Genomic DNA, 54,959 nt, shown 5'->3' on the forward strand with positions numbered 1-54,959 from the left:
GGACAAGCGCCCGGTGGCCGGTCCCGTCGCCGTACGGTCCCTCGGTCTCGACGGCGACCAGGTGGGCGACACCCAGCACCACGGCGGCGTCGACCAGGCCGTCTACGCCTTCGCCCGCGAGGACCTCGACTGGTGGGCGCGCGAGCTCGGCCAGGAGATCCGGGACGGCGGGTTCGCCGAGAACCTGACCACCTCCGGGATCGACGTGAACGAGGCGGAGGTCGGCGAGCGCTGGCGGATCGGTGGGGACGGGGGAGCACTCCTCGAGGTCGCCAGCGTCCGGATCCCGTGCAACGACTTCAAGAGCTGGATGGGGCTCGGAGGCTACGACAACCGGGCCTGGGTCAAGCGGTTCACGCAGGTCGGGCGACCCGGCCCCTACCTGCGGGTGCTCGCCGAGGGCGTGGTCGCGGCCGGCGACGAGCTGACCGTCGTGCACCGCCCCGGGCACGGCGTGACCGTGAGCACGATGTTCCGGGCGCTGACCACCGAGGCGGAGCTGCTGCCGCGGCTGCTGCAGGTCGAGGGCCTGGTCGCCGAGGCGCGGGAGGCGGCCGAGAGGTACGCCGCCGCGCGGGTCTGATCGAGTCCCGTCCCGAAGTGTGACCTTGTTCCCTACCTGCGGGTAGGGAAAGTGATCTAGGTTACGTCGCGTCCCCCTGTCCGTCTCGCCCGTCCTCCAGGAGAGAGATGACCGCCCAGGCCCACGCCCCGGTCGACCCCGGCTTCGTCGACGACCTCACCCAGAACTTCGCGGTTCAGTTCCTGAACCGCGTCGCCGCCTCCGGAGACCTGGAGGCCTACCGCTACCCCCGGGGGGAGGGTTGGGAGTCGGTCACCTGGAAGCAGGCGGGCGACCAGGTCGAGAAGCTCGCCGCCGGCCTGCTCTCCCTCGGCATCCAGCCCGAGCAGCGGGTCGGCATCGCGTCGGCGACCCGGTACGAGTGGATCCTCGCCGACCTCGCGGTGATGTGCGCCGCCGGTGCCACCACGACCGTGTACCCCTCGACCAACAGCGAGGACACGGCGTACATCCTGGGTGACTCGGAGTGCCGGGTCGTGTTCGCGGAGGACGACGAGCAGATCGCCAAGCTCCGCGAGCACCGCGCCGAGCTGCCGCACCTGGACAAGGTCGTCACCTTCGACGGCACCGTCGACGGTGACTGGGTGATCGGCCTCGACGACCTCGCCAAGCTCGGGGAGGCCTACCTCGCCGAGCACCCCGGCATCGTCGAGGAGACCGCGCACAAGATCCCGGCCGACCAGCTCGCCACCCTGATCTACACCTCCGGCACGACCGGCCGCCCCAAGGGCGTCCGGCTGCTGCACCGGGCCTGGGTCTACGAGGGTGCGGCGATCCAGGTGCAGAACATCCTCGACGAGAGCGACCTGCAGTTCCTGTGGCTGCCGATGGCGCACTCGTTCGGCAAGGTGCTGCTCTCCGCGCAGCTCGCCTGCGGGTTCGCGACGGCGATCGACGGCCGGGTCGACAAGATCGTCGACAACCTCGGCGTCGTGAAGCCGACCTTCATGGGTGCCGCCCCCCGCATCTTCGAGAAGGCGCACGGCCGGATCGTCACGATGCAGGCGTCCGAGGGTGGCCTGAAGGAGAAGATCTTCCTGCGCGCCTTCGACGTCGGCACCGAGGTCGACAAGCGCAAGCGCGAGGGCCGGTCGGTGCCCTTCCACCTCAGCCTCCAGCACGGGCTGTTCGACAAGCTGGTGTTCAGCAAGGTGCGCGAGCGGTTCGGCGGCCGGGTCCGGTTCTTCATCTCCGGGTCCGCGGCGCTGAACGCCGACATCGCGCAGTGGTTCCACGCGGCCGGCATCCTCATCCTCGAGGGCTACGGCATGACGGAGAACGCCGCCGGCGCGACCGTCAACCTCCCCTACTCCTACAAGATCGGGACCGTCGGCCCCGCGCTGCCCGGCAGCGAGGTGAAGATCGGGGACAACGACGAGGTCATGCTGCGCGGCCCGCACGTGATGGCCGGCTACCACAACCTCCCCGAGGAGACGGCGAGCACGCTGACCGAGGACGGCTGGCTGCGCACCGGTGACAAGGGCAGCCTCGACGCCGAGGGCTTCCTGACGATCACCGGCCGGATCAAGGACCTGTTCAAGACCTCCGGCGGCAAGTACGTCGCGCCGTCGGCGATCGAGTCGAAGTTCAAGGCGATCTGCCCCTACGCCAGCCAGTTCCTGGTGTTCGGCAACGAGCGGAACTTCGTGGTCGCGCTGGTCACCCTCGACCCGGACGCGATGGCGGGCTGGGCGGAGGAGAACGGCATGGCCGGGGCGTCGTACACCGACATCGTGAACTCCGAGCCCGTGCAGACGATGGTCGCCGGGTACGTCGAGGAGCTGAACTCCCAGCTCAACCGGTGGGAGACCATCAAGAAGTGGAAGCTCCTCGACCACGACCTCACCATCGAGTCGGGGGAGCTGACCCCGTCGATGAAGGTCAAGCGGAACGTGGTCGAGGACAACAACAAGGAGCTCCTCGACAGCTTCTACAGCTGATCCGAGACGCGTCAGCGGATCGGATGATGGGGTCGAGCGAGCGGCGCGACTGAGCTGGCGAAGTCGCGACCCGCGTGTCGAGACCTGGTGACACGAGGCAGGGCGGTGACCCCGGTCGCCGCCCTGCGTCACGCGTGGGGTCTCGACTGGCTCGACCACCGAGGACGGTTGACTCGTTCGAACAGATGTTCGAAGATGGGGTGTGGCCAGCACTCCCGACACGATCGCGCAGCTGCGCAGCCGGATGGCGGGCATGCAGGACGGCATGCCCCGCCTCCCGCTGGAGACCCACCCGGCGCTCGCCGGGCTGGTCCAGCTGCGGGCGGGGGGCAGCTACGCCGTCGACAGCGCCGGACTCGCGCTGGCCCTGGTGGCGGGCCCTTCGCGGGCGGGCGGGTGGTGCGCGGTGGTCGGCGTGTCCGACTTCGGCGCCGAGGCCGCGGTGGCGCTCGGGGTCGACCTCACCCGGACCGTGCTGGTCCCCGACCCCGGCGACCAGTGGCTGGAGGTCACCGCGGCGCTCGTCGACGTCGCGACCGTGGTCCTGGTCCAGCCGCAGGGGCGGGTGCCCGAGCGGGTCGCGGAGCGGCTCGGTGCCCGGCTGCGCAAGCGCTCGGCGGCACTGGTGGTCCTCGGGGACTGGCCGCGCGCCGAGGTGCGGCTGACCACCCGCGAGCCGTCCTGGAGCGGGCTCGGGTCCGGCCACGGGCACCTGCGGGCGCGCCGGGTCCTCGTCGAGGTGCAGCGCGGCGCGGCGCCGCCGCGCCGGGGGGCGCTGTGGTTCCCGGCCGAGGACCAGACCTACCGCCGCGCCGAGGAGGTCCTCGCGCCCGCCGCCGAGGTGGTGGCCGCGAGTTGAGGGCCGCGAGTCGAGGTCCGGCATGCGGGTGATGGCGGTCTGGTGCCCGGACTGGCCCGTGGTCGCGGCGCTGGCCGAGGAGGGCCTGCCCACCCACCTCCCGGCCGCGGTGTTCAGCGCCAACGTCGTGCAGGCGTGCAACGCGGGCGCCCGGGCCGCCGGCGTACGCCGGGGGATGCGCCGCCGCGACGCGCAGTCGCGCTGCCCGGAGCTGCAGGTGCACCCGGTCAACCCCGACCGCGACGCCCGGGCGTTCGAGCCGGTGCTGGCCGCCGTCGAGGAGCTGCGGCCCGGGGTCGCGCCGCTGCGCCCGGGGCTGCTGGCGCTGCGGGCGCCGGCCCGGTTCCACGGCGGCGAGGCGAGCGGCGCGGCGCTCCTCGCCGAGCGGCTGGTCGGCGTCGGTGTGTGGGACTGCCGGTTCGGGATCGCCGACGAGCTGTTCACCGCCGAGCAGGCGGCCCGCCGCGCCGAGCGGCAGGACTGCCGGGTGGTCGACCCGGGGGAGTCGGTGCCGTTCCTGCGGTCGCTGCCGGTGGCGGCGCTCGAGGACGCACCCGGTGGCCGGGAGGCGGTGAGCCTGATGAAGCGGCTCGGGCTGCGCACCCTCGGTGACCTCGGCGACCTCGCCGCCACCGACGTCCGCGACCGCTTCGGTCCCCAGGTCGCGTGGGTGCACCGGGTCGTCGGCGGCGACGGTGCGGTGCCGCTCGGGACGCGCACCCCGCCGCCGGAGCTCGCCTGCCACGTCGACTTCGAGCCGCCGCTGGACAACGCCGAGACGATCAGCTTCAGCGTCCGCCAGACCGCGGACCGGTTCGTGGCCGGGCTGGCCCGGCAGGGGCTGGTGTGCACCGAGGTGCTCGTCGAGGCGCGGTGCGAGGGGGAGGCCGAGCCGGCGTCGTCGCAGCTGTGGCTCCACCCGCGCTGGTTCACCGCCGCCGACCTCGTCGACCGGCTGCACTGGCAGCTCCAGGGGGCGATGGCCGGGCTGGCCGGCCGGGGCGGCGACGTGCGGACGCCGGTCGACCGGGTGCGGTTCGAGCCCGTCACCGCCGTCCCCGACGCCGTGCACGCCGACGGGCTGTGGGGTGGCACCGACGAGCGGGTCGAGCGCGGGATCGCCCGGGTGCAGGGGATGCTCGGCCACGAGGCGGTCGTCCGTCCGGTGCTCCAGGGCGGCCGCGCCCCGCGGGACCGGCAGACGCTGGTGCCGTGGGGCGAGCGGCCGACGGGGCTCCGCCCGACCGGGCCGCCCTGGCCGGGCAGCATCCCGCCGCCGGCACCGGTCCGGGTGCTCGCCAGCCCGTGGGCGGCCGAGGTGGTCGGCACCGGCGGCCGCGCGGTCGCCGTCGACGAGCGGGGCGCGGTGACCTGCCCACCCGAGCGGTTCCGGACCGCCCCGGGTGACGGCTGGCAGCCGGTCGGCGCCTGGGCCGGCCCGTGGCCGGTCGAGGAGCTGTGGTGGGAGAGCACCCCGCGCCGGGTCGCCCGGTTCCAGGTCGTCGGCGTCGACGGCCGGGCCTGGCTGATGACCTGGGACAGCGGCGTGTGGTTCACCGAAGCCGCGTACGACTGATGGGCCGGGGCTGATGGGCTGGAACAACCCCGCGATGTCCTGGGGAGAGCTGGAGCGGCGACTCTCGGGCCGGGTCGTCATCCCGCAGGACCCCGAGGCGCCGATCTCGCAGCGCAAGCGCAAGCAGCAGCGGGTCGACGTGGAGCGCCCGAGCGGCGCGGTCACGCCGTACGCCGAGCTGCACTGCCACTCCAGCTTCAGCTTCCTCGACGGCGCCAGCGGCGCCGACCACCTCGTCCTCGAGGCGATCCGCCTGGGGCTGCACGCGCTGGCGATCACCGACCACGACGGTTTCTACGGTGCCCCGCTCTTCGCCGAGACCGCCCAGCTGCACGGCGGTCTGAAGACGGTGTACGGCGCCGAGCTCTCCCTCGGGCTGACCAAGCCGCAGAACGGCGTCGCCGACCCCGAGGGCAGCCACCTGCTCGTGCTCGCCCGCGAGGTCGAGGGCTACCACCGGCTGGCGGGGGCGATCACCGACGCCCAGCTGCGCGGCGACGAGAAGGGCCGGCCGGTCTATGACCTCGACGAGCTCGCCGATCGCGGACGCGGGCACTGGCTGGTGCTCACCGGCTGCCGCAAGGGGATGGTGCGCCAGGCGCTCACCCGCGGGCCGTCGTACGCCGCCGAGGAGCTGGACCGGCTGACCGCGCTGTTCGGGCACGAGCACGTCGCGGTCGAGCTGGTCGACCACGGCTTCCCGGGCGACTCCGCGACCAACGACCTGCTCGCCCGGCTCGCGGTGGACCACGGGCTGCCGTACGTCGCGACCAACAACGTGCACTACGCGCGCCCCGAGCAGCACCGGGTCGCCGACGCGATGGCCGCCGTGCGCGCCCGGCGCAGCCTGGCCGAGATGGACGGCTGGCTGCCGGCGTCCGGGATGGCGAGCCTGCGGTCGGGGGAGGAGATGGCGCGCCGGTTCGCCCGCTACCCCGGGGCGGTCGCGCGCAGCGTCGTGCTCGCCGACGAGGTCGCCTTCGACCTGCAGAAGGCCAGCCCCCGGCTGCCGAAGTTCGTCCCCGACGGCTGGACGCCGGCTGGCTGGCTGCGCGAGCTGACCGAGCGCGGCTTCGCGATCCGCTACGCCGGCACCCCCCACGAGCGCGAGGCCAGGGAGCGGGTCGAGCACGAGCTGCGGGTGATCGCCGAGAAGGACTTCGACGGCTACTTCGTGATCGTCCACGACATCGTGGCGTTCGCGCGCGACAGCGGGATCCTCTGCCAGGGCAGGGGATCCGCCGCCAGCTCGGCGGTCTGCTTCGCGCTCGGCATCACCGCGATCGACCCCGTCTTCTACCGCCTGCCGTTCGAGCGGTTCATCTCCCAACACCGCGAGGAGGAGCCCGACATCGACGTCGACTTCGACTCCGACAAGCGCGAGCTGGTGATCCAATGGGTCTACGACAAGTACGGACGCCACAACGCCGCGCAGGTCGCCAACGTCGTCGGCTACCGGCCCAAGATGGCGGTGCGCGACGCGGCCAAGGCGCTCGGCCACGCGCCGGGCCAGCAGGACGCCTGGTCCAAGCAGATCACCTCCTGGACGGCCGTGGAGCCGCGCGAGGGCAGCGAGCACGACGTGCCGGCCGCGGTCGTCGACCTCGCCAACGGCTTCCTCGGGGCGCCGCGCCACCTCGGCATCCACTCCGGCGGGATGGTGCTCACCGAGCGGCCGATCGGCGAGGTGGTGCCGATCGAGCGGGCCCGGATGGACAAGCGCACCGTGCTCCAGTGGGACAAGGACGCCTGCGAGTTCATGGGGCTGGTGAAGTTCGACCTGCTCGGGCTCGGGATGCTCAGCGCCCTCGACCACATGATGACGATCGTCCGGGAGCACCTCGGCGAGGACTGGACGCTCGCGACCATGCCGAAGGAGGAGCCGGCGGTCTACGACATGCTCTGCCGCGCCGACTCCGTCGGGGTCTTCCAGGTCGAGAGCCGCGCCCAGATCGGCACCCTGCCCCGGCTCCAGCCGCGCGAGTTCTACGACCTCGCGATCGAGATCGCGCTGATCCGGCCCGGGCCGATCCAGGGCGGCGCGGTGCACCCCTACGTGCGCCGGGCGACCGGTCGCGAGCCCGTCGAGTACGCCCACCCGTTGCTGATCCCGGTGCTCGAGCGCACCCGCGGGGTGCCGCTGTTCCAGGAGCAGCTGATGGACATGGCGCGCACCCTCGGCGACTGCAACCGCGACGAGGCCGACCTGCTGCGCCGGGCGATGGGCTCCAAGCGCGGCGTCGAGCGGATCGAGTCGGTCAAGGAGAAGCTGATGTCCGGCATGACCGCCAAGGGCATCACCGGGGAGCGGGCCGACCTGATCTACCAGCAGATCCTCTCGTTCGCGAACTTCGGCTTCGCCGAGAGCCACGCGTTGTCCTTCGCCAAGCTCGTCTACGCCAGCTCGTGGTGCAAGCTGCACTACCCCGGGGCCTTCCTCGCCGCGCTGCTGCGGGCGCAGCCGATGGGCTTCTACTCGCCGCAGTCGCTGGTCCACGACGCCCGCCGCCACGACGTCGAGGTGCTCCGTCCCGACCTCGCGCTCTCCGGCGCGACCGCCGACCTCGAGCTCGCGGACGGGGGCACGCCGGGACCGACCGGGCTGACCGCCTGCCTCGCCGACGGCGAGCGGGCCGAGTGGGTCCCCGGCACGCCCGACCCGACGCCCGAGCACCGGCGCGACACGTCGTACGCCGTCCGGCTCGGCCTGGACGCCGTGGGCGGGATCAGCACCGAGGTGGCCGAGCGGATCGTGGCCGCCCGTGCCGATCGGCCGTTCGTCGACCAGACCGACCTGTCCCGGCGCGCCGGGCTGGACGCGCGCCAGCTGGAGGCGCTCGCGACGGCGGGCGCGTTCGACGACGCCTTCGCATCGGGCCGCCTGTCGCGGCGGCAGGCGCTGTGGAACGCGGGCTGGACCGAGGGGGAGGAGCACCTCGAGGGCATCCGGGTCGCCGGCCCGGCGCCGACGCTGCCGGACATGGACGACGTCGAGATCACCATGGCCGACATGTGGGCGACCGGCATCACCCCCGGCGGCCACCCCTTCGAGCACCTGCGGGACCGGTTGCGGGCGGCCGGGATCAGGTCGGTGGCCGACACCTCCGTCGCCGAGCACGGCCGCCGGGTGCACGTCGCCGGGCTGGTCACCCACCGGCAGCGCCCGGGCACCGCGGGCGGGGTCACCTTCCTCAACCTCGAGGACGAGACCGGGATGCTCAACGTGATCTGCACCCAGGGGGTGTGGCGCCGGTTCCGGTCGGTCGCCACCAGCGCCGCGGGGATGGTCGTCCGCGGCATCCTCGAGCGTGAGGACGGGGTCACCAACCTGGTCGCCGACCGCCTGGACGCGATCGAGTCGGTCCACAGCGAGGCCGGCCAGGCGCTGCGCGACCGGCACCGCTCCCGCGACTTCCAGTGACTCGACCGTCAAGGAGTCTCGATCCGACGGGGTGGGAGACTGGAGGCGTGCCGTCCGTGCTGCCCGTAGGCGACCCCGTGCCCGAGGACGGCAGCCTCCCGGAGTCGGCGCTGGCGGGGGTCGGGACCCGGCCGTTCGGGGTCTACGTGCACGTCCCGTTCTGCACGGTGCGCTGCGGCTACTGCGACTTCAACACCTACACCGCCTCCGAGCTCGGCCCCGGAGCGAGCCGGGCGTCGTACGCCGACACGGCGATCGCGGAGGTGCGCCGGGCGCGCCGCGTGCTCGGTGCCGCCGACGTCCCGGTGAGCACCGTGTTCGTCGGCGGCGGCACGCCCACCCTGCTCCCGCCCGACGACCTCGGCCGGATCCTGCGGGCGGTCGACGACGAGCTCGGGCTGGCCCCGGGCGCGGAGGTCACCACCGAGGCCAACCCCGACAGCGTCGACGCCGCCGCGCTCGCCCGGCTGCGCGAGGTGGGGTTCACCCGGGTCTCGTTCGGGATGCAGTCCGCGGTCCCGCACGTCCTGGCCACCCTGGACCGCACCCACGACCCGCGGCGGGTCCCGGACGTCGTCGCCTGGGCGCGCGCGGCCGGTTTCGAGCGTTCCGCGGGCGGCAGCCTCAGCCTCGACCTCATCTACGGGACGCCGGGGGAGTCGGTCGCCGACTGGGAGACCACCCTCGACGCCGCGCTCGCCTGCGACCCGGACCACGTCTCGGCGTACTCCCTGATCGTCGAGGACGGCACCGCATTGGCCCGCCGGGTGAAGCGGGGCGAGCTGCCGATGCCCGACGAGGACGACCTCGCGGACAAGTACCTCCTCGCCGACGAGCGGCTCGCGGCCGCCGGGCTGTCCTGGTACGAGGTCTCCAACTGGGCCCGCGACGAGGACGCCCGGTGCCGGCACAACCTCCTCTACTGGACCGGCGGTGACTGGTGGGGCGTCGGCCCGGGCGCGCACAGCCACGTCGGCGGCGTGCGGTGGTGGAACGTCAAGCACCCGGCCGCGTACGCCGACCGGCTGGCCGCCGACCGCAGCCCGGCCCACGCGCGGGAGGTCCTCGGCGACGAGGACCGCCGGGTGGAGCGGGTGCTGCTCGAGCTCCGGCTGCGCGACGGGCTGCCGGTCGACGTGCTGGACGCCGCCGGCCGGGCCGCGGTGCCCGGCCTCGTGGAGCGCGGACTGGTCGTCGAGGAGCGCGCCCGGCTCGTCCCGACCCGGACCGGCCGGCTGCTGGCCGACGCGCTGGTCCGCGATCTGCTCCCGTAGCCCCTCCGACGGGTCTAGCGTGTCCGGCATGACTCAAGGTCCCGACACACCCGACCCGAACCAGCCGTCCGAGGGCCAGCCGACGCCGCCGCCGTCCGGCGAGCCGACCCCGCCCCCCTACGGCGAGCAGGCGCCGCCGCCCCCCTACGGCGAGCAGGCGCCCCCACCCGCCGAGCAGCAGGTGCCGCCGCCCTACGGGCAGCCCACCCCGGGCTACCCACAGCAGCCCCCGCAGCCCGGCTACGCGCCGTACGGCGCCAGCCCGGCCGCACCCTGGGGCGTGCACCCCGTCACGGGCGTGCCGTACTCCGACAAGAGCAAGCTGGTCGCCGGCCTGCTGCAGATCTTCCTCGGCGGCTTCGGCATCGGCCGGTTCTACATCGGTGACAACAAGACCGCCATCTGGCAGATCGTCGTCACGGTGCTGACCTGCGGCATCGGCTCCCTGTGGGGCCTGATCGACGGCATCATCATGCTCGCCACCGACAACGTCACCGACGCCCAAGGGCGACCGCTGCGCCAGAGCTGACGACGCTCGCGCCGGCCGCTCAGCCGGTCACGAAGTCGATCAGCTCCTCGACCCGGCCCAGCAGGGCCGGGTCGAGGTCGTGGTAGGACCCGACGCGGCCCAGGATCTGCTTCCAGGCGCGGGCGATGTCGGCCTGGTCGCGGTGCGGCCAGCCCAGCGCCTGGCAGACGCCCTTCTTCCACTCGACGTCGCGCGGCACGTCCGGCCAGCTCTGCATCCCCAGCCGCTCCGGCTTGACCGCGGCCCAGATGTCGACGAACGGGTGGCCGACGACCAGCACGTGCCGGCCGACCGGCGAGGCCGCGACCGCCTGGGCGATCCGGCTCTCCTTGGACCCGGCCACCAGGTGGTCGACCAGCACGCCGACCCGGCGGTCCGGGCCGGGGCCGAAGGCGCGCAGCTCGGCGACCAGGTCGTCGACGCCGTCGAGGTACTCCACGACCACGCCCTCGACCCGCAGGTCGTGGCCCCAGACCTTCTCGACCAGCTCGGCGTCGTGCCGGCCCTCGACGAAGATCCGGCTGGCCCGCGCGACCCGGGCCGGCGCGTCGTGGACGGCGACCGAGCCCGACGCCGACCGGGTCGGCCGCGGCGGTGCCGCGCGCCGCACGGGGGCGGTGAGGATGACCGGCCGGCCCTCGAGCAGGAACCCCGGGCCGAGCGGGAAGGTGCGCCGGCGGGCCCGACGGTCCTCCAGGGTGACCGTGTGCAGGTCGCGGTCGACAGCGACGATCTCGCCGCACCAGTCGGTGGTGACCTCCTCGACCACGGCGCCGATCTCGGCGGGCGCCTCCACGGCGCGGCCGCGCTTCGGGGCGCGCCAGTCGGAGGCGAGGACGTCGGTGCCGTAACGGTCGGTGGGGCTCACCGGCACCACGCTAGGCGGGACCGCCGACAGGGCCCCGGAGGGCGCGCCGTCAGCCCGCGGAGTCGTCCGAGGTGTCGTCCGGGGACCCGTCGTGGGACCCGTCGTGGGACCCGTCGTCGGACTGCTCCGGCAGCTTCCCGCCGAGCACGTCGAGCTCCTCGCGCGAGTGCGCGTCCTCCTCGTCGAGCTCCTGGGCCAGCGGGTTGTCGTCGGTCGGCTGCAGGTCCTCGGGCAGGTCCTCGTCGCCGATCCCGGTCCCGGTGCTCTCGGACTGGTCGCTGGGCTGGTCGCCGGCCTGCTCGCCGCTGTTCTCGCTCATGGCGTGGGCGTACCCACGTCACACCAGCGGCAACCGCTTCTGGCTGCGAGGCAGCTGCTCGTAGCCGCGCCGCACGGCCGTCGCCAGCCCCTCGCGCGGCCACGGCCACTCGCCCGCGGCGAGCGCCTCGTCGACGGGGACGCCGCGGGTGGCGAGGTCGCGGATCGTCTCCGCGACGATCCCGATGGTGTTGCGCTGCTCCTCGAGGAAGTCGCGGTCGACGACCGCGCCGTGCCCGGGAACCACGACGGTGCCTGCGGTCGACAGTCCCAGCGCCACGTCGAGGGTCAGCGGCCAGTCCATCGGCCAGCTGTCCTCGCCGTACGACGGCGGTGCGGACTCCTCGAGCAGGTCGCCGGCGAGCAGCACGTCGGAGTCGGGGACCCGGACGACGAGGTCGCCCGCGGTGTGCCCGCGGCCCGGGTGGACCAGCTCGACGAACCGGTCGCCGAGGTCGAGGGCGAGGGCGGAGGAGAAGGTGCGGTCGGCGGGGACCACGACGGTCTCCAGCACCTCGTCGCGGTGCGGGTCGTCGGGGTCCTCGGCGTACGCGCGCTTGATGCGCTCGCCGGCCGCCACGGTCTGCTCCGCCGCGACCTCGTGGGCGTAGATCGGCAGCGCGCCGTAGGAGCCGCGGAAGGTGTCGTTGCCGAAGGTGTGGTCGAAGTGCTCGTGGGTGTTGACGATGCCGACCACCTCGCCGACGCCGAGGCGGCGGACGTCGTCGACGACCTCGCGGGCGGCGAGCCCGGAGGAGTGCGTGTCGACGACCAGGAGGCCGCGGTCACCCCCGACGAGGGTGATGTTGACGTCGAACCACGCGTAGCGCGCGACCCAGACCCGGTCGGCGACCTCGGTGAACCCCACCGTGCCACCCTACGGCTAGTAGTCTTGGCACTCCGCGGAGCAGAGTGCCAGTCGAGTGCCAGCAGGTGAGGAGGCGTCCATGCAGGAGGAGCGCAGGCTCGCCGTGCTGCGCGCGATCGTGGAGGACTACGTCGCCACCGAGGAGCCGGTCGGCTCGAAGGCCCTCGTCGAACGGCACGGCCTCGGTGTCTCGCCCGCCACGGTCCGCAACGACATGGCCGCCCTCGAGGACGAGGGCTACATCGCCCAGCCGCACACCAGCGCCGGCCGGGTGCCGACCGACAAGGGCTACCGCCTGTTCGTCGACCGGCTGACCACGGTCAAGCCGATGAGCGCGGCGGAGCGGCGGGCGATCGCCACCATCCTGGACGGCGCGATCGACCTCGACGACGTCGTCCAGCGCTCGGTGCGCCTGCTCGCGCAGCTGACCCGCCAGGTCGCCGTCGTCCAGTACCCCACGCTGTCGCGGTCCACCGTCCGCCACATCGAGCTGATCGGCATCGCGCCGACGCGGCTGCTCGTCGTCCTCATCCTCAGCACCGGTCGCGTGGAGCAGCGCGTCGTCGAGACGCCCGTCGAGGTCGCCGACGCCGGGCTCGCCGACCTCCGCGCGCTGGTCAACCGCGCCGCGGTGGGCGAGATCATCGCCGACGCGGCGTCCGCGCTGCGGGGGCTGGTGCCCGGCGAGGGCGCCGACCCCACCACCGCCGCGGTCGTCGACGTGCTCGTCGAGGCGATGTCCGACCACCGCAGTGACGAGCGGGTCGCGGTCGGCGGCGCCGCCAACCTGGCCCGGTTCGGCGACCACTTCGACTCCGCCGTCCGACCGCTCCTCGAGGCCCTCGAGGAGCACGTCGTGCTGCTCAAGCTGCTCGGCGAGGCGACCACCGGGGACATGCTCACGGTCCGCATCGGGCACGAGGGTCCGTACCAGGAGCTCGCCTCGACCAGCGTCGTCGCCACCGGCTACGGGCCCGGCGACGAGGCGTTCGCCCGGCTCGGCATCGTCGGACCGACCCGCATGGACTACCCGGGATCCATGGCCGCCGTGCGTGCCGTGGCGCGCTACGTGTCGCGCATCCTCGACGAGGCCTGAGCCCGGCCGCCCGCATCCCCCGCAACCACGACGAAGGAAACAGAGACGTTGAGCCAGGACCTGTACGAGCTTCTCGGTGTCGACCGCGGCGCGGACGCCGACGCCATCAAGAAGGCCTACCGGCGGCTCGCGCGGCAGTACCACCCCGACGTCAACCCGGACCCGGCCGCCCAGGAGCGCTTCAAGGAGATCTCCCGCGCCTACGAGGTGCTCTCCGACCCGGCCAAGCGGGCGTCGTACGACCGCGGTGGTGACCCGTTCGGCGGCGCCGCCGGGTTCGGGCAGGGAGCCGGCTTCTCCTTCACCGACATCATGGACGCGTTCTTCGGCGGCGGCGGAGGTGCGGCCGGCGGCCGCGGCCCCCGCCCGCGCGAGCGCCGCGGCCAGGACGCGCTGATCCGCCTCGAGGTCGAGCTCGCGGACGCCGCGTTCGGCGTGACCCGCGAGCTCAAGGTCGACACCGCGGTCCTGTGCACCACCTGCCACGGCGCGGGCGCGGCGCCGGGCAGCCACCTGGTGCCGTGCGAGACCTGCCGCGGTGCGGGCGAGGTGGCCCACGTGCAGCGCTCGTTCCTGGGCGAGATCCGCACCCTGCGCCCGTGCGCGGCCTGCCGGGGCTACGGCACGATCATCCCGGACCCGTGCCGCGAGTGCGGCGGCGACGGTCGGGTGCGCTCGCGGCGGACCCTGACCGTGAAGATCCCCGCCGGCGTCGACGACGGGACCCGGGTGCAGCTGACCGGCGAGGGTGAGGTCGGCCCCGGGGGCGGGCCGGCCGGCGACCTGTACGTCGAGATCCACATCGCGCCGCACCCGACGTTCTCCCGGCACGGCAGCGACCTGCACTGCACGGTGTCGCTGCCGATGTCGGCCGCGGCCCTGGGGACCACCCTCACGCTGCCGACCCTCGAGGCCGACGTCGTCACCGGCGACGCCGCCGAGTCCGAGCTGGAGACGACCTTCGACCTCGACATCCGGCCCGGCACCCAGTCCGGGACCGAGCAGGTGCTGCGCGGTCGCGGCGTCCCGGGGCTGCGCGGCGGACGCGGCGACCTGGTCGTCACCGTGGTCGTCGAGACCCCGACCCGGCTCGACCCGCGCCAGGAGGAGCTGCTGCGCGAGCTCGCCGCCATCCGGGGCGAGGAGGCGCCGTCGGGGCAGGTCCGGGCCGCCCACAAGGGCATGTTCGGCCGGCTCCGCGACGCGTTCAACGCGCACTGACCGGCGCCCGCGATGTCCCTGCCGGTCCACCTCGTGCCGACGCTCACCGGCGTCGGGGTGGGCGCCGAGGTCACGGTCGAGGGTGACGAGGCGCACCACGCGGTCGCCGTACGACGGCTGCGCGTCGGCGAGCACGTCGTGCTCACCGACGGAGCCGGGACGGCGGCGCGCGGCGTCGTCGCGTCGACCGGGAAGCGGGTCTTCGCGGTGGTCGTCGAGGAGGTCGTGACGCATCCCCGGCCCGCGCCGGAGCTGGTCGTCGTCCAGGCGATCCCCAAGGGCGACCGCGGTGAGCTCGCGGTCGAGGTGCTGACCGAGGTCGGGGCCGCGCGGGTCGTGCCGTGGGCCGCCTCCCGCAGCGTCGTGGTCTGGAAGGGCGAGCGCGCCGCGAAGGCGCTGGCCCGGTGGCGCTCGACCGCCCGCGAGGCGGCCAAGCAGGCCCGCCGCTCCTGGTTCCCCGAGGTCGCGGAGCCGGTCGGCACCGCCGGTGCCGCCGCCCTGGTGGCGGAGGCGGACCTCGCCGTCGTGCTGCACGAGGAGGCGACCGGGTCCCTGGCCGGCCTCGAGGTGCCCGCCAGCGGGACGGTCGTCGTCGTGGTCGGGCCCGAGGGCGGGCTCACCGAGGAGGAGGTCGCGGCGTTCGTGGCCGCCGGGGCCGTGTCGGTCCGCCTCGGTGCCGAGGTGCTCCGCACCTCCACCGCCGGGGTCGTCGCCGTCGCGGCGCTGCTCTCGCGCACGTCGCGCTGGGGGTGAGCCGCGGCCGGCCGGACGTCATACGTACCGGTCGCCGGGACCGCCGGCCCGGATGACGTCCCCTGCCCGCCCCGCGGGGCGAGCGCTCAGCTCGCCAGCAGCGCGTCCACCCGGGCCAGCTCGGCGTCGAGGTCGTCGCGCTCGGCGGGGGTGAGGTCGCGGAACAGCTGGACGACGCGCGCCCGGCCGTCCTCGACGCGCCAGAGGCCGGCCAGCCAGCCGTCGACGAACACCGTGCACGCGACGCCGCCGTTCGCCCCCATCCAGTTGCCGCGGGTGCCCGCCTCGGTGACCCGGTCACGTGCGGCGTGCGCGAGCCAGAGGTTGTCGTAGGTGCCGAGCAGCCGCACCGGTGCCGGGGCGTCCTCGTCCTCGACCACGCCGTCGGCCACGTCGAAGAGCACCTTGCCGTCCTCGTCCTCGTGACGCACCAGGTCGGCCATGCCGAGCAGCACCGGACGCAGCCGGGTCACCCCGGACCACACGGCGAGGTCGGCGGCGGTGGCGGGACCGAAGCCGCGCAGGAAGCGCCGCACCACCTCCTCGGTGTCCGCGGTGCCGAGCACGCCGCCCGTGCGCCGTTCGAGGTGGTCCCAGACGATGCCGCCCGCGCCCTTCCACGCGCCCCGGGGCGGCAGCTGCACCAGGGGCACGATGGTCCGGGCCACCACCGCGAGCTCCGCGGGGGTCCCGGGCAGCCGGGCGGCGAGCAACTCGCCGAGCTCCCGGTGCTCCACCGGCCTGTCGGCCAGGGCCTCCGTCACGACCGCGACCACCTCGTCGTGCGACGCCGGCACCCGCCCGGCCATCTGCTTCTCCAGCGAGGGCTGCAGCCACGGGCGCAGCGCCAGCGCGTCGTCCGCGACGTGTAGGTGCAGCGTGCCGCGCAGGCTGCCCAGCCGCACCCAGGTGCCGTCCTCGAGCCCGCGCGTCACGGCGTGCGGGTCGAACGACGCCAGCCGCGCGTGCAGCGAGAGGTACGGCGGCAGCGACTCCTGCGCCTGCAGCCCGACCACGTCGCGGGCGACCGCCGCGGGCGTGAGGTCCGCGCGCTCGAGGAGGTGCTGGCGCCGCAGCAGCGTGCGGTTGAGCCGTCGGCGGCTCAGCCTCACGAGACCGTGATCGTCTTGGAGTCGACCGTCGGCCCGGCACCCTCGCCGCCGGACGGGTCGTCGGTCATCGCGACGAACGTATACACCCCCGGCTCGAGGCCGGAGACGTCGACCTCGGTCTCCCAGGGGTAGAGCTTGTCCATCCAGCCCTCGGCGGTGGCCGAGCCTTGGGCCACGACCCGGTCGTCGGCGTCACGCAGCTCCCAGGGGGTGGTGGCCTCGAACGAGCTGGAGACGCCGCTGGCGGTGAAGGACCCGCTGACCTCCGCGTTCGACTCGGGCGAGGTGACGTTCACGAGCGCCAGGGTCTTGATCGGGTCCGCCGCGGTGAAGCCGTCCTCGGACGCGACCCCGAGGACCTGGGTCGCGCCCCCCGAGGAGTCGGTGAAGGTGATCGGCTCGCGCGACTGGAGCACGCCCTGCGCCGTGTAGACCAGCTGCTGCAGCGCCAGCAGCGCGTCGGTCTGGCTCATGCCCTTCGGTGCCCGCGTCCAGGAGTCGTCGGGCAGCGCCACGGTGGCGTCGCCGGAGGTCGAGAACGTCCCGGCGGGCAGCAACGTGCCGTAGTCCGGGTCGAGCGCCTCCCCGGAGGCGGCGAGCGAGAGGGCCGCGCCGAGCGGGTCGGCGGCGTCGACCTTGCGGAACTCCCGGTAGAGCCGCGGCCCCTGGGGGGTCTCCCCGACGAAGTAGACGGGCACCGTCACCTGGTCGGCCTGCGCGGTGGAGCTCGGCGAGGACCCGTCCGAGGGCGTGCTGCCCGCGCTGTGGTGCCGGGTCGGACCGCTCGCGGGGCTCTGGTCCTCCGCCGAGTCGCTGCCGCACCCTGCGAGCAGGGTCGTCGCGACCAGCGCGGCGACGAGGAGGGCGGCGGAGCGGGGTCGGCGGGTCATGTCCCCATCCTCCCGACGACGCGGCGTCATCGGACGACGATCGTGCGCGTGTCGCGGTACGGACCCGGACCCTCACCGCCCGGTCCGTCATCGGGCTCACGCCAATGGGACGCCTCGTGACCGCCGACGGTTTACGCTCGCACCGAGGAGGATTCGTGGAGGACTGCATCTTCTGCAAGATCGTGGCGGGCGAGATCCCGGGCGAGGTCGTGCACACCACCGAGCGGACGGTCGCCTTCCGCGACCTCAGCCCGCAGGCGCCGACCCACGTCCTGGTCGTGCCGCGCCGGCACTTCGCGAACGCCGCCGAGCTCGCCGCCGGGGACCCCGAGGCCTCCGCCGAGCTGGTGACCACGGCGGCCGCCGTCGCCACCGCCGAGGGGTACGACGACTACCGGCTCGTCTACAACACCGGGCCGGGCGTCGGGCAGACGGTCTTCCACACCCACCTGCACCTGCTGGCGGGCCGCGCGATGACCTGGCCGCCGGGATGAGCCGCCGGCTCGTCCGTGTCCTCGGGGTCCTCGTCACGCTCGTCCTCGCGCTCGCCTTCGCCGGGTGCGTGCAGGAGGGGCAGGACCGGCGCACCGGATCGCCGTCAGAGGTCCTGAAGCCGCCGGAGCCGCCGGAGGTCGTGGCCAGCCAGCTCGCCGACCTCCCGGCCGGCAAGAAGCTGCCGCTGCGCCCGGGCGAGCACCGGATGACGCTCACGATGCCCGAGGAGTACACCCCGTCCCCGCCCACGCCCGGCGGCACCGACGACTACCGCTGCTTCCTGCTCGACCCGAAGCTGAAGGACGACGTCTGGCTCACCGGGAGCAACGTGCTGCCGGGCAACCCGCTCGTCGTCCACCACGTGATCCTGTTCCGCCTGCCTCCCGAGAAGACGGCGGCGGCCGAGGCCAAGGACGCGGCCGACGACGGCGAGGGCTGGCAGTGCTTCGGCGGCACCGGGATCGAGGGCGACTTCGACGACATCGACGACGCCGACTGGCTGGCGGCCTGGGCGCCCGGTGGCGACGAGACCAAGGTGAGCGACGGGTACGGCGTGCGGCTGGCCCAGGGCTCCCGGATCGTCATGCAGGTGCACTACAACCTGCTCCAGGGCGCGGCACCGGACGTCTCGAGCACACAGCTGCGCTGGATGCCGGCGCACCGCGACCTGACCCCGCTGCACACCGTCCTGCTGCCGGCGCCGGTCGAGCTGCCCTGCCGGTCCGGGCACGACGACGGCCCGCTATGCGACCGGGACGCCGCCGTCCACGACGTCCTGCAGCGCTTCGGCGGCGCGGGCAACACCAACGCCCTGCTGCACCTGCTGTGCGGCGGTGACATCGTCCCGGGCAACACGCAGACCTGCGACCGGCGCGTCCCCCAGGGGATGTCGGTCCTGGGCGTGGCCGGCCACATGCACCTGCTCGGCCGCAAGATCAGGATCGAGACCAACCCCGGGACGCCCGAGGCGAGGACGATCCTGGACATCCCGGTCTGGGACTTCGACAACCAGGGCACCAAGCCGATCAAGCCGGTCCACCTCGACGCCGGTGACGTCGTCCGGATCACCTGCACCCACCAGCAGTGGCTGCGCGACCGGTTGCCGGCGTTCCAGGGCCAGGACGAGCGCTACGTGATCTGGGGCGAGGGCAGCACCGACGAGATGTGCCTCGGCCTGCTCCAGGTGGCCTTCGACAGCGAGTCGTCGTGACCCCGCGCCCGGGCGGGGCTCAGAACAGGTAGAAGACCCGCATCAGCGCGAAGACGACCGGCAGCCCGAACACCACGAGCATCACCCAGGCCGTCAACCGGTGCACCGGCTTGGCCGAGTCGAGCCGACCGGCGAAGTCGAGCAGTGCGCCGTCGGGCACGTGGTGGGTCAGCCCCATCCGCACGGCCTGGTCGGGCAGGTGCTGGCCTGCGAACCAGCACGGCGGGGTGTCGTCGTCGTGGTCGTCGTCGGCGTCCTCCCAGTCGTCGACCTCCCGCATGCGCCCACCGTACTCGCGGCCCCTCCGGGGCAGGTGCTTTCCGACCAGCGCGCTGCCGGGCGGCCGCTCCCGGCCACTCCCTGGGTCACCCGTCCCTGCGTTACTCGCTGGGCGCGCTCGCGCGCAGCCCGTAGCATGGACGTGCTCGCTCACCCTCTCGAAAGGCAGCCCGTCCGGGCATCCATGACAGACACCAACCAGCACGGGGACCGTGCCAACGCCACCCGGCACACGGTCGTGGTCCCCAACAGCATCAACATGGTCAGCCTCCTCGGCCCCGGTGACGAGCACCTCGGTCTGATCGAGCGCTCGTTCGACGCCGACGTGCACGTCCGCGGCAACCGGATCACGCTGCACGGTGAGCCGGGCGAGGTCGCCCTCGCCGAGCGGCTCATCGACGAGCTGGTCACCATCATCCGCACCGGTCAGGGCGTCACCGCCGAGACCGTCGAGCGGGTGCTGGGCATGCTCCGGGCCGAGACCACCGAGCGGCCCGCCGACGTGCTCAGCCTCAACATCCTCAGCAACCGTGGCCGGTCCATCCGCCCGAAGACGCTGAACCAGAAGCGCTACGTCGACTCGATCGACAAGCACACGATCACCTTCGGGATCGGCCCGGCCGGCACCGGCAAGACCTACCTGGCGGTCGCGAAGGCCGTGCAGGCGCTCCAGTCGAAGAACGTCAACCGGATCATCCTCAGCCGGCCGGCCGTCGAGGCCGGCGAGAAGCTCGGGTTCCTGCCCGGCACGCTCACCGAGAAGATCGACCCCTACCTGCGCCCGCTGTACGACGCGCTGCACGACATGGTCGACCCCGAGACGATCCCCAAGCTGCTCGCCGCGGGCACCATCGAGGTCGCGCCCCTGGCGTTCCTGCGCGGCCGGTCGCTGAACGACTCCTTCATCATCCTCGACGAGGCGCAGAACACCACGCCCGAGCAGATGAAGATGTTCCTCACCCGGCTCGGCTTCGGGTCCAAGATCGTGGTCACAGGCGACGTCACCCAGACCGACCTGCCCAGCGGTCAGAAGTCCGGGCTGCGGGCGGTGGAGGAGATCCTCGACGAGGTCGAGGACATCTCGTTCAACCGGCTCACCAGCCACGACGTCGTCCGGCACAAGCTCGTCGGCCGGATCGTCGCGGCCTACGACGACCACGAGGCGCGCTCGGGGCTCAAGCAGGCCCACCAGCAGTGAGCCGCCGATGAGCATCGAGATCCTCAACGAGTCCGGCGTCGAGCTCGACGAGAAGCGGCTGGCGGCGCTGAGCCGGTTCGTCCTCGGCCGGATGCGCGTGCACCCGCTGGCGGAGCTGTGCATCAAGGCCGTCGACGAGCCGACGATCGCCCAGCTCAACGCGCAGTGGATGGAGAAGGAGGGACCGACCGACGTCCTGGCCTTCCCGATGGACGAGCTGCGGCCGGGCCTGGTCAACGAGGACCCCGAGGAGGGCGTGCTCGGCGACCTGGTGCTCTGCCCCGAGGTCGCCGCCCGGCAGGGCGAGACGGCCGGTCACGGCGCCGAGGCCGAGGTCGAGCTGCTCACCGTCCACGGGATCCTCCACCTGCTGGGCTACGACCACGCCGAGCCCGAGGAGCACCGGGTGATGTTCGGGCTGCAGGACGAGCTCCTCGCGGCCTGGCGGGCCGAGGCGCCCGCCCAGTGACCGCCCGGTGATGGCGCGGTGAACGTCTGGCTGCTGCTCGCCGCGGCCGCCCTCGTCGTCCTGGCCGGGCTGTTCTCGGCCGCGGACGCGGCGCTGTCGTCGTTCTCCCGCGCCCGGGCCGAGGAGCTGCGCGCCGAGGGCCGCGCCGGGGCGACCCGGCTGGTCGTCCTGCTCGACGACCTGCCGCGCTACCTCAACACCGCCCTGCTGCTGCGGCTGCTGTGCGAGATCTCCGCGATCGTGCTGGTCACCCTCGAGCTCCAGTCGGCGTACGACGCGTGGTGGCCCACCGTGCTCACCGCGATCGGCGTGATGCTGCTGGTGTCGTTCATCGCGATCGGGGTCGCCCCGCGCACCCTCGGCCGCCAGCACGCCGACCGGGTCGCGCTCGCGTCGGCCGCGCCGGTCGCCACCTTCACCGCGATCCTCGGCCCGCTGCCGCGGCTGCTCATCCTGGTCGGCAACGCGCTGACCCCCGGCAAGGGCTTCCGTGAGGGCCCCTTCTCGACCGAGACCGAGCTGCGCGAGCTCGTGGACCTCGCCGAGGCCTCGGCGGTCATCGAGTCCGGCGAGCGGAAGATGATCCACTCCGTCTTCGAGCTCGGCGACACCACCGCGCGCGAGGTGATGGTCCCGCGGACCGAGGTCGTCTTCATCGAGCGCTACAAGAACCTGCGCCAGACGCTCTCGCTGTTCCTGCGCAGCGGCTACTCGCGGGTGCCGGTCATCGGGGAGAACCTCGACGAGGTCGTCGGGATCGCCTACCTCAAGGACATTGTGCGCCGGGACTTCGAGGCGCCGGACGTCGAGTTCACCCAGCGCATCGACGAGGTGATGCGACCGGCGCACTTCGTCCCCGACTCCAAGCCGGTCGACGCGCTGCTCTCGGAGATGCAGGCGATCCGCCAGCACATCGCCGTCGTCGTCGACGAGTACGGCGGGACCGCCGGCCTGGTCACGATCGAGGACGTGCTGGAGGAGATCGTCGGCGAGATCGCGGACGAGTACGACGAGGAGACCGTCGACGTCGAGGAGCTCGAGGACGGCTCGGTGCGGGTGTCCTCGCGCTACCCGATCGACGACCTCGACGAGCTCTTCGGCGACGAGGTCGAGGAGGAGGACGTCGACAGCGTCGGCGGCCTGATGGCCAAGCACCTCGGCCTGGTCCCGATCCCGGGGTCGGTGGTCGAGGCGCACGGGCTGCGCTTCGAGGCGGAGGCGGCCTCGGGCCGCCGCAACAAGATCGGCACCGTGCGGATCGCCCGGGTGCCGCAGGACGGGAGCGAGGACGACGATGGGTGAGGTCTCCGACGGGCTGGCGGCGGAGGACCGCAAGCTGGTGACGCTGGCCCGGGCGACACGGGCGCGCACCGGAGCGGCCGAGGGCGCCGCCGTACGCGACGCCGACGGCCGCACGTACGCCGCCGCGACGGTCGCGCTGCCGTCCCTGCAGGTCTCGGCGGTCGGCGTGTGCGTGGCGATGGCCGTCGCGTCGGGTGCCAAGGGACTCGAGGCCGCGGTGGTGCTCACCGAGGCGGACGCGGTCGCCCCCGCCGACCTCGACGCGCTGCGGGACCTCGGCGGCGCCGGGGTCGTGGTCCACCGCGGCGACGCGCGCGGCGCGGTCGTGGAGACGGTCGCGACCTGACCCATCCGGGGGCGGCCGCTGACATGATGCCGCCATGCCCACCAGCCGCCTCGAGGCGTTCAGCGACGGCGTGCTCGCCATCATCATCACGATCATGGTGCTCGAGCTGCGCCCGCCCGAGGGTCCGACCCTCGAGGACCTCGGTGACGTCAGCACCGGCTTCCTGACCTACCTGCTGAGCTTCGTCTACATCGGCATCTACTGGAACAACCACCACCACATGTTCCAGCTGGTGACCCGGGTGAACGGGGCCGTGCTGTGGGCCAACCTCGACCTGCTCTTCTGGCTCTCGCTCTACCCCTTCACGACCGCCTGGATGGACGAGACCGGCCTGGCCCGGACGCCGGTCATCGTCTACGGGATCAACCTCTTCGCCGCCGGAGCCGCCTACTACCTCCTGCAGATCGCCATCAAGCGCGCCGAGGGTCCGGACGGCGTCTTCCGCCAGGCGCTCGGGCGCGACCTCAAGGGCAAGATCTCGCCGCCCCTCTACCTGGTCGGCATCCTGGCCGCGGCCTGGGTGTCGGTGTCCCTGGCCATGGTCTTCTACGCCGTCGTCGCCGCGATCTGGCTGGTGCCGGACCGCCGGATGGAGAGCTTCGTCGCCCGGCACGCATCGACGGTCTGACACACGCCGGTCACAGGTCTGGAGTAAGTTTCCGTCCGTGGATCTGCGGGGCTGGGCAGCGCACGAGGCGGCCGTCGACCGACTGCGGTCGTCGTACGCCGCGATCCCGCCGGGTGCTCCGGTGCGACTGGCGAAGAAGACGTCGAACCTCTTCCGCCCCCGCACGGCCACCTCGGCGCCTGGTCTGGACGTGTCCGGCCTCGACGGCGTGATCGCCATCGACGTCGACGCACGCACCGCCGACGTCCAGGGCATGTGCACCTACGAGGACCTCGTCGACGCGACGCTGCCGCACGGGTTGATCCCGTACGTCGTCCCGCAGCTGCGCACGATCACGCTCGGTGGCGCCGTGACCGGGCTGGGCATCGAGTCGACCAGCTTCCGCAACGGTCTGCCGCACGAGTCGGTGCTGGAGATGGACGTGTTCACCGGCGCCGGTGACGTGGTCACCTGCGCGCCCGACGGTGAGCACGCCGACCTGTTCGACGCGTTCCCCAACTCCTACGGCTCGCTCGGCTACGCGACCCGGTTGCGTATCCGGCTGGAGCAGGTGCCCGGCCACGTCGCCCTGCGGCACGTGCGCTTCGACGACCTCGGCCTGCTGTCCAAGTCGATCGCGGAGATCGCCGAGACGGCGTCGTACGACGGGCAGCGCGTCGACGCCTTCGACGGCGTCGCGTTCGAGCCGGGGGAGTACTACCTCACGCTCGCGACCTGGCAGGACGAGCCGGCCCCGACCAGCGACTACACCGGTCAGCAGATCTACTACCGGTCCATCCAGCAGCGGGAGACCGACACCCTCACCACCTACGACTACCTGTGGCGCTGGGACACCGACTGGTTCTGGTGCTCGGGCGCGTTCGGCGTCCAGAACCCCACGGTGCGGCGGCTGTGGCCCAAGCGTTGGCGGCGCTCGGACGTCTACCACAAGCTGATCGGTCTGGACCGGCGGATCGGCTTCGCCGACTGGCTGGACCGGCGTCAGGGCAAGCCGCTGCGCGAGCGCGTGATCCAGGACGTCGAGGTGCCGGTCGACCGGCTGCCGGAGTTCCTGGAGTGGTTCGACGAGGCGGTCGGCATGCGACCGGTGTGGCTGTGCCCCTGCAAGGCGCTCCGTGACTGGCCCACCTATCCGCTCGAGCCCGACCGGCTCTACGTCAACGTCGGCTTCTGGGGCACCGTCCACGTGGGTCCGGACGCGCTCGACGGACCGCGCAACCGTGCGATCGAGGCCGAGGTGCACGAGCTCGGCGGCCACAAGTCGCTCTACAGCGAGGCCTTCTACGACCGGAAGACCTTCGACCAGCTCTACGACGGCGAGAACCTCGCCGCCGTGAAGGGGCGCTACGACCCCGATGACCGGCTGACCAGCCTCTACGACAAGGCGGTGAAGAGACAGTGACGATGACCATTGCCCAGGCCTTCGACAGGTTCCTGGTGGAGCCGCTGCCGTTGCGCTTCACGGCGTACGACGGCAGCGCGACCGGCCCCGAGGACGCGCCGTTCCAGTTCCACCTGCGAACCCCGCGCGGCCTGTCGTACCTGCTGACGGCACCGGGCGACCTGGGCCTGGCCCGCGCCTACGTCAGCGGCGACCTCGAGATCGAGGGCGTCCACCCCGGCGACCCCTACGAGGCGATGCGGCTGCTCCAGAAGGGGCTCAAGCTGCGCCGGCCGACCCCCGCGGAGCTGGTCGAGGTGCTGCGCTCGGTCGGTCTCTCCAGCCTCCGTCCGCCGGCCCCGCCCCCGCAGGAGGCGGTGCCGCGCTGGCGCCGGATGCTCGAGGGGCTGCGCCACTCGGAGGGCCGCGACGCCGAGGCGATCCACCACCACTACGACGTCTCGAACACCTTCTACGAGCACGTCCTCGGGCCCTCGATGACCTACACCTGCGCCGTCTTCCCGACCGAGGACGCGACGCTCGAGGAGGCCCAGGAGAACAAGTACGACCTGGTCGCCCGCAAGCTCGACCTCCAGGAGGGCCAGCGCCTGCTCGACCTCGGCTGCGGCTGGGGCGGCATGGTCCGGCACGCCGCCCGGGAGTACGGCGTGAAGGTGATCGGCGTGACCCTCTCGCGCGAGCAGGCGTCCTGGGCGCAGCAGCGGATCAAGGAGGACCGGCTCGACCACCTCGCCGAGGTGCGGTTCATGGACTACCGGCACGTCGAGGAGTCCGGGTTCGACGCGATCTCCTCGATCGGCCTCACCGAGCACATCGGGCTGAAGAACTACCCGTCGTACTTCGGCTGGATCCGCGACCACCTCAAGCCGCAGGGCCGGCTGCTCAACCACTGCATCACCCGCGACGACAACCTCAAGGACGGCAGCGCGGGTGCCTTCATCGACCGCTACGTGTTCCCCGACGGCGAGCTCGCCGGCTCCGGGACGATCGTCACGGCGGTGGAGAACGCCGGTCTCGAGGTGCAGCACCACGAGAACATCCGGGTGCACTACGCCAAGACGCTGGCCGGGTGGTGCCGGAACCTCCAGGAGAACTGGGACGACTGCGTCCGTGAGGTCGGCATCGGCACCGCCAGGGTGTGGGGTCTCTACATGGCCGGTTCGCGGCTGGCGTTCGAGCGCAACGAGATCCAGCTCCACCACGTGCTGGCCACCAAGACCGACGCGAACGGAGCCAGCGGCTACCCGCTCCGGCACACCTTCTGAGAGGAGGAGGCGGGCCCGATACGGTGGCTCGGTGAGCACCCGGGCCCAGCAGCACGACGCGCAGGTGCTGCGCCGCGAGCAGCTGTCCGACCACCTGGTCCGGCTGGTGCTCGGCGGCGCCGGCCTGGCGTCGTTCGCCTCCACCGGCGTGCCCGACGAGTGGGTGGGCCTGGTGGTGCCCGGACAGTTCCAGAGCCGCTACTACACGGTGCGCTCGTGGTCGGGCGGTGAGCTCGTCCTCGACGTGGTGGTCCACGACGTCGGCCTGGTGACCGAGTGGGCCCAGCTGGACGTGGTGGGTCAGACCGTGACGGTCACCGACCCGAAGGGCTCCTTCGAGATGCCCGCGGACGCGCGGTGGCTGCTGCTGGTCGGCGACCTCACCGCCCTGCCCGCGATGGCGCGGATCGCCGAGACCGTCGACGTGCCCACCCGGGTCTGGGCCGAGGTGCCCGACGAGCTCACCGGCTACCTGCCCGCCGGCGTCGAGGTCACCTGGCTCGACCCGCCCGCGGCAGGGGAGAGCCGGCTCGCCGAGGTCGTGGCGGGCATCGACTGGCCGGCCGGGCAGGGCTACTTCTGGATGGCCGGCGAGTCGGCGCAGATGCGGGCGATCCGCAAGCACCTGATGCGCGAGCGGCACCTGCCGTCGTCGGCGTACGACGTGATGGGCTACTGGCGCGGGGTGGCCCAGCGCCAGCCGCGTGCGGTCGACCCGGGGCCGGTGTGGCGGGCCGGCAAGGCAGCGGGGAAGACCGACGAGCAGATCTGGGCCGAGTACGACGAGGCGGGCGACCGGGCATGAGTGAGCACAAGAGCGGGTTCGTCTCCTTCGTGGGGCGGCCCAACGCCGGGAAGTCGACGCTCACGAACGCGCTCGTCGGCAGGAAGGTGGTGATCACCTCCGACAAGCCGCAGACCACGCGCACCGTCGTGCGCGGCATCGTGCACCGGCCGGACGCCCAGCTGATCCTCGTCGACACGCCCGGGCTGCACCGGCCGCGCACCCTGCTCGGCGAGCGGCTCAACGACCTGGTGAAGACCACGCTGGCCGAGGTCGACGTGGTCGCGGTCTGCCTGCCGGCGAACGAGAAGGTCGGCCCCGGCGACCGCTTCATCGTCAACGAGATGGCGAAGGTCAAGCGCACCATCAAGGTCGCCGTCGCGACCAAGACCGACCTGGCGACCTCGGAGCAGATCGGCTCGCACCTCCTCGACATCCAGCGGCTCGGCGAGGAGACCGGCGTCGACTGGGCCGAGATCGTGCCGGTGTCGGCGAAGTCCGGCGACCAGGTCGCGCTGCTCCAGGAGCTGCTGGTCGCGCTGCTGCCCGACGGTCCGCCGCTCTACCCCGACGGGGACCTCTCCGACGCACCCGAGGAGATCCTCGCGGCCGAGCTGATCCGCGAGGCCGCGCTCGACGGCCTGCGCGACGAGCTCCCGCACTCGGTGGCGGTCGTGGTCGAGGAGATGGGGCTGCGCGAGGGGCGCCCCGACGACAAGCCGCTGCTCGACATCCACGCGAACGTCTACGTCGAGCGCGACTCGCAGAAGGGCATCATCATCGGCCCGAAGGGGTCGCGCCTGCGCACGATCGGCACCACCGCCCGCAAGCAGATCGAGGCGCTGCTCGGCACGCCGGTCTACCTCGACCTGCACGTCAAGGTCGCCAAGGACTGGCAGCGCGACCCACGCCAGCTCCGGAAGCTGGGGTTCTGATGGACCGTCCCGCACCCGTCGCCGCCTGGCACGCCGTCGCCTCGACCCGCGACCCGGCCCTCCTCGACGACCTCCTCGCCGACGACGTCGTCTTCCGCTCGCCCGCCGTGCACACCCCGCAGGAGGGCAAGGCGCTGACGACGGCCTACCTCTCCGCGGCGATGGTCGTGCTCGGCCCGACCCTGGAGTACGTCCGCGAGTGGTACGCCGAGGACTCGGCCGTCCTCGAGTTCCGCGCCGAGCTCGACGGCCTGACCGTCCACGGCATCGACATGATCACCTGGGGTCCCGACGACCGGCTCACCGACTTCACCGTCATGGTCAGGCCCTTCAAGGGGTTGCAGAAGCTGATCGAGCTGATGGCGGCCGAGCTCTCCCGCTGACAGCGCGGGACGGGGCGAGCGCGAGGCTGCTGCCGCCAAGGCCCGCGCGCCGTCGGGGTCGGCGGGCTCGGGCCGCCGGAGGACCGCTCTGGGGACATGGGTCTGACCCCGTCGGCCGTGGCCGGCGGGGTCCGGGTCAGCAGATATGTCGCGCTGCTTGCTCCAGTGGTGGTTCGGTGACGAAGGGGCTGAGGTAGGTGCGGCCCATGGGGGTGGTCCACACGAACCCGACCCCGGTCACCCGCTGGTAGTCCCAGCCGGCGTGGGTCTTGAGGCGGTGGTGGGTCCGGCAGGCGGGCGCGAGGTTCGAGGACGCGGTGGGGCCTTCGGGCCAGGGGACCTGGTGCTCGGCGTCGCACCTGCGGGCGGGGCGGGTGCAGCCGGGGAAGCAGCACTGCCGGTCTCGCAGCCCGATCTGTTCCTTCATCACCTCGGTCGGCCGGTAGGTCTCGGTGGTCAGCTCGGCGTTGAGGTCGATCACCGGCCGGACCGTGACCTTGGTGCCGGCTCGCTGGCACCAGTCCTTCAGGTGCTCGGGGGTGATGGAGGACCGGGTGTTGTCGACGTCGACACTCGCCTCGCCGGGACGGACGTGGGCGTAGACCACCACCTCACGGGAGCCTTCACCGTCCGTCGCGCCGAGGAGGCCCGCGGCCATCGACCGGCGCACGTCCAACGGCAGGTCGAGGTCCAGGGTCGCGGCCGTCGCCTTGATCTGGGCTTCCAGCGCGACCGCGTCCGCCACGTCCAGCTCACCCTCCACGTGCACCAGGCCCTCGGGGGTGGCGTGGTCGAGATCGATGTCGAACCGGCGCCGCTCCAACGCGGCCACCCGGCGTTCCTCCGCCGCGGCGGGGTCGTGCTCGGCGCGGGCCTTCTCGACCTGCCGCTCGATCTCGGCGAACGAGCACCGGTGCGCACACCACGCCAACCGCTGGTCCACCACGGCTGCCGCATCGGCCGGGAGGCTGGTGGTCGCCTGGGCGACCTTGCGGGCCTTCCACACCGCCACCTCACCGGCCAGCACGCGCGCCCAGAGCCGCGGGAGCCGGTGCCGCAGCTCCACCGCGTCCCCCAGCAGGTGCCGCCCTGAGTCCGTCGTCCGGCCGACCGCGAGGGCGAACTCCGCGACCGCGGCCTCGTCGATGGTGGGGGCGCCGTCGCCGGCGATCTGCAGGTCCCGCATCCCGAACTCGATCGAGGTGTCCACCTCCTCGCCCGGGTGCAGGGCGACCCAGTCGGTGGCCAGGACGAGCAGGTCGATCTCGGCCTTGATCGCGACCCGGTGCCGGGCCTGAGCAGCGGTCAGCACCGACTCGCGAGTCAAGGTGCCGGCCTGCTGGTTCATGGGTCTACTCAAGCACTCGCCACCGACAGTCAGAGGCGAGAATCCCCTGTATCCACAGGGATCTGAGAACTTCTTTGGTAAAGATTTCGAGACCGCTGGGCCACCGCCCTGCCTTGCCTTCCGGGGTCTCGACGACGCTCGCTGGCGCTCGCTGCTCGACCACCGGCGAACGCGACCATGAGCCGGGAGGCGACCGTGACCCGGAGTCCGCCGTACCCCGCGTTGCTGCCTGTCGGTCGCAACCGCAGCGGACCGCGAGATGCCGACAGGCACCGCCCTGCCCACCTCCCGGGGTCTCGACGACGCTCGCTGGCGCTCGCTGCTCGACCACCGGTGACGACGTTCGCTGGCGCTCGCGGGAGAGACCACCGGTGACGACGCTCTCTGGCGCTCGCGGGAGAGACCACCGCGAGACCGCCGACCGCGAGCCGGGAAGCAATCGCGATCAGACGCCCGCCGTCCCCGCGTCACTGCCTGTCGGTCGCACCCCGAGAACACGGCGAGATGCCGGCAGTCACCGCCCTGCGCACCTCCCGGGGTCTCGACAAGCTCGACCACCGGCGAACGCGACCGTGAGCCGGACGACAGCCGCAACCCCAAGCCCGCCCTATCCGTCGTCGCTGTCATGTCGGCCGCAACCCAAGCGGGACGGCGAGATGCCGACAGCACCGCCCTGCCCACCTCCCGGGGTCTCGACGAGCTCGACCACCGGTCCAGCCGACGGCGAGCAGCCGGCAGTCGCCGGCTACGGCACCAGCGCGAGCTTCCCGCCCGGGTGCCCGGAGCGGATGAGGGCGATCGCGGCGTGGGCGTCGGCGAGCGGGAAGGTGCGGGCGACGGGGACCTCGAGCCTCCCGGAGCCGGCGAGCTCGACGAGCGAGGCGCGCACGGAGCTGCGGAAGGCCTTCGAGGCGGGCATGGTGCCGGCGATCGAGGCGAAGCCCTCGGCGGCGGCCCGGGCGCCGGCGGCGATGGTGACGATCCGTGACCGGTCGGCGACGACGGCGAGGGATACGTCCACGGCCTCGTCGGTCCCGACGCAGTCGAGGGCGGCGTCGACCGTGGACGGGAGCCGGCCGAGGAGCCCCGGCCCGTGGGCGACCGGCTCGCCGCCGTACCGGCGGACCACGTCGAAGCGCCCGGGGCTGGCCGTGCCGACGACGTGGACGCCGAGCAGGGCGGCCTGCTGCAGCACGCTCACGCCGACCGCCCCCGAGGCGCCGTGGACGAGCACGGTCTGGCCGGCCGCGGCACCGACGACGTGCAGCATCTCCGCGGCGGTCGTCCCCGCGAGCAGCAGGTTGGCGGCCGCCGGGAACGGCAGCGACGGCGGCTTGGCGAACACGTCGTCGGCGGGGACCGTGAGGGAGCTCGCCCAGCCGCCCTGCACCCGGAACGCGAGCACCTCGTCGCCGACCTCGAACCCGGCGTCGGGCCCGGCGGCAGCGACCACCCCGGCGACCTCGTAGCCGACGGGGACGGGGTACGACGCCGCGCGCGCCGGGTGCTTCACGTCGGCGGGGTTCACGCCCGCCGCGCGGACGTCGATGGTGACCTCGCGCGGGCCCGGCGCGGGGACCTCGTGCTCCTCCGGCTCGAACGTCGTCGGACCGGTGGCCACCCAGCGCTGCGCCATGGCCGCCACGTTAGTCGGGGGCCCAGCACCGCCCGAACGTCTGGCCGTCCCGCCACTGCTCGGCGGTCGGCCACTCGTAGCCCCACTCGTAGTCGAGCGAGTCGGCCGCGGCAGCGGCACCGGCGTCCTGGCACGGCGACTGGCCGGCCTCCTTGACCTTCGCCTCGCCCGGGTAGTCGCCCGCCGGGAAGGGCACGACCGCGATCGCGCGCCACGAGTGCTCCTGCGAGCACACGACGCGCTGGAAGTCCTGGGTGCCGGGCTGGGCGGTGCCGCACATCCCGTAGCGGTCCTGGCCCTCCTCGGTGTCGAGGACCCCCTCGACCGGTCCGGCGAGGGGGGCGAGCTTGCCGTCGGTCGCCAGGGCGACGGCGTCGCAGCGGTACCAGGTCGCCCCCGCGTCGGACTCCTCCACGGTGGGCGTGAACCAGACCGGGCGCAGCATGCTCAGCCGCCGGTCGTCGACGGTGCCGCCGACGAAGTCGGCGAACCGGCCCGGGCAGGTCGACGCCACCTGGGCCTGGACCCGGTCCGAGTCGACCGCGAGCAGGTGACCGTCGACGAGCGCGTCGACGGCGCCCACGGCGTACGTGACCGCGGTGTGGGGCTGCTTGCAGCTGACCCGGTCCTCCGAGGTCGTCGGCGCGACCGCCTCGTCGTAGGAGAGCGCGTAGCAGGCGCGCTCCAGCGGTGCCGGCGGCACGGTGGCCGGAGCGGACGTGGGGGACGCGGGGGACGTGGACGGGCTGGTCGGCGAGCCGGACGGCGACGGCGCGGACGACGGCTCGTCGCTCCCGCTGCACCCGGTCAGGACGAGGGCGGCCAGCGCGGCGACGAGCGCGACGGTGCGTCTCACTGGTCCGTCCTCGCCCAGCAGACCGACCGCCGGTTGCCCGCCTCCCACTCGGCCTGGTGGAACCAGGTGTAGCCGTAGTCGTAGTCGACGGGGTAGTTCAGCCACGCGCCGACCGACTTCGAGCAGAAGTCCCGGGTGGTCACCTCGACGAGCCGGTCGCCCGGGTAGTCGGCGTCCTTGTCGCCGAGCGAGACGAGGGAGATCGTGGTGACCGCGCGCCACTGGTGCGGCTCCGAGCAGGGCACCTTGACCGATCCCGACACGGTCGGGCCGTCCGCGCAGACCATCCAGTCGTCGGTGGGCCGGCCGAGGAGGAGTCCCTTGGCGCTGGTGGGGAGGTCGACGTACTCCTTGCTCTGCTCACCGCCGCCGACGACGTCGCAGCGGTACCACCGTGCACCGGCGTCCCATGCCTCCTTCGACGGCCGGAACCACGCCCAGCTGACGACGGTGCGCATCACGAGGCTCTCGTCGGCGCCCAGGAAGTCCTGGAAGGCCTTCGAGCAGGTCTCGTAGGCCCACGCGCCGAGCTCCTCGTCGTCGTAGTCGACGTCGTCGAAGCTGCCGGGCAGCTGGCCGACGGCGTAGGTCTCCGCGGTGTGGTCGTCGCTGCAGTCGACGGCGGCGCTGTCGTTGGACGGCTTCTCGACGTCGGCGGGTGCGAGCACCCGGCACGCCCCGAGGTCGGGCGCGGACGTGTCCGCCGGTGCGGGGTCGTCACCACAGCCGCCGAGGGTGCCGCCGAGGAGGACCGCCGCGAGCGCGAGTACGGCGAGGCGCACGCTGTCCCCTCCCTGGCTCGGCTCCGGACCCCGGCGGGGGTCGGCGCGATCGTACCGCTGCCGGGTGTGCCACCCACCGCCTCGGGGCACGGTGGACGCATGCCCCGACCCCACGTGCTCGCTCTCGTCCAGGCCGGCGGCTCCGGCGGCCGCATGGACGTCCTCACGCGGGAGCGGGCCAAGCCCACGCTGCCGTTCGCCGGCGTCTTCCGGCTCATCGACTTCCCGCTGTCCAACCTGGCGAACAGCGGGATCGACAACGTGTGGCTGTCGGTCCAGTTCCTCGGCGCCTCGATGGGGGAGCAGGTCTCCAACGGGCGGCCCTGGGACCTCGACCGCAACCGCGGCGGCCTGCGCCTGCTGATGCCGGAGCAGGGCACGGGGAGCACCGACGAGGAGGGCTTCGCGCGCGGCAACGCCGACGAGCTCTACCGGATCCGCGACCAGGTCGCCACGGACGCGCCCCAGGAGCTCGTGGTGTGCAGCGCCGACCACGTCTACCGCTTCGACTTCAACGAGGCGCTCGAGACCCACCGCCGTGCGGGCGCGGAGTGCACGGTCGTCACCGCGACCGTCCCCCTGCCCGAGGCGGTGGACCACGCGACGGTCGAGACCGACGACGACGGGCGGGTGACCGGGTTCGCGTACAAGCCCGACGACCCGACGACGGGCACCGTGGCCGCGGAGATCTTCGTCTACGACCCGGAGGTCCTGGTCGAGTTGCTCGAGGAGCTGCACCGCGAGCTCGGCGCCGACGCGCCCGAGGGCGACAGCGGTCTCGGGGACTACGGCGAGCATCTGCTCCCGCGACTGGTCGACCGCGGCAAGGTCGTCGCGCACCCGATCGGGGGCTACTGGAAGGACCTCGGGCAGCCGCACAAGTACGTCGCCGCGCACCGCGACGCGCTCACCGACGACCTCGGGGTGCTCGGCGACCTCGACTGGCCGATCCAGGGCCACCACCTGCACCGCCCGGCAGCAGGGGTCCTGGACGGCGCCGAGGTGGTCGACAGCCTGGTGAGCCCGGGCAGCGTCGTGCGCGGCCGCGTGGTCCGCAGCGTCCTCGGCCCCGGCGTGGTCGTCGGCGCCGGGGCGACGGTGCGCGACAGCGTCGTCTTCGAGGGCACCGTCGTCGAGGACGGCGCCTGCGTCGAGCGGGCGGTCGTCGACCGCGACTGCGTGATCGCGGCCGGCGCCGAGGTGGGCAGCGCGGACACTGACCTCGACGACCCCGACGCCATCACGCTCGTCGGCCGCGGCTCGCGCGTCGGCACCGGCACGGTGCTGGGCTCCGGCGCTCGGCTGGAGCCCGGCACCACCAGCTGACGGGTCACATCAGCAGGGCCGCGAGCGTGCCGCCGAGCTCGTACGCCGCCGCCTGCTGCTCCGCACCGACGTCGCCGACCACCTCCAGCACCTCGGCGGCCTGGGCCCACGGCAGGGCGCCGACGATCGAGAGGACCGAGCGCACCGCACCCGTGGTGTCGTACCGGCCGTGCACCCACAGGCCGAACGGCTTCCGGGCGGCAGCCGTTCCTCCGGCGGCGGACCCGTCGTCGGTGAGCGCTCCACCGGCCTCGAGGAAGATCGTGTCGAAGAAGTGCTTGAGCGCGCCGCTCATGTAGCCGAAGTTCGCCGTCGTCCCCAGCAGGTAGCCGTCCGCGCCGAGGACGTCGGACGCGGACGCCTCCAGGGCGGGGCGGACCACCACCTCGACGCCCTCGACCTGGTCGTCGTGGGCGCCCGCGACCACGGCGTCGGCCAGCGAGCGCACCACGGGTGTGGGGGAGTGGTGGACCACCAGCAACCTGGCCATGGGGTCAGGCTGTCACCTCGGGCTCGTCCCCGGGGAGGCGGCGGGTCTCGGTCACCGTCCGAGCGACGTCGCGGAGCTTGAGGTTGTGGTCGTTCGAGTAGCGGTGGAGGACCTCGAAGGCCCGTTCGTAGGAGATGTCGTACCGGGCGGCGAGCACGCCCTGGGCGATCCCGATGACGTGCCGGGTCTCGAGGGCGGTGCGGAGGCCGGTGACCAGCCGGGCCTTGCTCATCGCCTCGGTGGCGTGCGCCGCGAAGATCAGGGCGATGTCGGCGGTGTCGCCGTCGAAGTTGTGCGGCTGCTCGCCGTAGAGGTTGAGCGCGCCGAGCGTCTCCTCGGCCGTCGACAGGCGGATCGCCATGGCGGACACCACGCCGGCCTGGCGCGCCTCGTCCGCCCAGCGGGGCCACCGCCGGTCGGTGCTGACGTCGTGGATCACGACGTTCTCCCGCTCGAACGCGGCGTCGAGGCACGGGCCCTCCTGGAGGGCGTACTGCACGGCGTCGAGCCGATCCACCAGGCCGTCGGTGGCCGCGACGGTCTCGGCGCGACCCCGGCGGCGGCGCAGCGTGATCCCGGCGTGCACGCACCCGGGGATCGTGTCGGCGGCGCGCTTCACCACCGCGTCGAACGTCAGCTCCTCGGTCGACTCGCCCATCAGCTCGCCACTGATCTGCGCGAACTGGGCGGCGAGCCCTCGGTCCTCGGTCATCCGGCCTCCTGCAGCTCCTCTCGCAACGAGCGGAGGATGCGGGTCAGCAGCCGCGACACCTGCATCTGCGTGACGCCCAGCTCGCGGCCGATCTCCTCCTGGGTGCGGTCCTCGAAGAACCGAAGATAGAGGATCCGCTGGTCCCGCGCGCACAGGCGTCCGACCACCGGGGCGAGCGTCACACGGGCCTCGGTGGCGTCGGTGTCGTGGTCCTCGTCCGGGATCAGGTCGCCGACCGCGGCGGACGCCTCACCGCCGGTCGGCTGGTCGAGCGAGGCCGGGCTGAAGCACCCGAACGCCGCCAGCGCCTCGTGGTACTCCTCGATCGGGAGGTCCAGGTCCGCGGCGACCTCGGCCCCCTCGGGCTCGCGGCCCAGCGTGTGGCTGAGGCGGTCGACCGCCTGGTTCACCTGCCACTGGTTCTCCTGGATGCGTCGCGGTGGCCGCACGGTCCAGCCGTGGTCGCGGAAGTAGCGCTGGAGCTCGCCCCGGATGGTCGGCACCGCGTAGGTGAGCAGGTCGTTGCGCAGCGTCGGGTCGAAGCGCATCACCGCCTTGGTGAGGCCCTCGAAGGCGACCTGGTGGAGGTCCTCGAGCGGGACGCCCCGGTTGCGGTAGCGCGAGGCGACCGCCTCGGCGACGCCCCGGTTGATGACGATGACCCGTTCGCGCAGCGCGGTGGCCCGGTCCGGGTCCGGGCAGCCGTGGGCGGCGCGCAGCAGGTCGGCCGTCTGCTCCGCGCGCTCGGCGCGGCTGAGGCCGCAGTCCGGGTCGGCGGTGCTGATGACAGGTGTCGCCAGGGGTGTGGCGACCGGTGTGGGAAGCGTGGTGGACATTCGGGGCGACTCCATCCCGCGAGCGATGGGTGCCTTGCCGTCTGCTCCAGCAAGGGAGGTCGTCCGGTTCTCCCTTGCGACGCTACCTCCCGGTGCTGGAGAGGCAAGGACGCGAGATCGGGCGTTGGTCGGCTCGTACCCGGCCGGGAGCGGGCCTAATCCGTTTCCCGGGTGGGTGCCCGGGTACCGGCGCAGAGCACGGCGAACCACGACGGGCGGACGACGGAGGAGATCTCGGCATGCAGGCAGTGACGTGGCAGGGCAGGCAGGACGTCCGGGTCGAGGAGGTCCCCGACCCCGTGATCCAGGAGCCGACCGACGCGATCGTGCGCATCACGACGACCGGGCTGTGCGGGTCGGACCTGCACCTCTACGACCCGTTGACGCCGTTCATGACGCCGGGCGACGTGATCGGCCACGAGCCGATGGGCATCGTCGAGGCGGTCGGCGCGGAGGTGCGGGACCTCGCGGTCGGCGACCGCGTCGTCGTCCCGTTCAACGTCAGCTGCGGGTCCTGCTGGATGTGTGACCGCCACCTGTACAGCCAGTGCGAGACCACCCAGAACCGCGAGCACGGGACCGGCGCCAGCCTGTTCGGCTACAGCAAGCTCTACGGCCAGGTCCCGGGTGGCCAGGCCGAGCTCCTCCGGGTGCCGTTCGCCGACTTCCTCCCGGTCCCGGTCCCCGAGGGCCCGCCGGACGAGCGCTTCCTCTACCTCTCCGACGTGCTGCCCACGGCCTGGCAGGGCGTCGAGTACGCCGCCGTCCCGGACAGCGGCACCCTGCTCGTGCTCGGCGCCGGCCCGATCGGCGACATGGCCGCCCGGATCGCGATGCACCGCGGGCATCGCGTCGTGGTGGTCGACCGGGTGCCCGAGCGCCTGGCCCGGGTCGCCGCGCGCGGTGCCGAGACCCTCGACCTCGGCGCCGTCGACGACGTCCCCGGTGCGGTGCGCGAGCTGACCGGGGGCCGTGGCGCGGACAGCGTCATCGACGCGGTCGGCATGGAGGCGCACGGGTCACCGCTCGCGGAGGCCGCGCAGAAGGGGCTCGGCCTGCTGCCCAAGCGGGTCCAGGGCGCCGTGATGACCCGCGCCGGCGTCGACCGGCTCGACGCCCTGCTGACCGGGATCGAGTCGGTCCGGCGAGGCGGCACGATCTCGATCTCCGGCGTGTACGGCGGCGCGGCCGACCCGCTCCCGATGATGCAGCTCTTCGACAAGCAGCTGCAGCTGCGGATGGGCCAGGCCAACGTGCGCGCCTGGTCCGACGACATCCTGAAGCTGCTCGGCGAGGACGAGGACCACCTCGGTGTCGAGACGTTCCACACCCACGCCCTGCCGCTGTCCGAGGCGCCGGCGGCGTACGCGTCGTTCCGGGCCAAGGAGGACGGCATGGTCAAGGTCGTCTTCAAGCCCTGATGCACGCGGGGACCCGGCCGGCGCCACGACGTCGCCCTCCGCCATGAGTCGCGAGCTCGAGCACGACGCCCTGCTCCACGACGGGCCGGACCACCTGGCCTCCGTCGGCAGGTCCTTCGTCCGGGACGGGCTCGCCCGAGGCGAGCACGTCCTGCTCGTCTGTGACGGGGACGCGCCGGCCGACCCGCTGTCGGCGCTCGGCGCCGACCTCGGCGACGGCGGTCGGGTCGAGGTGCTGCCCCGCTCCGAGCCCCCGCTGAAGGTCGCGGCGGTGGTGGACCGCTACCGGCGGTTCGCGACCCGTGCTCGCTCCGAGCACGCTCCCGGCGCCCGGGTGGTCGGGACGGTGGCCACCGGGTCGGACCCGGAGTCGCTGCGCCGCCTGGAGCTCCTGGAGACGATGTGCAACCTGGCCCTCGGCGGACTGCCGCTCTGGGCGGTCTGCGCCTACGACCTGAGGACGACCTCGCCGGAGGTGCTGGGCGCGGTCGGTCGGACCCATCCGGTCCTGCGGCGCGACGGTCGCCGCGACGCCAACCCGGGGTACATCGGCCCGTCCGGGCGGCTCGGCGAGCTGCAGCTGCGGAGGGTGCCCGGGGTCGACCCGGTCCTCGACCTCCCACGGCTGCACACGCCGGGCGACGTCATCGGCGCCCGACGTCGCCTGCGCCGCGTGCTGGAGCTCAGCGGCACGTCGCCGGACGTGCGCGACGCGGCCGTGATCTCCGTCGGGGAGCTCACGGCCAACGCCCTCGTCCACGGCACCTCCCCGGTCGCCCTGGCCGTCTGGGTCGAGCCGGACCGGGTCGTGTGCACGGTGAGCGACCGCGGTGGCGGGACCGCCGATGTCGGCGTCGGCTACGGGCGGGAGGACGAGACCGTGCCGGGGGTGCTCGGCCCCTCGGGGCTCTGGCTGGTCCGGCGGCTCGTCGACGACCTGTCGCTGCACCACCGGGCGGGATGGTTCGTCGCACGGATCGAGATCGGGGTGCCCGCCGCGGACGCGATCCGCTAGGGTGGCCGGGTCATGACGCGCAGCCTCCTCCTTCGCTGCCGCAGCGAGGTCTGAGCCAGAGCCGGACCCCCTCGCTGCGGAGTGAGTGCGTGCGCCGGCCTCACCGACCAGCACCCGAGGCAGGACCCCATGACGATCGCCAACCGAACGCCGCAGAAGCCCAGCGGCATGCCGTACCACCGCTACCGCCCGTTCCCCCCGATCGACCTGCCCGACCGCACCTGGCCGTCGGCGGTCATCACCGAGGCGCCTCGCTGGCTCTCCACCGACCTCCGGGACGGCAACCAGGCGCTCATCGACCCGATGACGCCTGCGCGCAAGATGAAGATGTTCGAGCTGCTGGTGCGGATGGGCTACAAGGAGATCGAGGTCGGGTTCCCGTCGGCGAGCGAGACCGACTTCTCCTTCGTGCGCCAGCTGATCGAGGGCGACCACATCCCCGACGACGTGACGATCTCGGTGCTCACCCAGGCGCGCGAGGACCTCATCGAGCGCAGCGTGCAGTCCCTGGTCGGCGTGCCCCGGGCCAACATCCACCTCTACAACGCGCTGGCGCCGCTGTTCCGCCGGGTGGTCTTCCGGGCCAGCAAGGACGAGATCAAGGACATCGCCGTGCGCGGCACCGAGATGGTGATGAAGCACGGCGACGCCTACCTCGACATGACCGTCATCGGCTACGAATACAGCCCGGAGATCTTCACCAGCACCGAGCTGCCGTTCTCCGTCGAGGTCTGCGAGGCCGTCTCGGACGTGTGGCAGCCCGACGACGACCGCGAGATCATCCTCAACCTGCCGGCGACGATCGAGGTGGCGACCCCGAACGTGTACGCCGACCAGATCGAGTGGTTCGGCCGGCAGCTGACCCGCCGCGAGAACACCGTCATCTCCCTGCACCCCCACAACGACCGCGGCACCGCGGTCGCCGCCACCGAGCTGGCGATGATGGCCGGCGCCGACCGGGTCGAGGGCTGCCTGTTCGGCCACGGCGAGCGCACCGGCAACGTCGACCTGGTGACGCTGGCGATGAACCTCTTTAGCCAGGGCGTGGACCCGATGGTCGACGTCTCGGACATCGACGAGATCCGGCGGACCGTCGAGTACTGCACCAACCTGCCGGTCCACCCGCGGCACCCGTACGCCGGCGACCTGGTCTACACGGCGTTCTCCGGCTCGCACCAGGACGCGATCAAGAAGGGCCTCGAGGACCTCGACCGGCAGGCCGCCGAGCAGGGCGTCCCGGTCGAGCAGCTGCCCTGGGAGGCGCCGTACCTCCCGATCGACCCGCACGACGTGGGCCGCACCTACGAGGCGGTGATCCGCGTCAACAGCCAGTCCGGCAAGGGCGGGGTCGCCTACATCCTCAAGGCCGAGCACAAGCTCGACCTGCCGCGCCGGGCCCAGATCGAGTTCAGCCGGGTGGTGCAGGAGCGCACCGACGCCGAGGGCGGCGAGATGACCCCCGACGAGATCTGGGAGGTCTTCTCGGCGGAGTACCTCGACCCCGAGTCGCCGCTGAAGCTCAACTCGGTGCACACTTCGTCGGCTGCGGGCCAGAAGGACGCGCTCGACGTGAACGTCTACGTCGAGGGCGAGCTCACGACGCTGCACGGCGAGGGCAACGGCCCGATCGCCGCGTTCGTCAACGCGATCAACGAGCTGCCCCAGGACTTCGACGTCCGGGTCCTCGACTACGCCGAGCACGCGCTCTCCGCCGGCGGGGACGCGCTCGCGGCGGCGTACGTCGAGTGCCTGGTGCGCGACACGATCTACTGGGGCGTCGGGGTCGACGCCAACATCGTCACCGCGTCCCTCAAGGCCGTGATCAGCGCGGTGAACCGGGCCCCGCTCGGCGCGGCGCGGCCGTAGGGTCGACGCATGCTGGTGTCGGAGCGGATCGGGCAGTACTTCGTCGAGTCGGAGTCCGGTCGCGACCGGCTGGAGTACACCGAGTACGGCGCGGGTGACGCGTGGGTGGTTCTGCTGCCCGCCGAGCTCGCGCCGCGACGGATGCAGCAGCCGCTCGCGCACGCGCTCGCCGCGGAGGGCCTGCACGTCGTCACGCTCGACCTGCTCGGGCACGGCCGCTCGGACCGTCCGGACGACCCGCACGCCTACTCGGTGACCGAGTTCGCTGAGCAGGTCGTGGCGCTGCTCGACCACCTCGGCGCCCCGCAGGCCGTGCTCGGCGGCGTCTCGCTGGGCGCCAACGTGGCGCTCGAGGTGGCGGTGACCGCCCCGACCCGGGTGCGGGGGCTGATCGTCGAGGCGCCGATCCTCGACCACGGCGTCGAGGCGAGCATCGTCGTGTTCGCCCCGCTGCTGCTCACCGCGCGGTTCCTGCCGCTCTCGGTCACCCTGCTGCGGCGGCTGACCCGGCCGGTGCCGCGCGGGGTCGTCCCGTTCTGGGCGGGCGTCGCGCTCGACACCTGCGACCAGCGCGCCGGCGCGCTCGCCGCGCTGCTGCACGGGCTGTTCTTCGGCCGCGCGGCGCCCTCGGCGAAGGAGCGCCGGCGCATCACCGTCCCGGCCCTGGTCGTCGGCCACCCGTTCGACCCGGTGCGCCCGATGGCGGACGCCGTCATGCTCGCCGACGAGCTGCCGAAGGGCACGCTGGTGCGGGCCCGGTCCGCGCTGGAGTGGCGGGTGAGCCCCGAGCGCCTCGACCGGGCCGCGGTCGGTCTCGCAGTCGGGTGCTGGAAAGGCTCGCGTCGGCGCCGTCGTACGGGCACCTGACAGGCAAGATAGGCAGCGTGCTCTACCGCGACGAGGCGATCGTGCTCCGCACCCACAAGCTGGGTGAGGCCGACCGCATCATCACGCTGCTGACCCGCCAGCACGGCCGGGTCCGTGCCGTCGCGCGCGGCGTGCGCCGGACGACGTCGCGGTTCGGGTCGCGGCTGGAGCCGTTCACCCACGTCGACCTCCAGCTGGCCGAGGGTCGCAGCCTCGACACGATCACCCAGGCCGAGACGCTGACGCCGTTCTCCAAGGGTCTCGGCCTGGACTACGACCGCTACACCGCCGGGACCGTGATGCTCGAGACCGCCGACCGGCTGGTGCCCGAGGAGCGGGAGCCGGCGGTGCAGCAGTTCCTGCTGCTGGTCGGCGGGCTGCGGGCGATGGTCGCCGGCGAGCACGGGCCGGGCCAGGTCCTCGACTCCTACCTGCTGCGCTCGCTCGCCGTCGCGGGCTACGCGCCGTCCTTCGACCACTGCGCCCGCTGCGGCTGCCTCCCCACGGCGACCGGACCGCACCGGTGGTTCAACCCGGCGATGGGCGGGATGGTGTGCACCACCTGCCGGGTCCCGGGCTCGGCCAGCCCCTCACCGGACACCGTCCTGCTGCTCGGTGCGCTGCTCGCCGGCGAGTGGGAGGTCGTCGACAGCGCGCCCCCGCGCACCCTCAAGGAGGCGAGCGGCCTGGTGGCGGCGTACCTCGCCTGGCACCTCGAGCGCGGCCTGAAGTCGCTCGTGTACGTCGAGCGGTGACGCGCGCGCACTAGGCTCCTCGACCGTGAGCCGTGCCGTCCGACCACCGACCCCCCATCCCTCGGGTGCCCGGCCGCCGGCGATCCCGAAGGAGCTGGTGCCGCGGCACGTCGCGATCGTCATGGACGGCAACGGCCGCTGGGCCAAGGAGCGCGGGCTGCCGCGCACCAAGGGCCACGAGCAGGGTGAGCACTCGTTGTTCGACGTCGTCGAGGGCGCGATCGAGATCGGGGTGAAGGCGATCTCGGCCTACGCGTTCTCGACCGAGAACTGGTCGCGCTCCCCGGAGGAGGTGCGCTTCCTCATGGGGTTCAACCGCGACGTGATCCGCCGCCGCCGCGACGAGATGCACGAGCTCGGCGTCAAGGTCCGCTGGGCAGGCCGGGCGCCGCGGCTGTGGAAGTCGGTCATCAAGGAGCTCCAGGTCGCCGAGGAGCTGACCCGCGACAACGACGTGCTCACCCTCACCATGTGCGTGAACTACGGCGGTCGCGCCGAGATCGCCGACACCGCACGCGCCATCGCCCGCGAGGTCGCCGCCGGCCGCCTCGACCCGGAGAAGGTCGACGAGAAGGCGTTCGCGCGGCACCTCTACGTCCCCGAGGTCGCCGACGCCGACCTGGTCTGGCGGACGTCGGGGGAGCAGCGGCTCTCCAACTTCCTGCTGTGGCAGGCGGCCTACGCCGAGCTCGTCTTCACCGACGTGCTCTGGCCCGACGTCGATCGCCGGCACCTGTGGCACGCGGTCGACCTCTACGCCCGCCGGGACCGGCGGTACGGCGGGGCGCAGGGCTAGCCGTCCTCGTCGAGCCCCTGCTCGATCGCGTAGCGGGTCAGCTCGACCCGGTTGTGCATCTGCAGCTTGCGCAGCGTGTTCTGCACGTGGTTCTGGACCGTGCGGTGCGACAGCACCAGCCGGTCGGCGATCTGGCGGTAGGACAGCCCCTTCGCGACCATGCGGAGCACCTCGGTCTCGCGGTCGGTCAGCTGCGGCTCGTCCGGGTCGCGCTGGAACTCGCCGAGGACCAGCCCCGCGAGACCGGCGGTGAAGACCGGCTCGCCCTGCGCGACGCCTCGGACGGCGGCGAGCAGCTCCTCCCGCGACGCGGACTTGACCAGGTAGCCGGTGGCCCCGGCCTTCACGGCTGCGAGCACGTCGGCCTGCTCGCCGGAGGCGGACAGCACGAGCACCCGGACCTCGGGGTCCTGCCGGACCACCTCCGCGGTGACCTGGACCCCGTCGGGGGCAGGGATCTGCAGGTCCAGGACCAGCACCTGCGGCCGGGCGGCCCGGAACCGCGCCAGCGCCTCGCGCCCGGAGGCCGCCACCGCGACGACGTCGTACCCGGCCTGGGCCAGGTCGCGCTCGACCGCGTCGCGCCACATCGGGTGGTCGTCGACGACCATCACCCGCACGGCTGCCTCCTGCTCGGTCACGTGGTCATCCTCCGGTCCCGGGTCGGGGGACGACGAGCTCCCACTCGGTGCCGTGCGGCCCGGTCTCGAGCAGCGCGGTCCCGCCGAGGTCGGCGATCCGTCCGCGGACCGACTCGGCGACCCCGAGCCGCCCCTGGGCCGCGGCCTCCTCGAGGCGGCCGGCGGGGATCCCCGGACCGTCGTCGCGCACCGTGAGCTCGACCCGGTCGGGGAACGCCTGCAGCAGCAGCCACGCGGGAGCGTCGTCGCCGACGTGCCGCCCGACGTTGTCGAGACACGCGCTCGCCGCGGCGACGAGCTCGTGCGCCGTGGCCGCCGGCAGCTCGACGGGGTACGCCGGCGCGGAGACGGTCACCCCGGGGCGCGCCCCCAGCCGGCTGAGCTCGGCGGCGACGTCGACGACGTCGCCGGTGGTGGGCGGGTCCTCCTGGGCGCGGACCAGCGCACGCAGCTCGCGCTCCTGCTCGCCGGCCAGCCGTCCCAGCTCGGCCCCCTCGCCGCCCAGCTCCCGGCCCCGGCGCTGGACGAGCGCGAGCACCTGCAGCACGCCGTCGTGCACCGCGCGGGCCAGCCGCGCGCGCTCGGCTGCGACCGCCGCCGTGCGGAGGGCGGCGTCGCGCTCGGTGGCGAGCTCCTCCAGGGTCGCGACCACGTAGCCGACGGTCGGCCCGCCGATCAGGAGCAGGAAGGCGTTGCCGTAGTCGGAGGCGTCGACGTCCTGCCGCAGCAGGTCGGACCCGGCGAGGACCACGCCCGCGACCAGCCCGCCCACCGTCCGGTAGCGGATCGCCCACGCGACCAGCGCGGCGATCACCCAGAACCCGGGGAGGCTGGCGTCGCCCCCGGTCACGACCGGCGAGATCAGCAGCAGCCCGGCAGCGAGGGCCAGGTCGGTGACGAGCAGGGGAGCGGTGCGACGCCGCCGGTCGGCGTACGCCCAGGTCGCGAACGCCGTCCACAGCACCATCAGCACGACGCAGGCCGCCCCCAGCCCGGGTCGGGCGTCGGCGTCGGAGCGGTGCACGGCCAGCGCGACGGTGTTCACCAGCAGCACCGGCCGCAGCACCGCGAGCGCCCGGAAGAGCCGGTCCTCGACGGCGATCGCGGCGGGGCTGGACCACGGGCTCACACGGGGAAGTCTCGCACCGACGGGTCGTCGGGCTGAGTATCCGTACGGATGCGGGCCCGGTGGTGCCCGGCCGAGACTCGACGCATGGACAGCCAAGCCCCCACCCCGAAGAACACCGCCGCCTTCTACGCCCAGTCCGCGATCGCGTTCGGACTGGCCCTCTTCACGATGCTCGTCGCGATCTACTACCTGCCCGCCGAGCCCTGGCCGAAGGCCTTCCTGGCCCTCGGGACGGTCTTCCTGACGACCTCCGCGTTCAGCCTCGCCAAGTGCGTGCGCGACACCCAGGAGAGCCAGTACGTCTTCTCGCGGCTCGACCAGGCGCGCGTCGACCGGATCCTGGCCGACCACGACCCGTGGAAGCAGGCCGGCTGACGGACCCGGCCGACCCCTCAGCCCGCCGGCTTGGCGTAGGCCGCCACGCCGGTGTCGAGGAGGACGCAGGGCTCGTCGCCGTCGACCCAGGCGTCGTGACCCGGCTCGATCCGCACGACGTCGCCGGGACCCACGCTGGCCTCGGTGCCGTCGTCCATCCGGACGGTCATCCGGCCGGAGAGGCAGAACCCGGTGTGCGTCGCCTCGCAGGACTCCGTCCCGGCGATCGGCTTGACGTCCTCCGACCACCGCCAGCCGGGCTCGAACGTCCCCTTGCCCATCGTGAAGTCCCCGAGGGTGACCACGTCCATGTGGCCGTGGTCCTTGAACGGCCGCCGCTCGTGCGGACGGTCGATGCTCTGCGACTCGACAGCTGCCATGACAACACCTCCTGGGTGAACGAGGTCCCGAGAGGATCGGTCAACGCTACGGCGGAACGCGGGCGGAGGACATGCACCGATCGGGCTGGCACGTCCGGGTGGTCAGTCCCGGCAGCCGGAGCAGGTCCCGAAGATCTCCAGCGTGTGGCTGACGTCGTCGTAGCCGTGCTCGGCGGCGATCGCGCGGGTCCACCGCTCGACCGTCGGCCCCTCCACCTCCACCGTGCGGCCGCACTCGCGGCACACCAGGTGGTGGTGGTGGGTGTCCGAGCAGCGCCGGTAGATCGCCTCGCCGTCCTCGGTGCGCAGCACGTCGACCTCGCCCCCCTCGGCGAGCCGTTGCAGGGTGCGGTAGACGGTCGCCAACCCCACCGGGTCGCCCCGTCGACCCAGCAGGTCGTGGATCTCCTGGGCCGAGCGGAAGTCGTCGAACGACGCGAGCGCGTCGGCCACGGCACGGCGCTGCCGGGTGGGCCGCATGCCCTGCTGGGCCGAGCCGGTCGGGTCAGTGCTCGTCATAGTGCCTCCCGTGGGGCGCGTGGCGGTGGCCGTCGTGGACGTAGTCGACGTGATCGCCGTGCGGAACGGCGATGTGGCCGCAGTCCTCGCCGTGCACGTGGGGGTGCTCGTCGGTCTCCTGGTGCGCCGTCGTGGGCACGACGGGGAAGGGCTCGAGCAGCCGGCGCCTCGATCGAAGCCAGACGCCGACCGGCCAGGCCGCGACGAAGCCGGCGAGGGCGAGCAGCACGATCGTCGGACCTGGCTGCACCCGGGTGCCGGCCGGGGCGGCCGCCGAGAGCAGCAGGCCACCGACCGAGGCCACCATGCCGAGCACCATCGCTCCGGCGAGGGTGCTGCGGAACGTCCGGCTCACCTGCTGCGCGGTGGCCACCGGCACCACCATCAGGGCGGAGACCAGCAGCAGCCCGACGGTGCGCATCGCGACCGTCACGCTCACCGCCGCGAGGACCGCGACGAGCAGGTTGTAGAGCCGGATGTTGAGGCCGGCGACCCGGGCGAACTCCTGGTCCTGCGCGACCGCGAACAGCTGCGGTGCGAGGCCGACGCAGACCACGACGACGACCGCGGCGAGCACCATCGTCACCACCACGTCGCCTCGGGAGATCGTGGTGATGGAGCCGAAGAGGTACTGCTGGAGCCGGGCGCCGCTCTGCCCGGCCAGCCCGGTGATGAGGACGCCGCCGGCCAGGCCGCCGTAGAAGAGCAGCGCGAGCGCGACGTCGCCGTTGGCGTGTCCCCGCTCCCGGATGACCTCGATGACGATGGCCCCGATGACCGCCACGACGACGGCGGTCCAGGTGGGGGAGAGGCCCGTGAGCAGCCCGATCGCGACGCCGGTGACGGCGACGTGGCCGATGCCGTCGCCCATCAGGGCCAACCGCCGTTGCACGAGGTAGGTGCCCACGGCCGGTGCGGCGAAGCCGGTGAAGACCGCCGCCAGGATGGCCCGCTGCATGAATCCGTAGGACAGCAGGTCGAGGTAGCCGCTCATCCGAGCCCACCTTCCAGCGGGGAGGCGACGTGCGGCGCGTGGTCGTGCCGCACCGTCTCGTGGTGGTGGTGCTGGTGGCCGTCGAGGTGGGCGGTCGCGACCTCCTCGCTGGCCAGGGGCGGGCCGTCGTAGGAGACGCGACCGTCGCGCATCACGACCGCCCGGTCGATCAGCGGTGCCATCGGACCGAGCTCGTGGGCCACGAGCACGATGGTCGCGCCTCGCTGGGAGAGCGTGCCGAGGGTGTCGGCGAGCACCTGCTGGTTGGGCAGGTCCACACCGGCGGTCGGCTCGTCGAGGAAGAAGAGGTCGGGCTCACCGGCCAGCGCCCGGGCGATGAGCACCCGCTGCTGCTGGCCCCCCGACAGCGTCGCGACGCCGTCACGAACCCGGTCGGCGAGGCCCACGACCTCGAGGGCGTCGGTGATCGCGACCCGGTCGGCGCGACCGAGCCGGTGGAGGAGCCGCCGCCGGGTGAGCCGGCCGGAGGCGACGACCTCCCACACCGACGCCGGTACGCCGGAGCCGGCGCCACCGCGCTGGGGGACGAAGCCGACGCGCTGCCAGTCGTGGAAGTGGTCGAGGTCGGTGCCGAAGAGCCGCACCGAGCCGGTGGTGAGGGGCCGCAGCCCGGTCAGCGCCCGCACGAGCGTCGACTTGCCGGACCCGTTCGCCCCCATGAGGGCCACGAACTCGCCGGACCGGACGGTGAGGTCGACGGTGCGCAGCACGGGGCGCCGGGCGATCGCCACGGCGCCGTTCACCATCTCCACGACCGGGTCGGCGGTCAGCATCCGTTCGCCTCCTGCAGGGCGGTGAGGTTGGACCGCATGAGCGAGAGGTAGTCCTCGGCGTCGGTCTCGTCGCTGAGGCCCTCGATCGGGTCGAGGACCGCGGCGCGGACGCCGGTGTCGCGGGCCAGCTGCTCGGCCACCGCCGGGCTCACCAGCGACTCGGAGAAGACCGTGGTGACGCCCTCGCTGCGGATGAGGTCCTGGAGGCGACCGAGGTCGGCCGGGGTCGGCTCGGAGTCGGGGGACAGCCCGAGGATCGTCTCCATCCGCAGGCCGTAGCGCTGCAGGTAGCCGAATGCGTCGTGGCTGACGACCACGGTGTCGCGCTCGCAGTCGGCGAGGCCCTCGGCGTACTCGCGGTCGAGCTGCTCGAGCTCGGCGCGCAGGTCGGCGGCCCGGGTGCGGTAGCCGTCGGCGTGGTCGGGGTCCGCCTCGGCGAGCTGCGCGGCCACCGCGTCACCCACCTCGGCGAGCAGCAGCGGGTCCTGCCAGAAGTGCGGGTCGTCCTCGGGGGAGTCGACGCCGTGGTCGCGGAACGGGACGAGGTCGACGACCTGGGCCGCGTCGACCACCGCGCCCTCGGCGTTCTCGTCGACCGTGTCGTCGACGGCCGGCTGGAAGCCGCGCTCGAAGACGACGACGTCGGCCTGCGCGACCTCGGCGGTCTCGCGGACGGTCGGCTCGAGGTCGTGCGGCTCGCCGCCGGGGGCCGTCAGGTTCTCGACCTCGACCAGGTCACCGCCGACCTGCTCGGCGACCCAGGCGAGCGGGTAGAACGCGGCCGCCACCTGCACGCCGTTGTCGAGCCCGACGGAGTCGTCGGTGAACGCCGCGCACCCGCTCGCCAGCACGGCACCCGCCAGGGCGGCGACCACGACCCCTCTCATGAGAACCATTCTCAGCGCAGTTGAGAATCATTGTCAACACGTGGGTGGCCACTACGCTGACCGGGTGCTGGTCGTGAACAGGTTCCGGGTGCCGCTCGAGTCGGGTGAGGCGTTCCGTGCCGACCTGGCGACCGCGCGGGACGTGCTGGCCGCGTGCACCGGGTACGTCGGCGGGGAGATCGGCCGCAACGTCGACGACCCGGAGCTCTGGGTGCTCACCACGCGGTGGGAGAACGTCGGCAGCTACCGGCGGGCGCTCTCGTCGTACGACGCGAAGCTGCGGGCCTGGCCGGTCCTGGTGGGAGCCCTCGAGGAGCCGTCCGCCTACGAGGACGCGGAGCCCGGCACCACCCTCAATACCTGGTCGCCACGGTCGTTAGGCTGAACTCTCCACCCGCGTCGCCGCACACCACCCGCTGACCATAGGAGCCACCGTGGCCAAGCCGCCGCCGTCCACCGTCGACAACGTCGTCTCCCTCGCCAAGCGCCGGGGCTTCGTCTACCCGTGCGGTGAGATCTACGGCGGCACCCGCTCGGCCTGGGACTACGGCCCGCTCGGCGTCGAGCTCAAGGAGAACATCAAGCGCCAGTGGTGGCGGTCCATGGTCACGATGCGTGACGACATGGTCGGTCTGGACTCCTCGATCATCCTGCCCCGCCAGGTGTGGGAGGCCAGCGGCCACGTCGACACCTTCACGGACCCGCTGACCGAGTGCCAGTCGTGCCACAAGCGGTTCCGCGCCGACCACCTCCAGGAGGAGGTCGCGGAGAAGAAGGGGATCGAGAACCCCGACGACGTCGACCTGACGACCGTCGCGTGCCCCAACTGCGGCACCCGCGGCGCGTGGACCGAGCCGCGCCAGTTCTCCGGCCTGCTCAAGACCTACCTCGGGGTCATCGAGAACGAGGAGGGGCTGCACTACCTCCGCCCGGAGACCGCGCAGGGCATCTTCATCAACTTCGCCAACGTCGTGACGTCGAGCCGGCAGAAGCCGCCCTTCGGCATCGCGCAGATCGGCAAGAGCTTCCGCAACGAGATCACGCCGGGCAACTTCATCTTCCGGACCCGCGAGTTCGAGCAGATGGAGATGGAGTTCTTCGTCAAGCCCGGCGAGGACGAGGAGTGGCACCAGTACTGGATCGACGAGCGCACGCGCTGGTACGTCGACCTCGGCATCGACGCCGACAACCTGCGGCACTACGAGCACCCGCAGGAGAAGCTCAGCCACTACAGCAAGCGCACCGTCGACATCGAGTACCGCTTCAAGTTCGCCGGCTCCGAGTGGGGTGAGCTCGAGGGCATCGCGAACCGCACCGACTTCGACCTCACCACGCACGCCAAGCACTCCGGCCAGGACCTCTCCTACTTCGACCAGGCCAACAACGAGCGCTACGTGCCCTACGTCATCGAGCCGGCCGCGGGCCTCTCGCGCAGCCTGATGACCTTCCTCGTCGACGCCTACACCGAGGACGAGGCGCCCAACACCAAGGGCGGCGTGGACAAGCGCACCGTGCTGCGGCTCGACCCGCGGCTCGCGCCGGTCAAGGTCGCGGTCCTGCCGCTCAGCCGCAACGCCGACCTCTCGCCCAAGGCGAAGGGCCTGGCCACGGAGCTGCGCCGGGCCGGCTGGAACGTCGACTTCGACGACTCCGGCGCGATCGGCCGCCGCTACCGCCGCCAGGACGAGATCGGCACGCCGTACTGCGTCACGGTCGACTTCGAGACGCTCGACGACCACGCGGTCACCGTGCGCGAGCGCGACACCATGGCGCAGGAGCGGATCTCCCTCGACGCGGTGACGTCGTGGTTCGCCGAGCGTTTCATCGGCTGCTGACGGCCTCCCTCGTGCACACTTTCCGCATGACGCGGACCCCCCTGCTCGCGCTCGCGGTCGTGGGCGCCCTGGCGCTCGCCGGGTGCTCCGGCAGCGACTCCTCGGGCGGCGACGGGTCGGCCGGCGGGACCGGACCCACGGCGACCGGCTCGCCGTACCTCCCGGTCCCCGACGGCGTCGAGCTGACCGCGCCCGGCAGCCAGCTGTCGGTCGGGGACACGGCGGTCGTCGCCTACCACCCGCGCCAGGACCAGGTGGGGGCGCTCGACATCACGGTGACCGACCTGGAGCGTGCCCCGATCAAGGCGTTCTCGGCGTGGCAGCTCTCCGACGCGCAGAAGAAGTCGAACGCCTACTACGTCCGCGCCGACGTGGAGAACGTCGGCGACACCGACCTCGGCGGCCGGCCGGTCCCGCTGTACGTCGTCAACGACGACAACGTCCTGCTCGAGCCCACGCCGTTCACGAGCTCGTTCAAGCCGTGCCCGAGCACGCCCTTCCCGAAGAAGTTCGGCCCGGGCGCCGACGCGAAGGTGTGCCTGGTCTACCTCGCCCCCGACCACGGCCAGCTCGAGGCGGTCAGCTTCCGGCCCGACGAGACCTTCAACCCGATCACCTGGACCGGCGACGTGGCGAAGTACGAGGCGCCGAAGCCCAGCGGGAAGCCGTCGTCCAAGCCGTCGTCCAAGCCGACGGGGAAGCCCACGAAGAAGCCGGGCCAGCAGAAGCAGCAGTGATTTGGGCGCTCCGGCCACCGCGCCGGACAATGGCGTCGTGCCCACCTCACCCACTGCGCTGCCCGCCGGCCTGACGCTGGGGTCCCTCCGCGTCGACACGCCGGTGGTGCTCGCGCCGATGGCGGGCATCACGAACGCGGCGTACCGGCGCCTGTGCGCCGAGCAGGGGGCTGGTCTCTACGTCTGCGAGATGATCACCAGCCGCGGCCTCGTCGAGGGCGACCAGCACACCCGGGACATGCTCGTCTTCGACGAGCTCGAGACCACGCGGTCCGTGCAGCTCTACGGCACCGACCCGGTCTACGTCGGCAAGGCGGCCGAGATCCTCTGCGCCGAGTACGGCGTGGCGCACATCGACCTCAACTTCGGCTGCCCGGTCCCCAAGGTGACCCGCAAGGGCGGCGGCGGCGCGCTGCCGTGGAAGCGCGGCCTGCTCGGCGAGATCCTCGAGCACGCGGTGGCCGCCGCAGCGCCGTACGACGTGCCGGTGACGATGAAGACCCGCAAGGGGATCGACGACGACCACCTGACCTACCTCGACGCGGGCCGGATCGCCCAGGAGTCGGGAGTCGCGGCGATCGCGCTGCACGGGCGCACCGTCGCGCAGGCCTACTCCGGTGCGGCCGACTGGGACGCGATCGCCGCGCTGGTCGACCACGTCGACATCCCGGTGCTCGGCAACGGCGACATCTGGGAGGCGTCCGACGCCGTCCGCATGGTCGAGCAGACCGGTGCCGCGGGCGTCGTCGTCGGGCGGGGCTGCCTGGGCCGCCCCTGGATCTTCCGCGACCTCGCGACCGCCTTCCGCGGCGAGGCCCCCGTCGACGGGTTCCGCGCGACCCTCCCCACCCTGGGCGAGGTCACGTCGATGATGCGCCGCCACGCCGAGCTGCTGTGCCAGCACCTCGGCGAGGAGCGCGGCTGCAAGGAGTTCCGCAAGCACGTCTCGTGGTACCTCAAGGGCTTCGCGGCCGGCGGCGAGCTGCGCCGCTCGCTCGGGCTCGTCGACACCCTCGCCACGCTCGACCGGCTGCTCGCCGACCTCGACCCGACCGAGCCGTTCCCGATCGCCGAGCTCGGCTCGCCGCGCGGTCGGCAGGGCTCGCCGCGAGGCCGGGTCGCGCTCCCCGAGGGCTGGCTCGACGACACCGACGGCAGCGGTTCCCACCTCCAGGAGGAGGCCGGCGAGACCACCGGAGGGTGATCGGGAACACCCCGTTCCAGGGGCCCCGCGATTCGGGGTGCCCCGCCCGGTGTGGTTGAGTGGGTGCTCGTCGTTGCCGTTTCGTTACTTTTCTCGGGGTCCTGCGGCATCGACACCGCCCAGTCAAGCAACAGCAAAGGATCAGCGCTGTGGCAGATCATCGCCACAAGCGGGACACCGATGCCCGCCGCAAGCCCCGTGCCGCCGTCATCGCCGGCCCGCTCGCCCTTTTGGCGACCGCCTCGGCCGTGACCATCGGCATGCTGGCGAGCAACCCCGCCAGCCCGGTCGTGACCGCGGACGTCTCCGCCGACATCAGCGGCGTCTTCCAGTCCCGCGAGGTCGCCTCGCGGAGCGGCTCCCGCATCTCGGGCGACCTCCTGCAGAAGGAGTTCGACCGCAACCAGGACCGCCTCGCGAAGCAGGCCGCCGCGGAGCGGGCCGCCGAGCGCGCCGCCCGCGTCGCGACGCAGCGGGCCGTCGAGCAGGCCGACGAGAAGCTCTGGACGACCACCGTGCTCAACCTGTGGACCGACGCCGGGTCGTCCGCCACCCAGGTCGGCGAGATCGACGCCGGCAAGCAGGTGCTCGTCACCGGCCGCGATACCGCCGGCCGGACCGAGATCGTCGTCGACGGGCAGTCCCGCTGGGTGACCGCGGGCTACCTCTCCGACGAGAAGCCCGTCGCCGCCGCGGCCGGCCTGTCGATGGCGCCCTGCCCGGACGGCAGCGTCGAGAGCGGTCTCGTCTCCGACGCCGTCTACGTCTACCGCTCGGTGTGCCACGCCTTCCCGCAGATCACCAGCTACGGCGGGTGGGACGCCCACGGCGAGCACTCGTCGGGCAAGGCCATCGACATCATGACCAGCGACAAGGAGCTCGGTGACGCGATCGCGGAGTTCCTCAAGGCGCACGCCTCCGAGCTGAACCTCTACGACGTCATCTGGTGGGACCAGATCTGGACGCCCGTGCGGGCCTCCGAGGGCTGGCGGTCCTACGGCGACCACGGTTCGCCCACGGCCAACCACATGGACCACGTGCACGTCTCGACCAACTGACGCCCCGCGCGGCGTCAGACCAGGCGCGCCAGACGCTTCTTCCCCAGGTTCTCCCGCACGACCCACGCGACGTCCGGGTCGTCGCTGTCGAGGGCGTGGAACGCCACCAGCCCCGGCCCCGGGTCGGCGGCCACCGCCACGCTCCAGCAGTAGCCCAGCCCCTGCCGCAGGGTCCGGACGGCGGGGCGGCGTCGTTCGCCGGCCGGCACGGCCGCGAGCGCGGCGGTCGCCCGCCGGCACACCTCGACGGCGACGGCGGCCGCCTCCGGCGTACCGATCAGGCGCGGCTCGCAGATCGCGGCGGCCGCGGCCCGCACGACGAGCGGGTCCGGGTCGCCGGCCCAGGTGAGGACGATCGACTCCAGCGCGGGCAGGTCCGCGTCGCCGAGGCGCTGGAGCGCCATCGCCACGGCCTCGCGGACCCGCCACCGCTCGTCGGAGGCGTGGCCGTGCAGCCGGGCCGTGACGGCCGGGTCGGAGGCGCGCGAGCCGAGGCCGAGGACCCCGCAGAACGTGCGGTACTCGTCGCCGCTGGCGATCAGCTCGTCGTCGACCTCGGGACCGGCGAGCTCGGCCAGGGCGACCGCCAGCTCGATGTTGCCGCGTGGCCCGGGCAGCCCGGAGTGCGCGTCGAGGTACGCCGGCCAGGCGGCCGGGTCGAGGGCCCGGAGTGCGTCGCGGTACTCCGCGATCCGCGTCATGCCGCGACAGTAGGACGCGGCGACCGGTGGCCGGCAGGGGCGAACGTCCCAGCCGGGACCTAGAGTCTGCAGCGATGAGCACCCACGACCGCTACGACGAGGCCGCGCGCGAGCGCATCGTCGAGGAGCCGCCCAAGCGGGTCGACGCGCCGGTGCGCACGCCGTTCGAGCGCGACCGCGCGCGGGTGGTCCACGCGGCCGCGTCCCGCCGGCTCGCGGCCAAGACCCAGGTGATGGGTCCGCAGTCCGACGACTTCGTGCGCAACCGGCTCACCCACAGCCTCGAGGTGGCCCAGGTGGCCCGCGACCTGTCCCGGGCGCTGGGCAGCCAGCCCGACATCGCCGAGACCGCAGCCCTCGCCCACGACCTCGGCCACCCCCCGTTCGGCCACAACGGCGAGCGGGTGCTGGCCGAGCTCGGTGAGCCGTGCGGCGGGTTCGAGGGCAACGCGCAGACCCTGCGGCTGCTGACCCGGCTCGAGGCGAAGACCGACGGCGCCGGGCTCAACCTGACCCGCGCCACCCTGGACGCCTGCACGAAGTACCCCTGGCCGCGGGCCGCGGCGGAGGAGCCCAGCGGGGTGCACGCCGACGGGTCGCCGCGCTTCGTCGTGAAGTTCGGGGTCTACGACGACGACCGGCCGGTCTTCGACTGGATGCGTCGCGTCGCGGTCGGCACCCGCCAGTGCCTCGAGGCGCAGGTGATGGACCTCGCCGACGACGTCGCCTACTCCGTCCACGACGTCGAGGACGGCGTGGTGGCGGGTCGGATCGAGCTCACCACTGTCGACGAGGCCGCGGTCTGGCAGACCGTGCGCGACTGGTACCTGCCCGAGGTGACCGACGACGTGCTCGACAAGACGCTCGCCGAGCTGCGCACCGTCGGCAGCTGGCCCGTGACGCCGTACGACGGCAGCCGGCGCTCGCTCGCCGCCCTGAAGAACCTCACCAGCGACCTGATCGGCCGGTTCTGCGGGGCGGTGCAGCACGCGACG

The 54,959-nt window shown here is 73.0% G+C and carries 57 protein-coding genes (2 of these 57 running past the window's edge); 36 read left to right on the forward strand and 21 right to left on the reverse strand.

Annotated elements, in window-relative coordinates; all coding sequences use genetic code 11:
• From ACILQ5_RS09620 to ACILQ5_RS09650, 7 genes are all read left to right on the forward strand, one after another.
• Positions 1-583: the 3' portion of an MOSC domain-containing protein gene (locus ACILQ5_RS09620; RefSeq protein ID WP_395657772.1), read on the forward strand. It extends 74 nt beyond the left edge of the window; the window shows 583 of its 657 coding nt (coding positions 75-657); the start codon falls outside the window, past its left edge; its stop codon occupies positions 581-583.
• 107 nt (positions 584-690) lie between these two features.
• Complete coding sequence (locus tag ACILQ5_RS09625; protein ID WP_395657773.1) at positions 691-2,523, forward strand: AMP-dependent synthetase/ligase; 1,833 nt, start codon at positions 691-693, stop codon at positions 2,521-2,523.
• Positions 2,524-2,725: 202 nt separating this feature from the next.
• Positions 2,726-3,382, forward strand: coding sequence for a hypothetical protein (locus ACILQ5_RS09630; RefSeq protein ID WP_395657774.1), 657 nt, complete (start codon positions 2,726-2,728; stop codon positions 3,380-3,382).
• 22 nt (positions 3,383-3,404) lie between these two features.
• The gene (locus ACILQ5_RS09635) at positions 3,405-4,958 is read left to right on the forward strand and encodes a DNA polymerase Y family protein (RefSeq protein WP_395657775.1); all 1,554 of its coding nucleotides are present in this window, start codon (positions 3,405-3,407) and stop codon (positions 4,956-4,958) included.
• Between the two features lie 13 nt (positions 4,959-4,971).
• A complete protein-coding gene (locus tag ACILQ5_RS09640) occupies positions 4,972-8,379 on the forward strand; it encodes an error-prone DNA polymerase (RefSeq protein ID WP_395657776.1) in 3,408 nt (1,135 codons plus the stop codon).
• Between the two features lie 47 nt (positions 8,380-8,426).
• On the forward strand, positions 8,427-9,653 hold the full coding sequence (gene hemW, locus ACILQ5_RS09645; protein ID WP_395657777.1) for a radical SAM family heme chaperone HemW: 1,227 nt from the start codon (positions 8,427-8,429) through the stop codon (positions 9,651-9,653).
• Positions 9,654-9,681: 28 nt separating this feature from the next.
• Positions 9,682-10,182, forward strand: a complete 501-nt coding sequence (locus ACILQ5_RS09650; protein ID WP_395657778.1) for a TM2 domain-containing protein — start codon at positions 9,682-9,684, stop codon at positions 10,180-10,182.
• 19 nt (positions 10,183-10,201) lie between these two features.
• Here the strand turns inward: ACILQ5_RS09650 and ACILQ5_RS09655 are convergent, their stop codons facing one another.
• From ACILQ5_RS09655 to ACILQ5_RS09665, 3 genes are read right to left on the reverse strand one after another with little or no spacing between them, the layout of a single operon-like run.
• Positions 10,202-11,050 (reverse strand): DUF3097 domain-containing protein, encoded by an 849-nt coding sequence (locus tag ACILQ5_RS09655; RefSeq protein ID WP_395657779.1) that lies wholly within the window; start codon positions 11,048-11,050, stop codon positions 10,202-10,204.
• 49 nt (positions 11,051-11,099) lie between these two features.
• Positions 11,100-11,369 (reverse strand): hypothetical protein, encoded by a 270-nt coding sequence (locus ACILQ5_RS09660; protein WP_395657780.1) that lies wholly within the window; start codon positions 11,367-11,369, stop codon positions 11,100-11,102.
• 18 nt (positions 11,370-11,387) lie between these two features.
• Positions 11,388-12,236, reverse strand: coding sequence for an MBL fold metallo-hydrolase (locus ACILQ5_RS09665; protein ID WP_395657781.1), 849 nt, complete (start codon positions 12,234-12,236; stop codon positions 11,388-11,390).
• 79 nt (positions 12,237-12,315) lie between these two features.
• Between ACILQ5_RS09665 and hrcA the strand changes: the two genes are divergently transcribed.
• From hrcA to ACILQ5_RS09680, 3 genes are read left to right on the forward strand one after another with little or no spacing between them, the layout of a single operon-like run.
• Complete coding sequence (hrcA, locus tag ACILQ5_RS09670) at positions 12,316-13,332, forward strand: heat-inducible transcriptional repressor HrcA (protein WP_395657782.1); 1,017 nt, start codon at positions 12,316-12,318, stop codon at positions 13,330-13,332.
• Positions 13,333-13,380: 48 nt separating this feature from the next.
• The gene (gene dnaJ / locus ACILQ5_RS09675; protein WP_395657783.1) at positions 13,381-14,553 is read left to right on the forward strand and encodes a molecular chaperone DnaJ; all 1,173 of its coding nucleotides are present in this window, start codon (positions 13,381-13,383) and stop codon (positions 14,551-14,553) included.
• Positions 14,554-14,565: 12 nt separating this feature from the next.
• On the forward strand, positions 14,566-15,306 hold the full coding sequence (locus ACILQ5_RS09680; protein ID WP_395657784.1) for a 16S rRNA (uracil(1498)-N(3))-methyltransferase: 741 nt from the start codon (positions 14,566-14,568) through the stop codon (positions 15,304-15,306).
• A gap of 86 nt (positions 15,307-15,392) precedes the next feature.
• Here ACILQ5_RS09680 and ACILQ5_RS09685 read toward each other — a convergent pair whose 3' ends face one another.
• Positions 15,393-16,418 (reverse strand): winged helix DNA-binding domain-containing protein, encoded by a 1,026-nt coding sequence (locus ACILQ5_RS09685; protein WP_395657785.1) that lies wholly within the window; start codon positions 16,416-16,418, stop codon positions 15,393-15,395.
• The gene (locus ACILQ5_RS09690; protein WP_395657786.1) at positions 16,415-17,308 is read right to left on the reverse strand and encodes a Gmad2 immunoglobulin-like domain-containing protein; all 894 of its coding nucleotides are present in this window, start codon (positions 17,306-17,308) and stop codon (positions 16,415-16,417) included. The genes ACILQ5_RS09685 and ACILQ5_RS09690 overlap by 4 nt, the downstream gene beginning before the upstream one ends.
• Positions 17,309-17,463: 155 nt before the next feature.
• Between ACILQ5_RS09690 and ACILQ5_RS09695 the strand changes: the two genes are divergently transcribed.
• Positions 17,464-17,802, forward strand: coding sequence for a histidine triad nucleotide-binding protein (locus tag ACILQ5_RS09695; protein WP_395657787.1), 339 nt, complete (start codon positions 17,464-17,466; stop codon positions 17,800-17,802).
• Entirely contained in the window at positions 17,799-19,013 is a 1,215-nt protein-coding gene (locus ACILQ5_RS09700) for a hypothetical protein (RefSeq protein ID WP_395657788.1), read from the forward strand. Before ACILQ5_RS09695 ends, ACILQ5_RS09700 begins: the two co-directional genes overlap by 4 nt.
• Before the next feature lie 19 nt (positions 19,014-19,032).
• Here the strand turns inward: ACILQ5_RS09700 and ACILQ5_RS09705 are convergent, their stop codons facing one another.
• Positions 19,033-19,293, reverse strand: a complete 261-nt coding sequence (locus tag ACILQ5_RS09705; protein ID WP_395657789.1) for a hypothetical protein — start codon at positions 19,291-19,293, stop codon at positions 19,033-19,035.
• Positions 19,294-19,476: 183 nt separating this feature from the next.
• Between ACILQ5_RS09705 and ACILQ5_RS09710 the strand changes: the two genes are divergently transcribed.
• From ACILQ5_RS09710 to ACILQ5_RS09755, 10 genes are read left to right on the forward strand one after another with little or no spacing between them, the layout of a single operon-like run.
• Positions 19,477-20,490: a PhoH family protein gene (locus ACILQ5_RS09710; RefSeq protein ID WP_395657790.1), complete on the forward strand. Its 1,014-nt coding sequence runs from the start codon at positions 19,477-19,479 to the stop codon at positions 20,488-20,490.
• A 7-nt stretch (positions 20,491-20,497) separates the two neighbouring features.
• Positions 20,498-20,959: an rRNA maturation RNase YbeY gene (gene ybeY, locus ACILQ5_RS09715; RefSeq protein ID WP_395657791.1), complete on the forward strand. Its 462-nt coding sequence runs from the start codon at positions 20,498-20,500 to the stop codon at positions 20,957-20,959.
• Positions 20,960-20,977: 18 nt separating this feature from the next.
• Positions 20,978-22,261, forward strand: a complete 1,284-nt coding sequence (locus tag ACILQ5_RS09720) for a hemolysin family protein (RefSeq protein ID WP_395657792.1) — start codon at positions 20,978-20,980, stop codon at positions 22,259-22,261.
• A complete protein-coding gene (locus ACILQ5_RS09725; protein WP_395657793.1) occupies positions 22,254-22,607 on the forward strand; it encodes a cytidine deaminase in 354 nt (117 codons plus the stop codon). Before ACILQ5_RS09720 ends, ACILQ5_RS09725 begins: the two co-directional genes overlap by 8 nt.
• Before the next feature lie 34 nt (positions 22,608-22,641).
• The gene (locus ACILQ5_RS09730; protein ID WP_395657794.1) at positions 22,642-23,235 is read left to right on the forward strand and encodes a TMEM175 family protein; all 594 of its coding nucleotides are present in this window, start codon (positions 22,642-22,644) and stop codon (positions 23,233-23,235) included.
• Between the two features lie 37 nt (positions 23,236-23,272).
• Positions 23,273-24,637: an FAD-binding oxidoreductase gene (locus ACILQ5_RS09735; protein ID WP_395657795.1), complete on the forward strand. Its 1,365-nt coding sequence runs from the start codon at positions 23,273-23,275 to the stop codon at positions 24,635-24,637.
• 2 nt (positions 24,638-24,639) lie between these two features.
• On the forward strand, positions 24,640-25,902 hold the full coding sequence (locus ACILQ5_RS09740; protein WP_395657796.1) for a class I SAM-dependent methyltransferase: 1,263 nt from the start codon (positions 24,640-24,642) through the stop codon (positions 25,900-25,902).
• A gap of 31 nt (positions 25,903-25,933) precedes the next feature.
• A complete protein-coding gene (locus ACILQ5_RS09745; protein WP_395657797.1) occupies positions 25,934-26,707 on the forward strand; it encodes a siderophore-interacting protein in 774 nt (257 codons plus the stop codon).
• Entirely contained in the window at positions 26,704-27,621 is a 918-nt protein-coding gene (gene era / locus ACILQ5_RS09750) for a GTPase Era (protein WP_395657798.1), read from the forward strand. Before ACILQ5_RS09745 ends, era begins: the two co-directional genes overlap by 4 nt.
• The gene (locus tag ACILQ5_RS09755) at positions 27,621-28,004 is read left to right on the forward strand and encodes a nuclear transport factor 2 family protein (RefSeq protein WP_395657799.1); all 384 of its coding nucleotides are present in this window, start codon (positions 27,621-27,623) and stop codon (positions 28,002-28,004) included. The genes era and ACILQ5_RS09755 overlap by 1 nt, the downstream gene beginning before the upstream one ends.
• Before the next feature lie 136 nt (positions 28,005-28,140).
• On the opposite strand, the gene ACILQ5_RS09760 is transcribed toward ACILQ5_RS09755, so the two are convergent.
• From ACILQ5_RS09760 to ACILQ5_RS09775, 4 genes are all read right to left on the reverse strand, one after another.
• A complete protein-coding gene (locus ACILQ5_RS09760) occupies positions 28,141-29,352 on the reverse strand; it encodes a DUF222 domain-containing protein (RefSeq protein WP_395657800.1) in 1,212 nt (403 codons plus the stop codon).
• 745 nt (positions 29,353-30,097) lie between these two features.
• Positions 30,098-30,988 carry an NADP-dependent oxidoreductase gene (locus tag ACILQ5_RS09765; RefSeq protein ID WP_395657801.1) on the reverse strand — a complete coding sequence of 297 codons (891 nt, stop codon included), beginning with the start codon at positions 30,986-30,988 and terminating at the stop codon, positions 30,098-30,100.
• Between the two features lie 10 nt (positions 30,989-30,998).
• On the reverse strand, positions 30,999-31,844 hold the full coding sequence (locus ACILQ5_RS09770; RefSeq protein ID WP_395657802.1) for a septum formation family protein: 846 nt from the start codon (positions 31,842-31,844) through the stop codon (positions 30,999-31,001).
• The gene (locus ACILQ5_RS09775) at positions 31,841-32,626 is read right to left on the reverse strand and encodes a septum formation family protein (RefSeq protein WP_395657803.1); all 786 of its coding nucleotides are present in this window, start codon (positions 32,624-32,626) and stop codon (positions 31,841-31,843) included. Before ACILQ5_RS09775 ends, ACILQ5_RS09770 begins: the two co-directional genes overlap by 4 nt.
• A gap of 99 nt (positions 32,627-32,725) precedes the next feature.
• Here ACILQ5_RS09775 and ACILQ5_RS09780 point away from each other — a divergent pair, with 99 nt between their 5' ends.
• On the forward strand, positions 32,726-33,952 hold the full coding sequence (locus ACILQ5_RS09780) for a glucose-1-phosphate adenylyltransferase family protein (protein WP_395657804.1): 1,227 nt from the start codon (positions 32,726-32,728) through the stop codon (positions 33,950-33,952).
• A 4-nt stretch (positions 33,953-33,956) separates the two neighbouring features.
• Here ACILQ5_RS09780 and ACILQ5_RS09785 read toward each other — a convergent pair whose 3' ends face one another.
• The 3 genes from ACILQ5_RS09785 to ACILQ5_RS09795 are packed head-to-tail and all read right to left on the reverse strand — an operon-like array spanning position 33,957 to position 35,990.
• Complete coding sequence (locus tag ACILQ5_RS09785; RefSeq protein WP_395657805.1) at positions 33,957-34,442, reverse strand: flavodoxin family protein; 486 nt, start codon at positions 34,440-34,442, stop codon at positions 33,957-33,959.
• A gap of 4 nt (positions 34,443-34,446) precedes the next feature.
• Positions 34,447-35,154: an ANTAR domain-containing protein gene (locus tag ACILQ5_RS09790; protein ID WP_395657806.1), complete on the reverse strand. Its 708-nt coding sequence runs from the start codon at positions 35,152-35,154 to the stop codon at positions 34,447-34,449.
• Positions 35,151-35,990, reverse strand: a complete 840-nt coding sequence (locus ACILQ5_RS09795) for a sigma-70 family RNA polymerase sigma factor (RefSeq protein ID WP_395657807.1) — start codon at positions 35,988-35,990, stop codon at positions 35,151-35,153. Before ACILQ5_RS09795 ends, ACILQ5_RS09790 begins: the two co-directional genes overlap by 4 nt.
• A gap of 239 nt (positions 35,991-36,229) precedes the next feature.
• Between ACILQ5_RS09795 and ACILQ5_RS09800 the strand changes: the two genes are divergently transcribed.
• The 6 genes from ACILQ5_RS09800 (at position 36,230) to ACILQ5_RS09825 (ending at position 42,710) form a co-directional block, all read left to right on the forward strand.
• A complete protein-coding gene (locus tag ACILQ5_RS09800) occupies positions 36,230-37,411 on the forward strand; it encodes a zinc-dependent alcohol dehydrogenase (protein ID WP_395657808.1) in 1,182 nt (393 codons plus the stop codon).
• Between the two features lie 43 nt (positions 37,412-37,454).
• Entirely contained in the window at positions 37,455-38,426 is a 972-nt protein-coding gene (locus ACILQ5_RS09805; protein ID WP_395657809.1) for an MEDS domain-containing protein, read from the forward strand.
• A 129-nt stretch (positions 38,427-38,555) separates the two neighbouring features.
• Positions 38,556-40,292, forward strand: a complete 1,737-nt coding sequence (leuA, locus tag ACILQ5_RS09810) for a 2-isopropylmalate synthase (protein ID WP_395657810.1) — start codon at positions 38,556-38,558, stop codon at positions 40,290-40,292.
• Between the two features lie 9 nt (positions 40,293-40,301).
• The gene (locus ACILQ5_RS09815) at positions 40,302-41,159 is read left to right on the forward strand and encodes an alpha/beta fold hydrolase (protein WP_395657811.1); all 858 of its coding nucleotides are present in this window, start codon (positions 40,302-40,304) and stop codon (positions 41,157-41,159) included.
• A gap of 17 nt (positions 41,160-41,176) precedes the next feature.
• Positions 41,177-41,914: a DNA repair protein RecO gene (recO, locus tag ACILQ5_RS09820; protein WP_395657812.1), complete on the forward strand. Its 738-nt coding sequence runs from the start codon at positions 41,177-41,179 to the stop codon at positions 41,912-41,914.
• A 25-nt stretch (positions 41,915-41,939) separates the two neighbouring features.
• The gene (locus ACILQ5_RS09825) at positions 41,940-42,710 is read left to right on the forward strand and encodes an isoprenyl transferase (protein ID WP_395657813.1); all 771 of its coding nucleotides are present in this window, start codon (positions 41,940-41,942) and stop codon (positions 42,708-42,710) included.
• On the opposite strand, the gene ACILQ5_RS09830 is transcribed toward ACILQ5_RS09825, so the two are convergent.
• Together ACILQ5_RS09830 and macS are read right to left on the reverse strand one after the other, a co-directional pair.
• Positions 42,707-43,321 (reverse strand): response regulator, encoded by a 615-nt coding sequence (locus ACILQ5_RS09830; RefSeq protein ID WP_395657841.1) that lies wholly within the window; start codon positions 43,319-43,321, stop codon positions 42,707-42,709. The genes ACILQ5_RS09825 and ACILQ5_RS09830 overlap by 4 nt on opposite strands.
• Before the next feature lie 34 nt (positions 43,322-43,355).
• Complete coding sequence (gene macS / locus ACILQ5_RS09835; protein ID WP_395657814.1) at positions 43,356-44,480, reverse strand: MacS family sensor histidine kinase; 1,125 nt, start codon at positions 44,478-44,480, stop codon at positions 43,356-43,358.
• A gap of 84 nt (positions 44,481-44,564) precedes the next feature.
• Between macS and ACILQ5_RS09840 the strand changes: the two genes are divergently transcribed.
• Entirely contained in the window at positions 44,565-44,855 is a 291-nt protein-coding gene (locus ACILQ5_RS09840; protein ID WP_395657815.1) for a YiaA/YiaB family inner membrane protein, read from the forward strand.
• Between the two features lie 17 nt (positions 44,856-44,872).
• On the opposite strand, the gene ACILQ5_RS09845 is transcribed toward ACILQ5_RS09840, so the two are convergent.
• From ACILQ5_RS09845 to ACILQ5_RS09865, 5 genes are all read right to left on the reverse strand, one after another.
• The gene (locus ACILQ5_RS09845) at positions 44,873-45,235 is read right to left on the reverse strand and encodes a cupin domain-containing protein (RefSeq protein WP_395657816.1); all 363 of its coding nucleotides are present in this window, start codon (positions 45,233-45,235) and stop codon (positions 44,873-44,875) included.
• 102 nt (positions 45,236-45,337) lie between these two features.
• Positions 45,338-45,754 carry a Fur family transcriptional regulator gene (locus ACILQ5_RS09850; RefSeq protein ID WP_395657817.1) on the reverse strand — a complete coding sequence of 139 codons (417 nt, stop codon included), beginning with the start codon at positions 45,752-45,754 and terminating at the stop codon, positions 45,338-45,340.
• A complete protein-coding gene (locus ACILQ5_RS09855; RefSeq protein ID WP_395657818.1) occupies positions 45,741-46,748 on the reverse strand; it encodes a metal ABC transporter permease in 1,008 nt (335 codons plus the stop codon). Before ACILQ5_RS09855 ends, ACILQ5_RS09850 begins: the two co-directional genes overlap by 14 nt.
• Complete coding sequence (locus ACILQ5_RS09860) at positions 46,745-47,542, reverse strand: metal ABC transporter ATP-binding protein (protein ID WP_395657819.1); 798 nt, start codon at positions 47,540-47,542, stop codon at positions 46,745-46,747. Before ACILQ5_RS09860 ends, ACILQ5_RS09855 begins: the two co-directional genes overlap by 4 nt.
• The gene (locus ACILQ5_RS09865) at positions 47,536-48,429 is read right to left on the reverse strand and encodes a metal ABC transporter substrate-binding protein (protein WP_395657820.1); all 894 of its coding nucleotides are present in this window, start codon (positions 48,427-48,429) and stop codon (positions 47,536-47,538) included. Before ACILQ5_RS09865 ends, ACILQ5_RS09860 begins: the two co-directional genes overlap by 7 nt.
• 64 nt (positions 48,430-48,493) lie before the next feature.
• On the opposite strand from ACILQ5_RS09865, the gene ACILQ5_RS09870 reads away from it, so the two are divergent.
• The 5 genes from ACILQ5_RS09870 to ACILQ5_RS09890 all read left to right on the forward strand — a co-directional run bounded on the left by ACILQ5_RS09870 (position 48,494) and on the right by ACILQ5_RS09890 (position 53,263).
• Positions 48,494-48,814: an antibiotic biosynthesis monooxygenase family protein gene (locus ACILQ5_RS09870; protein ID WP_395657821.1), complete on the forward strand. Its 321-nt coding sequence runs from the start codon at positions 48,494-48,496 to the stop codon at positions 48,812-48,814.
• Between the two features lie 49 nt (positions 48,815-48,863).
• Complete coding sequence (locus ACILQ5_RS09875) at positions 48,864-50,264, forward strand: glycine--tRNA ligase (RefSeq protein ID WP_395657822.1); 1,401 nt, start codon at positions 48,864-48,866, stop codon at positions 50,262-50,264.
• A 26-nt stretch (positions 50,265-50,290) separates the two neighbouring features.
• Positions 50,291-51,001 (forward strand): hypothetical protein, encoded by a 711-nt coding sequence (locus ACILQ5_RS09880; protein WP_395657823.1) that lies wholly within the window; start codon positions 50,291-50,293, stop codon positions 50,999-51,001.
• Positions 51,002-51,038: 37 nt separating this feature from the next.
• Positions 51,039-52,205 carry a tRNA dihydrouridine synthase DusB gene (gene dusB, locus ACILQ5_RS09885; RefSeq protein WP_395657824.1) on the forward strand — a complete coding sequence of 389 codons (1,167 nt, stop codon included), beginning with the start codon at positions 51,039-51,041 and terminating at the stop codon, positions 52,203-52,205.
• 149 nt (positions 52,206-52,354) lie between these two features.
• On the forward strand, positions 52,355-53,263 hold the full coding sequence (locus ACILQ5_RS09890) for a mucin-2 protein (RefSeq protein WP_395657825.1): 909 nt from the start codon (positions 52,355-52,357) through the stop codon (positions 53,261-53,263).
• 14 nt (positions 53,264-53,277) lie between these two features.
• Here the strand turns inward: ACILQ5_RS09890 and ACILQ5_RS09895 are convergent, their stop codons facing one another.
• Positions 53,278-53,964: a HEAT repeat domain-containing protein gene (locus ACILQ5_RS09895; protein WP_395657826.1), complete on the reverse strand. Its 687-nt coding sequence runs from the start codon at positions 53,962-53,964 to the stop codon at positions 53,278-53,280.
• A 74-nt stretch (positions 53,965-54,038) separates the two neighbouring features.
• Between ACILQ5_RS09895 and ACILQ5_RS09900 the strand changes: the two genes are divergently transcribed.
• Positions 54,039-54,959, forward strand: partial view of a deoxyguanosinetriphosphate triphosphohydrolase gene (locus ACILQ5_RS09900; protein ID WP_395657827.1) — the 5' portion only. The gene runs 339 nt beyond the window's last position; the window shows 921 of its 1,260 coding nt (coding positions 1-921); it begins with the start codon at positions 54,039-54,041; its stop codon lies beyond the right edge, outside the window.

The organism is Nocardioides sp. (assembly GCF_044226305.1).
Classification (GTDB): Bacteria; Actinomycetota; Actinomycetes; order Propionibacteriales; family Nocardioidaceae; genus Nocardioides.

Bases quoted from the DNA above. Each gene is read 5' to 3' on its own strand.
- ACILQ5_RS09785 (WP_395657805.1), bottom strand. From the start codon at position 34,442: ATGGCCAGGTTGCTGGTGGTCCACCACTCCCCCACACCCGTGGTGCGC.
- ACILQ5_RS09640 (WP_395657776.1), top strand. From the start codon at position 4,972: ATGGGCTGGAACAACCCCGCGATGTCCTGGGGAGAGCTGGAGCGGCGA.
- ACILQ5_RS09755 (WP_395657799.1), top strand. From the start codon at position 27,621: ATGGACCGTCCCGCACCCGTCGCCGCCTGGCACGCCGTCGCCTCGACC.
- ACILQ5_RS09800 (WP_395657808.1), top strand. From the start codon at position 36,230: ATGCAGGCAGTGACGTGGCAGGGCAGGCAGGACGTCCGGGTCGAGGAG.
- ybeY (WP_395657791.1), top strand. From the start codon at position 20,498: ATGAGCATCGAGATCCTCAACGAGTCCGGCGTCGAGCTCGACGAGAAG.
- ACILQ5_RS09690 (WP_395657786.1), bottom strand. From the start codon at position 17,308: ATGACCCGCCGACCCCGCTCCGCCGCCCTCCTCGTCGCCGCGCTGGTC.
- ACILQ5_RS09880 (WP_395657823.1), top strand. From the start codon at position 50,291: ATGACGCGGACCCCCCTGCTCGCGCTCGCGGTCGTGGGCGCCCTGGCG.
- ACILQ5_RS09815 (WP_395657811.1), top strand. From the start codon at position 40,302: ATGCTGGTGTCGGAGCGGATCGGGCAGTACTTCGTCGAGTCGGAGTCC.
- ACILQ5_RS09860 (WP_395657819.1), bottom strand. From the start codon at position 47,542: ATGCTGACCGCCGACCCGGTCGTGGAGATGGTGAACGGCGCCGTGGCG.
- ACILQ5_RS09790 (WP_395657806.1), bottom strand. From the start codon at position 35,154: ATGACCGAGGACCGAGGGCTCGCCGCCCAGTTCGCGCAGATCAGTGGC.
- ACILQ5_RS09660 (WP_395657780.1), bottom strand. From the start codon at position 11,369: ATGAGCGAGAACAGCGGCGAGCAGGCCGGCGACCAGCCCAGCGACCAG.
- ACILQ5_RS09795 (WP_395657807.1), bottom strand. From the start codon at position 35,990: ATGTCCACCACGCTTCCCACACCGGTCGCCACACCCCTGGCGACACCT.
- era (WP_395657798.1), top strand. From the start codon at position 26,704: ATGAGTGAGCACAAGAGCGGGTTCGTCTCCTTCGTGGGGCGGCCCAAC.
- ACILQ5_RS09725 (WP_395657793.1), top strand. From the start codon at position 22,254: ATGGGTGAGGTCTCCGACGGGCTGGCGGCGGAGGACCGCAAGCTGGTG.
- ACILQ5_RS09765 (WP_395657801.1), bottom strand. From the start codon at position 30,988: ATGGCGCAGCGCTGGGTGGCCACCGGTCCGACGACGTTCGAGCCGGAG.
- ACILQ5_RS09650 (WP_395657778.1), top strand. From the start codon at position 9,682: ATGACTCAAGGTCCCGACACACCCGACCCGAACCAGCCGTCCGAGGGC.
- hrcA (WP_395657782.1), top strand. From the start codon at position 12,316: ATGCAGGAGGAGCGCAGGCTCGCCGTGCTGCGCGCGATCGTGGAGGAC.
- ACILQ5_RS09895 (WP_395657826.1), bottom strand. From the start codon at position 53,964: ATGACGCGGATCGCGGAGTACCGCGACGCACTCCGGGCCCTCGACCCG.
- ACILQ5_RS09760 (WP_395657800.1), bottom strand. From the start codon at position 29,352: ATGAACCAGCAGGCCGGCACCTTGACTCGCGAGTCGGTGCTGACCGCT.
- ACILQ5_RS09850 (WP_395657817.1), bottom strand. From the start codon at position 45,754: ATGACGAGCACTGACCCGACCGGCTCGGCCCAGCAGGGCATGCGGCCC.
- leuA (WP_395657810.1), top strand. From the start codon at position 38,556: ATGACGATCGCCAACCGAACGCCGCAGAAGCCCAGCGGCATGCCGTAC.
- ACILQ5_RS09830 (WP_395657841.1), bottom strand. From the start codon at position 43,321: ATGGTCGTCGACGACCACCCGATGTGGCGCGACGCGGTCGAGCGCGAC.
- ACILQ5_RS09840 (WP_395657815.1), top strand. From the start codon at position 44,565: ATGGACAGCCAAGCCCCCACCCCGAAGAACACCGCCGCCTTCTACGCC.
- ACILQ5_RS09710 (WP_395657790.1), top strand. From the start codon at position 19,477: ATGACAGACACCAACCAGCACGGGGACCGTGCCAACGCCACCCGGCAC.
- ACILQ5_RS09635 (WP_395657775.1), top strand. From the start codon at position 3,405: ATGCGGGTGATGGCGGTCTGGTGCCCGGACTGGCCCGTGGTCGCGGCG.
- ACILQ5_RS09680 (WP_395657784.1), top strand. From the start codon at position 14,566: ATGTCCCTGCCGGTCCACCTCGTGCCGACGCTCACCGGCGTCGGGGTG.
- ACILQ5_RS09730 (WP_395657794.1), top strand. From the start codon at position 22,642: ATGCCCACCAGCCGCCTCGAGGCGTTCAGCGACGGCGTGCTCGCCATC.
- ACILQ5_RS09625 (WP_395657773.1), top strand. From the start codon at position 691: ATGACCGCCCAGGCCCACGCCCCGGTCGACCCCGGCTTCGTCGACGAC.
- ACILQ5_RS09700 (WP_395657788.1), top strand. From the start codon at position 17,799: ATGAGCCGCCGGCTCGTCCGTGTCCTCGGGGTCCTCGTCACGCTCGTC.
- ACILQ5_RS09780 (WP_395657804.1), top strand. From the start codon at position 32,726: ATGCCCCGACCCCACGTGCTCGCTCTCGTCCAGGCCGGCGGCTCCGGC.
- ACILQ5_RS09855 (WP_395657818.1), bottom strand. From the start codon at position 46,748: ATGAGCGGCTACCTCGACCTGCTGTCCTACGGATTCATGCAGCGGGCC.
- ACILQ5_RS09740 (WP_395657796.1), top strand. From the start codon at position 24,640: ATGACCATTGCCCAGGCCTTCGACAGGTTCCTGGTGGAGCCGCTGCCG.
- ACILQ5_RS09865 (WP_395657820.1), bottom strand. From the start codon at position 48,429: ATGAGAGGGGTCGTGGTCGCCGCCCTGGCGGGTGCCGTGCTGGCGAGC.
- ACILQ5_RS09705 (WP_395657789.1), bottom strand. From the start codon at position 19,293: ATGCGGGAGGTCGACGACTGGGAGGACGCCGACGACGACCACGACGAC.
- ACILQ5_RS09805 (WP_395657809.1), top strand. From the start codon at position 37,455: ATGAGTCGCGAGCTCGAGCACGACGCCCTGCTCCACGACGGGCCGGAC.
- ACILQ5_RS09845 (WP_395657816.1), bottom strand. From the start codon at position 45,235: ATGGCAGCTGTCGAGTCGCAGAGCATCGACCGTCCGCACGAGCGGCGG.